The 57,671-nt window shown below is 57.4% G+C and carries 42 protein-coding genes (2 of these 42 running past the window's edge); 17 read left to right on the plus strand and 25 right to left on the minus strand.

Going from position 1 to position 57,671, the window contains the following annotated elements; translation table 11 throughout:
- From IEX74_RS12015 to IEX74_RS12040, 6 genes are all read right to left on the minus strand, one after another.
- Positions 1-881, minus strand: partial view of an aceric acid hydrolase gene (locus tag IEX74_RS12015; protein ID WP_188814239.1) — the start only. The gene continues 1,162 nt to the left of window position 1, outside the view; the window shows 881 of its 2,043 coding nt (coding positions 1-881); the start codon lies at positions 879-881; the stop codon falls past the left edge of the window.
- 246 nt (positions 882-1,127) lie between these two features.
- Positions 1,128-4,697, minus strand: coding sequence for a glycosyl hydrolase (locus tag IEX74_RS12020; protein WP_188814240.1), 3,570 nt, complete (start codon positions 4,695-4,697; stop codon positions 1,128-1,130).
- Positions 4,698-4,877: 180 nt separating this feature from the next.
- Entirely contained in the window at positions 4,878-8,123 is a 3,246-nt protein-coding gene (locus IEX74_RS12025) for a glycoside hydrolase family 2 TIM barrel-domain containing protein (protein ID WP_229755246.1), read from the minus strand.
- A gap of 231 nt (positions 8,124-8,354) precedes the next feature.
- Positions 8,355-10,706 carry a beta-galactosidase GalB gene (gene galB / locus IEX74_RS12030; RefSeq protein WP_229755247.1) on the minus strand — a complete coding sequence of 784 codons (2,352 nt, stop codon included), beginning with the start codon at positions 10,704-10,706 and terminating at the stop codon, positions 8,355-8,357.
- 226 nt (positions 10,707-10,932) lie between these two features.
- Positions 10,933-12,054 carry a glycosylase gene (locus IEX74_RS12035; RefSeq protein ID WP_188814243.1) on the minus strand — a complete coding sequence of 374 codons (1,122 nt, stop codon included), beginning with the start codon at positions 12,052-12,054 and terminating at the stop codon, positions 10,933-10,935.
- Positions 12,055-12,124: 70 nt separating this feature from the next.
- Positions 12,125-14,929, minus strand: coding sequence for a family 78 glycoside hydrolase catalytic domain (locus IEX74_RS12040; protein WP_188814244.1), 2,805 nt, complete (start codon positions 14,927-14,929; stop codon positions 12,125-12,127).
- 470 nt (positions 14,930-15,399) lie between these two features.
- On the opposite strand from IEX74_RS12040, the gene IEX74_RS12045 reads away from it, so the two are divergent.
- Positions 15,400-18,987, plus strand: coding sequence for a PAS domain-containing hybrid sensor histidine kinase/response regulator (locus tag IEX74_RS12045; RefSeq protein WP_188814245.1), 3,588 nt, complete (start codon positions 15,400-15,402; stop codon positions 18,985-18,987).
- Positions 18,988-19,059: 72 nt separating this feature from the next.
- Here IEX74_RS12045 and IEX74_RS12050 read toward each other — a convergent pair whose 3' ends face one another.
- The gene (locus IEX74_RS12050) at positions 19,060-20,574 is read right to left on the minus strand and encodes a malate:quinone oxidoreductase (RefSeq protein ID WP_188814246.1); all 1,515 of its coding nucleotides are present in this window, start codon (positions 20,572-20,574) and stop codon (positions 19,060-19,062) included.
- A 421-nt stretch (positions 20,575-20,995) separates the two neighbouring features.
- Here IEX74_RS12050 and IEX74_RS12055 point away from each other — a divergent pair, with 421 nt between their 5' ends.
- Complete coding sequence (locus IEX74_RS12055) at positions 20,996-21,436, plus strand: BLUF domain-containing protein (RefSeq protein WP_188814247.1); 441 nt, start codon at positions 20,996-20,998, stop codon at positions 21,434-21,436.
- 114 nt (positions 21,437-21,550) lie between these two features.
- Here IEX74_RS12055 and IEX74_RS12060 read toward each other — a convergent pair whose 3' ends face one another.
- The 3 genes from IEX74_RS12060 to pncA all read right to left on the minus strand — a co-directional run bounded on the left by IEX74_RS12060 (position 21,551) and on the right by pncA (position 24,039).
- Positions 21,551-22,660 (minus strand): mechanosensitive ion channel family protein, encoded by a 1,110-nt coding sequence (locus tag IEX74_RS12060; protein WP_188814248.1) that lies wholly within the window; start codon positions 22,658-22,660, stop codon positions 21,551-21,553.
- Between the two features lie 216 nt (positions 22,661-22,876).
- On the minus strand, positions 22,877-23,398 hold the full coding sequence (locus tag IEX74_RS12065) for a 2'-5' RNA ligase family protein (protein WP_188814249.1): 522 nt from the start codon (positions 23,396-23,398) through the stop codon (positions 22,877-22,879).
- Positions 23,399-23,424: 26 nt separating this feature from the next.
- On the minus strand, positions 23,425-24,039 hold the full coding sequence (pncA, locus tag IEX74_RS12070; RefSeq protein ID WP_188814250.1) for a bifunctional nicotinamidase/pyrazinamidase: 615 nt from the start codon (positions 24,037-24,039) through the stop codon (positions 23,425-23,427).
- A 345-nt stretch (positions 24,040-24,384) separates the two neighbouring features.
- Between pncA and IEX74_RS12075 the strand changes: the two genes are divergently transcribed.
- Both IEX74_RS12075 and IEX74_RS12080 read left to right on the plus strand, forming a co-directional pair.
- Entirely contained in the window at positions 24,385-24,987 is a 603-nt protein-coding gene (locus IEX74_RS12075; RefSeq protein WP_188814251.1) for a hypothetical protein, read from the plus strand.
- Between the two features lie 228 nt (positions 24,988-25,215).
- The gene (locus IEX74_RS12080; protein WP_373285564.1) at positions 25,216-26,337 is read left to right on the plus strand and encodes an SPL family radical SAM protein; all 1,122 of its coding nucleotides are present in this window, start codon (positions 25,216-25,218) and stop codon (positions 26,335-26,337) included.
- A 72-nt stretch (positions 26,338-26,409) separates the two neighbouring features.
- Here the strand turns inward: IEX74_RS12080 and IEX74_RS12085 are convergent, their stop codons facing one another.
- The 3 genes from IEX74_RS12085 to IEX74_RS12095 are packed head-to-tail and all read right to left on the minus strand — an operon-like array spanning position 26,410 to position 29,578.
- The gene (locus tag IEX74_RS12085) at positions 26,410-27,369 is read right to left on the minus strand and encodes a hypothetical protein (protein ID WP_188814252.1); all 960 of its coding nucleotides are present in this window, start codon (positions 27,367-27,369) and stop codon (positions 26,410-26,412) included.
- A gap of 32 nt (positions 27,370-27,401) precedes the next feature.
- Positions 27,402-29,033, minus strand: coding sequence for a hypothetical protein (locus tag IEX74_RS12090; protein WP_188814253.1), 1,632 nt, complete (start codon positions 29,031-29,033; stop codon positions 27,402-27,404).
- Positions 29,030-29,578 (minus strand): RNA polymerase sigma factor, encoded by a 549-nt coding sequence (locus IEX74_RS12095; protein ID WP_188814254.1) that lies wholly within the window; start codon positions 29,576-29,578, stop codon positions 29,030-29,032. Before IEX74_RS12095 ends, IEX74_RS12090 begins: the two co-directional genes overlap by 4 nt.
- 304 nt (positions 29,579-29,882) lie before the next feature.
- Here IEX74_RS12095 and IEX74_RS12100 point away from each other — a divergent pair, with 304 nt between their 5' ends.
- Positions 29,883-30,683, plus strand: a complete 801-nt coding sequence (locus IEX74_RS12100) for a PhzF family phenazine biosynthesis protein (RefSeq protein WP_188814255.1) — start codon at positions 29,883-29,885, stop codon at positions 30,681-30,683.
- Between the two features lie 212 nt (positions 30,684-30,895).
- Here the strand turns inward: IEX74_RS12100 and IEX74_RS12105 are convergent, their stop codons facing one another.
- The 4 genes from IEX74_RS12105 to ruvC all read right to left on the minus strand — a co-directional run bounded on the left by IEX74_RS12105 (position 30,896) and on the right by ruvC (position 34,023).
- Positions 30,896-31,597 carry a hypothetical protein gene (locus tag IEX74_RS12105; RefSeq protein WP_188814256.1) on the minus strand — a complete coding sequence of 234 codons (702 nt, stop codon included), beginning with the start codon at positions 31,595-31,597 and terminating at the stop codon, positions 30,896-30,898.
- Positions 31,597-32,907 carry an LVIVD repeat-containing protein gene (locus IEX74_RS12110; RefSeq protein WP_188814257.1) on the minus strand — a complete coding sequence of 437 codons (1,311 nt, stop codon included), beginning with the start codon at positions 32,905-32,907 and terminating at the stop codon, positions 31,597-31,599. Before IEX74_RS12110 ends, IEX74_RS12105 begins: the two co-directional genes overlap by 1 nt.
- A gap of 181 nt (positions 32,908-33,088) precedes the next feature.
- Entirely contained in the window at positions 33,089-33,304 is a 216-nt protein-coding gene (locus tag IEX74_RS12115) for a KTSC domain-containing protein (RefSeq protein WP_188814258.1), read from the minus strand.
- A gap of 86 nt (positions 33,305-33,390) precedes the next feature.
- Positions 33,391-34,023 (minus strand): crossover junction endodeoxyribonuclease RuvC, encoded by a 633-nt coding sequence (gene ruvC, locus IEX74_RS12120; protein WP_188814259.1) that lies wholly within the window; start codon positions 34,021-34,023, stop codon positions 33,391-33,393.
- Between the two features lie 24 nt (positions 34,024-34,047).
- Between ruvC and IEX74_RS12125 the strand changes: the two genes are divergently transcribed.
- From IEX74_RS12125 to IEX74_RS12155, 7 genes are all read left to right on the plus strand, one after another.
- Complete coding sequence (locus IEX74_RS12125; protein WP_188814260.1) at positions 34,048-35,052, plus strand: lysylphosphatidylglycerol synthase domain-containing protein; 1,005 nt, start codon at positions 34,048-34,050, stop codon at positions 35,050-35,052.
- Positions 35,049-36,227, plus strand: coding sequence for a glycosyltransferase (locus tag IEX74_RS12130; protein WP_188814261.1), 1,179 nt, complete (start codon positions 35,049-35,051; stop codon positions 36,225-36,227). Before IEX74_RS12125 ends, IEX74_RS12130 begins: the two co-directional genes overlap by 4 nt.
- A gap of 80 nt (positions 36,228-36,307) precedes the next feature.
- Positions 36,308-37,891: a glycoside hydrolase family 43 protein gene (locus IEX74_RS12135; protein ID WP_188814262.1), complete on the plus strand. Its 1,584-nt coding sequence runs from the start codon at positions 36,308-36,310 to the stop codon at positions 37,889-37,891.
- Between the two features lie 247 nt (positions 37,892-38,138).
- Entirely contained in the window at positions 38,139-38,678 is a 540-nt protein-coding gene (locus IEX74_RS23235) for a c-type cytochrome (RefSeq protein ID WP_229755248.1), read from the plus strand.
- Positions 38,679-38,775: 97 nt separating this feature from the next.
- Entirely contained in the window at positions 38,776-39,033 is a 258-nt protein-coding gene (locus IEX74_RS12145; protein ID WP_188814263.1) for a winged helix-turn-helix domain-containing protein, read from the plus strand.
- Between the two features lies 1 nt (position 39,034).
- The gene (locus IEX74_RS12150) at positions 39,035-40,234 is read left to right on the plus strand and encodes an ABC transporter permease (protein ID WP_188814264.1); all 1,200 of its coding nucleotides are present in this window, start codon (positions 39,035-39,037) and stop codon (positions 40,232-40,234) included.
- A gap of 81 nt (positions 40,235-40,315) precedes the next feature.
- Positions 40,316-41,554 carry a PP2C family protein-serine/threonine phosphatase gene (locus tag IEX74_RS12155; RefSeq protein WP_188814265.1) on the plus strand — a complete coding sequence of 413 codons (1,239 nt, stop codon included), beginning with the start codon at positions 40,316-40,318 and terminating at the stop codon, positions 41,552-41,554.
- 120 nt (positions 41,555-41,674) lie between these two features.
- Here IEX74_RS12155 and IEX74_RS12160 read toward each other — a convergent pair whose 3' ends face one another.
- Both IEX74_RS12160 and IEX74_RS12165 read right to left on the minus strand, forming a co-directional pair.
- A complete protein-coding gene (locus IEX74_RS12160; RefSeq protein WP_188814266.1) occupies positions 41,675-43,150 on the minus strand; it encodes an O-antigen ligase family protein in 1,476 nt (491 codons plus the stop codon).
- 72 nt (positions 43,151-43,222) lie between these two features.
- Positions 43,223-44,305 (minus strand): GumC domain-containing protein, encoded by a 1,083-nt coding sequence (locus tag IEX74_RS12165; protein WP_188814267.1) that lies wholly within the window; start codon positions 44,303-44,305, stop codon positions 43,223-43,225.
- 157 nt (positions 44,306-44,462) lie between these two features.
- Here IEX74_RS12165 and IEX74_RS12170 point away from each other — a divergent pair, with 157 nt between their 5' ends.
- Positions 44,463-46,118, plus strand: a complete 1,656-nt coding sequence (locus tag IEX74_RS12170; RefSeq protein ID WP_188814268.1) for an amidohydrolase — start codon at positions 44,463-44,465, stop codon at positions 46,116-46,118.
- Positions 46,119-46,201: 83 nt separating this feature from the next.
- Here IEX74_RS12170 and IEX74_RS12175 read toward each other — a convergent pair whose 3' ends face one another.
- From IEX74_RS12175 to IEX74_RS12190, 4 genes are all read right to left on the minus strand, one after another.
- Entirely contained in the window at positions 46,202-46,708 is a 507-nt protein-coding gene (locus IEX74_RS12175) for a DinB family protein (protein WP_188814269.1), read from the minus strand.
- A gap of 98 nt (positions 46,709-46,806) precedes the next feature.
- Entirely contained in the window at positions 46,807-48,237 is a 1,431-nt protein-coding gene (locus IEX74_RS12180; protein ID WP_188814270.1) for an MFS transporter, read from the minus strand.
- A 96-nt stretch (positions 48,238-48,333) separates the two neighbouring features.
- The gene (locus IEX74_RS12185; RefSeq protein ID WP_188814271.1) at positions 48,334-48,957 is read right to left on the minus strand and encodes a nucleotidyltransferase family protein; all 624 of its coding nucleotides are present in this window, start codon (positions 48,955-48,957) and stop codon (positions 48,334-48,336) included.
- Entirely contained in the window at positions 48,950-50,146 is a 1,197-nt protein-coding gene (locus IEX74_RS12190) for an XdhC family protein (RefSeq protein ID WP_188814272.1), read from the minus strand. Before IEX74_RS12190 ends, IEX74_RS12185 begins: the two co-directional genes overlap by 8 nt.
- A gap of 291 nt (positions 50,147-50,437) precedes the next feature.
- Here IEX74_RS12190 and IEX74_RS12195 point away from each other — a divergent pair, with 291 nt between their 5' ends.
- Positions 50,438-51,118 carry a hypothetical protein gene (locus IEX74_RS12195; protein WP_188814273.1) on the plus strand — a complete coding sequence of 227 codons (681 nt, stop codon included), beginning with the start codon at positions 50,438-50,440 and terminating at the stop codon, positions 51,116-51,118.
- A gap of 132 nt (positions 51,119-51,250) precedes the next feature.
- Here the strand turns inward: IEX74_RS12195 and IEX74_RS12200 are convergent, their stop codons facing one another.
- On the minus strand, positions 51,251-51,829 hold the full coding sequence (locus IEX74_RS12200; RefSeq protein WP_188814274.1) for a hypothetical protein: 579 nt from the start codon (positions 51,827-51,829) through the stop codon (positions 51,251-51,253).
- A 320-nt stretch (positions 51,830-52,149) separates the two neighbouring features.
- Here IEX74_RS12200 and IEX74_RS12205 point away from each other — a divergent pair, with 320 nt between their 5' ends.
- Both IEX74_RS12205 and IEX74_RS12210 read left to right on the plus strand, forming a co-directional pair.
- Complete coding sequence (locus tag IEX74_RS12205) at positions 52,150-53,394, plus strand: efflux RND transporter periplasmic adaptor subunit (protein ID WP_188814275.1); 1,245 nt, start codon at positions 52,150-52,152, stop codon at positions 53,392-53,394.
- Between the two features lie 136 nt (positions 53,395-53,530).
- Positions 53,531-55,066, plus strand: a complete 1,536-nt coding sequence (locus IEX74_RS12210) for a TolC family protein (RefSeq protein WP_229755249.1) — start codon at positions 53,531-53,533, stop codon at positions 55,064-55,066.
- Between the two features lie 100 nt (positions 55,067-55,166).
- Here IEX74_RS12210 and IEX74_RS12215 read toward each other — a convergent pair whose 3' ends face one another.
- Positions 55,167-55,535, minus strand: coding sequence for a hypothetical protein (locus IEX74_RS12215; protein WP_188814276.1), 369 nt, complete (start codon positions 55,533-55,535; stop codon positions 55,167-55,169).
- Positions 55,536-55,994: 459 nt separating this feature from the next.
- Here IEX74_RS12215 and IEX74_RS12220 point away from each other — a divergent pair, with 459 nt between their 5' ends.
- Positions 55,995-57,671, plus strand: partial view of a PAS domain-containing sensor histidine kinase gene (locus IEX74_RS12220; protein WP_188814277.1) — the 5' portion only. Its footprint extends 933 nt past the window's final position; only the first 1,677 of its 2,610 coding nucleotides appear in the window; its start codon is at positions 55,995-55,997; the stop codon falls past the right edge of the window.

Below are 57,671 nucleotides of genomic sequence, written 5' to 3' on the forward strand. Positions count from 1 at the left end.
GCGTACACGTCGGCTACCCCGGCGAAGAGGTAGTTGGCGCGCACCGCGTGGCCGCCGGCCTTGGTCATTTTGCGGAACGGAACGCGGTCCTGGTTGTCGTCGGTGCCGATGTCTCCCGCCATGCCCCGAATGTCGATCAGGTTTTTGGCAAGCTCCAAATACCGAGGATCTTTGGTGGTGCGGTACATCTCCACCACGCCCATGTAGTGGGAGGGGCAAATGGCATTGCGCGCCAGCTCCGGCGACGACCGTTTGTAGAAATTATAGAGGTAGTCGGTGGCTTTGCGGGCTAGGTCCAGCATGGTGGTTTTGCCGGTGGCGCGGTAGTGCACGCAGGCGGCCGTCATCAGGTGACCTAGGTTGTAGCTCTCAAAGTTTAGCCGGTCCTGAAACGCAGTGTTTTTGCCGCTGTTGATGGCCGCAATGGTAGCCTGGGTGTTTAGGTAGCCATCAGCGCGTTGGCACTTGGCAATGACCGGGATAACTTCATCCATCATCTGATCCAGCTTCGGATCGTGGGTAGTAGCGTAGGCCGAGGCCACGGCTTCAAACAGCTTGTAGAAGTCGCCATCGTGGAAGGGCGGGCCTTTGTGCTCGCCTTTTTCCAACCCGGCCGCAATTTCAAAGTTGCGGAAGGAGTGGTTGCGCACCGGGTCTTTGTAGAGCTTCCACATGGTCGGAATCATCGACTCCTGGCACACCTTGAAGCGGTCGGCCCAGAAGCCCTGCGTCCAAGTCACGCTACCTAGGTCCACGGTGCCGAGCTTGGCGTACTTGCTGGTCGAGGTGTTCACGAGGCCTTTGTCCTGGGCAAGGCTAGGTTGCATCAGCGCCGCCGACAGCAAGCTCGCAAGAAGGATTTTATGGGTGGGAAGAGGCATAAGATCAAGAGTTTAAATCGTCTGTCATGCTGAGCTTGCCGAAGCATCTCTACTGCTTCGTCGGCCGGTGTAGAGACGCAACACTTTGCGTCTCAATCGTTGCGGATGTTGTTTGCCTAGGTCGTTCTAGGGAAGTCGTTCAACGGGGAGACGCAAAGTGTTGCGTCTCTACATTGGTCTAGCATCCGCAACAAAGCGGTAGAGATGCTTCGACAAGCTCAGCATGACGTTTTGGAGTTAGATATTCTATTTCAGGCTGTTATCCGGAGCCGTGCTGATAGTCACGGGGCCGAGCAGGCCGGCGGGTAAAAGGGGCTTTTCGGGGAAGTTGTAGGCGGCGGTGGTTTGCGTTACTTGCTGGTCTTTGGGCAGCGCTCGGTCGCCCACAATGCGGTTAGCCCAGGTGTTTGTTACGTCGATGGTAAGCTGGTTTTTGCCTTTTTTGACCGCCTGCGTGATGTCGACGCGGTACGGCGCCGTCCAGGCAATGCCGCAGGGCTGGCCGTTCACGCGCACTTCGGCGAGGTTCGCCACTTGACCTAGCTCCAAGTACACGCGCTTTTGCTTGGCTTTGGCGGCTTTCCAAGTGAAGGTTTTGGTGTAAGTAGCCGTGCCGGAATAGTGCTTGATAAGCTCGTCGGTGTTCTTGCTCCAATCAGTGAGTTCTTGAAAAGCAATAGGTTGGCTAGGTCCGTGCGACTTGGGGTCGAAGGTCACTTGCCACGCGCCGGTTAGGGTTTGCGCCGGTGCGGTTTCGAGCCAGTTCTTACCCATGTGCGCCGATTGCTCGCTGGTAGCTTGGCGAAGCACCACGAACACGGAGCCGTTGCGGTCGAGGCGGAGCGGCAGGCGCGTGCGGCCTTTTTCCACTTGCCAATCGGAAGCTAGGTGCGTTTCGCCGGTCACGGGGTCCCACATCTCGGGCACTCGCCCGGCCACGCGCAACGACAAGTCGATAGTGCGGGCGCTGTCTAGTTGGTTGGAAATGAAATAGATGTCAAACTGCGGATCGGTGCGGTGCGTCCAAGCTAGCTTGTTGGCACGCTGGCCGTCGGTGCTGGTGGCTACTACGTCGCGCTCCAAGCCTAAGCTTTGGAAGGAGTTGGTGGTGAACGGGCCTTTTATTACTCGGCCTTGGCTGGCCGTAGTTGCTGCTATTTGTGTTGCGTTTGGGCCGTTCTGACGTGGTGCCTCACCCCCCAGCCCCCTCTCCGAAAAAGGAGAGGGGGAGCCAGACTTATCCTGTAGGGCTAGCTGCTGTAGATCACTCGTTAGTTGCTGAACTTCTTGATCAGCAGTTGGATAGTTCTTCAGCTCAGGCGAGTGGCTAGGTTTTCTATCCAGCAATACCGTGGCACCGTCTTTCACTAGCGCCAGCAGTTTGCTAGCTACTTCTGGTGACATAGAGGTGCTGTCGGGCGACATAGCTTGGGCGCCGGGCACCACGAGCACGCCGTAGCTGGCGCCGCCGGGTAGCTCCACGCGGCCATTTTTTACTGTGGCTAGGTTCAGCAGGGCGTCTTTGTTGAAAGAGTCGTAGGCGTAGCCGTGCAGCGGGTCAATCCACGATTCGGCATCCGTAAGGTTGGCCGTGAAGTTGACCTTGTAGGGCATTTGGCGGATCGGTAAGCCTTTGTTTTCCAAGCGCTTCTTCTCGCTGGCTACTACTTCCGGGCCGAAGATGCCGGGCAGGTCGGGCACGAGGCGGTCGGGGAGGATGGCGCGGCGCGGGGTTTCCTCGCCGGTAAACACGGCCACGTCGACCACCGGGCGACCTAGCTGGAGCAGGGCTTGGCAGCGGCGCGTGTAGTCGACCCAGGCGCGGCCGGGCTTCCACCAGGTTTGGTCGCGCTGGAAGAAGAGGCCGATGTTGCTCAGCGTCATGCCCGGCTTGCGGTCGAGCCAGGGGTTATGCACGAACACGTGGTTCACTAAGCGGTTCACACCCAGCGCGTAATGGCGGTCTTGCAAGGTTTTCACCAGGGCGGGGTGCTCGTCCCAGGCCATGCCCGCTACGCCTAGCTCGGTGAAGGCCTCCGCTTGCACGATGTTTTTGCCGTAGATGTGCGCGCCTGAAATGGCGTCGAGCATGTCGTTGGGCTTGTCGTGGGTGGGGCTGCGAAACCAGAACTCGCCCATGGGCACGTCCACGTTCTTGTAGTGCAGCAGCCCGTCGCTGACCATCGTGGGGGCTACCGCTTCGGCTGTGAAGGCGCAGCCTTTGGCGTGGGCTAGGTCGGCGAGGCTGGCATAGAACTTATCGTTCACCAGCTCCGCAATCGTCTGGCGTACATCAAACAAGAAGCGCTCCGACACGTCGGCGCTCTGCATCGGCACGCCGGCCATGATGGGCAAGTACGGCATGAGGTCGTAGCCGCGGCGCTTCTGAAACTCAGCCGCGAAGTTCGTTGACCAGTTTTGGCTGCCGCACTCCCAACTGTCCACGTGAAAGATCTTCAGCACCCGCGAAGCTAGGTCTGGGCCGGCTTGCTTGATGGCCTCGCCAAACCAGCTATTGAACTGAAGGGTAATGGCTTCGGGGTTGAACTTGTCGCACTCCAGACCGCGCGCTCCGCCGCCGGTGGTGTTGACGGCCCCCGTGGAAGTGTGCCCCACCCGCAGGATGGTCCAGCGGCCGGCGGGTACGTCCCACGTCAGGCGGCCGTCGGCACCTAGCTTGCTGGTTAGGTTTACCATTTTGGCCAGCGGCACGCACAGGTTATCAGGAACTTGTTGGGCTGTAGTGCGTTTGCTCACGCGCCATACCTCGCCGTTTTTGCCCTCGTACTGATTAATGCGTGCTTCTTCCGAAAGACGGATTTCGGTGACTTTCAGCGACTGTTTCCACTTGGCTGCGTCGAGGTCTTCGGCGCCGGGCTCCGAGCCTTCGGGGTTATACACAAAGCGGAAGTAGCGCGCCGTGGCCGGCACGATGGCGTGGGTCACGGCGCTGCTATCCTGCCAACCGCTGCGCGGCGCCTGCAACCGGCCCACCGGCCGGAACTGCTGCCCATCGTCGCTAGCCTCCACGAGGAGGCGGTTGGCCTGGTAGTTATAGCCTTTCGAGCGAATCCGAATGGAACGGCAGGTGAACGGCTTGTCGAACGCGTACTGAATCCAGCATGGCGCGCTGCTCTGGAAGCCCTTCTTATTGCCGGTCTCAATCAGTGAGGCAGCATTCGCATCGGTGCCGGTGGCGTTGGTGGTTACCTGTGGCTTCGTGGTGTAGGTGGAGGCCGTGCCGCCCGCTGGCGTGGGGTAGGCGTACACGGCAATGTCGCGGTAGTAGCCTTTAGTGGCTTGCGGCTGCGGCAACGCTTGGCTGTAGCGTTGGCCGCCCACGGCTTGGGTTTGGGCAAAAACCACCTTTTGCATCGACAACTCCGGCGTAATCCAGGGGCCGCCGGCCAGCGCAAATCCGTCGCTCACGTGCATCGCTAGCTTCACGCCGAGCCGGTCGGCTTCCTGCATGGCGTGACGCACCATCTGCCACCACTGGGGCGTAAGCTGCTCCGCCGGTGGGCTGAGGGCGGGCGGGTTGGCCGCCCCGTTGATCGGCATGAGGTACGCCCCGCCAATGCCCGCCTCGCGCATAGCTTCTAGGTCGGCGGTGATGCCTTCGCGGCTCACGGCGGCGTTCATCCAATACCAGAACACCCACGGCTTCGCCGACTCAGGTGGATTTTGGAAGATGGTTTTCAGGTCGGTAGCCGCGGCCGGTGCTTGTTGGGCGTGCGCCGTGCTAGCCGCCACTACACAGGTAAAGGCGGCCAGCAAACCATGTCGCAGAATCTTCAAGCCGCCTTGTGTTGTCATGTGGTGGGTTGGTTTTGGGTGGTTATTAATCAGGGCCTAGGTTTTTGAAAGAAAAGCAGATCGTCATGCTGAGCTTGTCGAAGCATCTCTACCGCTTCGTTGCTGACGTTAGAAATTACCACTGCGGTAGAGATGCTTCGACAGGCTCAGCATGACGATCTTTATAGCGTTCATTACTCATCATTTCACGCCTATCGAAGACGAAAACTTGCTTTGAAACTTGATGCTTTTGGCTAATGCGCTTGCTGCTTCCTTCTTGCTGTTGGTGGGCAGGAGGTAGAAGCTGTAGGCGTAGGGCTTGGCGGGCATGCGGTATTGTTCAACGGGTTGCGCGTCGTCGTCCCAGCTGGTGTTGCCGCCTACTCCGATCTGCTTCAGGTCGATGTTGAGGGTGAGGAAGCCGGCTTCTTTGAGCTTGTTGGTGTGCCGCGCTTTGGCAATGTTGGCTTCGGTGTAGGGCCAGGCGCTCATGCTCAGGAGGCTGTCGGCTACTACTAAGAGGCCGCCTTTTTGCGCGCTTGAGAGTAGCATCCAGCGCACGTCGGTGCGGTTGCTGTTTTCCTGCGGCACCACGTAGGACTCTAAGAAACCTTGCATTCCTTGCGAGTAGATGCCCGCGTCAGCGGCGTAGCTGCGGTCGATGTAGTTTTCCCAGGGGCCGCGGCCGTACCAGCTAATCTGGCGGTAGTCGTTGGCAATGCCGCACTGCATCCCCACTTTAATCATGTTAGGCAGGCTAGCTTCGGGGCTGAGTTTGTAGTCTACTTTCAGCACGCCGGCGCCGTTGAGCGTGTACACTACCTGCACGGCTGCTTTGCCGTCGATCAGCGTGTAGTCGCTCTTGATGGTCGCTACGCCTTTTTGCGCCTGATCGAGTGCGATGTTCTTGAGCTTTAAGCTAGGTTCAAACCACTCCTTCGACTTCTTGTCGGCCTTCCAGCCGCGCCGGTCGTTGTCGGTGAGGGGGCGGGTGAAGTGGGGCAGGAGCGGAGCTAGGATTTGCTCTTGGTTGTTCCAGCGGTAGGAGGTGAGGGCGCCGCTGGTTTTGTCGAAAGTGGCTTGGAAACCCTTGCCGCTCAGCGTGTAGGCGCTGGCATCTTCCCGCGTGGTGAGCGCCGCGTACGACTGCGGTTTGCTCGTGGGCTTAGCTAGGCTGGTTAGTTCAAACTGGTTTGAAGCTACCTCGTGGCCCTTATCTGCCCAAAGCGTGGACTGCGGCAGGGTGAAGTGGATGTCGGCTAGGTATTCCGAACCGGCTTTCAGCTTTGGCAGATAGGGTTTGAGGCTGATAGTCGTGTCCTTGCCCGCCGCCAACCGCAGGCGAGATAATGGTTTGGTAGCTACCACTTTCCCATCTTCCCGCACCACGAGCGAGACGTTGTAAATGCCCAGCGACTCTGTGGCGTGGCGGTTCGTTACCTTGATCAGGGCTTTGGCGGCATCCGTCAGCACGCACTCGGCGGGCTGGTACACGCGCTTGCATTCGTAGATGGCTGCGTGCGGCTTACCATCCGAGGCCACAATGCCTTTGATGGTGAAGTCGTCGAAGTATTTCTCCTGAAAATCACCACCGTAGGCGTAGAAGGGCGTGCCCAAGGAGTCGCGCTTCAGCAAACCTTGGTCTTTGAACTCCCAGATGCAGCCGCCAATCACGCGCTTGGTGGAGCGCCAGCCGTCCCAGAACTCCTTCATGTTGCCGGTGGCGTTGCCCATGGAATGCGAGTATTCGCAGAAGAAAATCGGCCGGTTGTCGCCGTTTTGCTGGTTGGCCAGCAGCGCGCCGGTGGTCAGCGTGGGGTACATGCGGCTGACCATGTCCACGTAGGCTTGGTCGCGCGGCACTTGAATGCGTTTCGCGTGATTCTTGGGATAGTTCGGGTCCGATGGGTCGATGTAGCCGTCGAGGTGCGGGTCGCCTTGGGCGGGCTCGTAGTGCACGGGGCGCGTGATGTCGAAGTCGTGCAGCCAGGCGGCCATCGTGGCGTGGTTTGGTCCCCGCCCCGATTCGTTGCCTAGGCTCCAGAAGATGACGCTCGGGTGGTTTTTGTCGCGTAGAGCCATGCGGTTACTGCGCGATACATAGGCCTGCGTCCAGCTCGGGTCGTTGCTGAGTTTGGAACCTAGGCCGTGCGTTTCGAGGTTGGCCTCATCCATCACCAAGATGCCGTACTCGTCGCAGAGGTCGTAGAAGTACGGGTCGTTGGGGTAGTGGCTGGTGCGGATGCAGTTGAAATTGAACTGCTTGAGTGTGCGCACATCCTGCCGAATATCCTCGCGCGATACGGCCATGCCCTTGGTCGGGTGGTGGTCGTGGCGGTTCACGCCGTAAAGGTAGGTCACCTTGCCGTTGATGAGCAGCTTGCCGTCGGTCTTGGAAAACTCGATGGCGCGGAAACCTAGCTTGCAGCTCTTGGCTTCCAGCACGTTGCCGTCCTTTTCCAGCGTGAGCACCAGGGTGTAGAGGTTGGGCTGCTCGTCGCTCCACTTAGCGGGGTTCGCCACGGTGGTTTCCAGCAAGCCAAACTTGCGGTTGTCGAGGCGCGGATATTTCTCGTTGATGATGGCATCGCCGGTACGCTCCAGCGGCTTGGCAAAAACAGCTTGGCCGTTCTTATTATAGAGCTGGGCCTTCAGCAGATACCCGGTGAGGTCGTCATTGCCGGTGAAGTTTTCCAACCTAGGCCGGATGCTCAGCACCGCGTCGCGGTACTGCTTATCGAGCTTGGCCTGCCAGTGAAAATCAGCAATGCGCATCTTCGGCTCACCCAGTAGCATCACCTCCCGGTAAATGCCACTCAGCCGCCAGTGGTCTTGGTCTTCGAGGTAAGAACCATCGCTCCAACGGATTACCTGCACCGAAACCGTGTTTTCGCCGGCTTGCAGATAAGGCGTCACGTTGAACTCCGAGGGCAAGCAGCTGTCTTCGCCATACCCTAGGAACCGGCCATTCACCCACACCTTAAACGCCGAGCTGACGCCGCCAAAGTGCAGCGTCACGTTCAAATCTTTCCAATTGGCTGGCACCGTGAAAGTGCGCTGGTACGAACCCACGCCGTTGTAATCCTGCGGCACGAACGGCGGATTAACGGGCCGAAACGGGTACTTTGCGCTCTTATAAATCGGCAAGTCGTAGCCCTTCATTTCCCAGTTGGAAGGCACTTCTAGCTGCTTCCACCCTTGCACCCGGCTCTTATAAAAATCCTGCGGCGCATCGGCGGGTTTGCTTACAAAGTTGAAGTCCCAATTGCCGTTCAAGGAGAGCAAGCGCGACTTCGTTCGGTCTCCAGCTAGGGCGTCTTTTTCATTCGTGAAAGAATAGGCCGTAGCTCGCGACGGGTCGCGGTTGAGTTCTGAGATTAATGGGTTGTCCCAGCCTTCGCCGGTGTAGATTTTAGGTGGGTTTGAGACGCCGGGGAAGTAGTACACGCTAGCTTCTTGGGCGTTTGCTGCAACTGAGGCAAGGAGGAGGAGCAGGGCCGTCCAGATGGGGCGCCTCACCCCCCGGCCCCCTCTCCGAAATGGAGAGGGGGAGCCAGAGCGACTCCAATTGGTAGTATAATGTGGGTGAAGCCTATTCATGTTGCTTTCAATCAATTCTTAACTCGTTTGGCTACCTCTCTTCATTTCGGAGAGGGGGCCGGGGGTGAGGCGCCTACGTCAGGGCTTACTTTGCATACTTTGCAGGGTAATACTCGCCGGGGCTAAGCCCTCGGCCGTAGCGGTGAGCGTGATGTTGCCACCTTTCTCCTGCGTCTGGATGATGGCTAGGCACATGCCATTGTAGGCCTTGCGGTAGTTTGCTTTAAAAGGCTCTAAGCTAGCTTGGTAGCCGTTGTCTACGCCGGCTATCGAAGCTGGACCGCTGGCAGTGAAGTTGACAAGGTTATCAGCATTTGGCACTAGGTTGCCTTTGTCGTCTAGCACGCGCACAGTCACGAAAGCTAGGTCGCGGCCGTCGGCTTTGAGGGCGTTCCGGTCGGCGGTGAGTTCGATTTTGGCGGGTTTGCCGGCGGTGCTGATGGTGCGCTTGAGTACCGTTTGGCCGCCCTTGCGCGACACAGCTTGCAGGGTGCCAAGCGCATACGGCACGCGCCACATTACATGTAAGTCGTCGTTGCCTTTCTTCTTTACGCCTAGCGACTTACCATTTAGGAAAAGCTCTACCTCGTCGGCATTGTTGTAGTAGGCCCACACATCCACCGTCTGGCCCGCCGACCAATTCCAGTGCGGCAAAATGTGCAGCACGGGCTTGCTGCTCCACTCGCTTTGGTAGAGGTAATAGGCATCCTTCGGGAAGCCGGCTAGGTCGATTAGGCCGAAATAGGAGCTGCGCGCCGGCCACGGATAAGGCAGGGGCTCCCCGAGGTAGTCGAAGCCCGACCACACGAATAGGCCAGTGAGGTGCGGATTCTTCTTGATGGCGCCCCAAGCCGCTTCGTGCGTGGCACCCCAATAGGGCCGAGCGTTGTCGTACGACGAGGCGGTGAAATCCGGGTTGCCGTTGGTGAGCTTGGTTTTGCCGTCTTTGGGCCACACGCGGATACTGTCGGAAGGCAGGTCGTAGTGGCCCCGGGTTTCGAAGGCCGCGGCGGTTTCGGTAGCTAGGAAGATTTGATTGGGGAACCGCTTGGGAAGCTCAGGGTAGCCTTCGTGCTTGTAGTTGAAGCTCAGCACGTCGAGCACGCCCGCCTGGCTCATAAAGTTCTTGTCAGGTTCCTGCTCCGTCAGCGCCGAGGTGACGGGTCGGGTGGTGTCGAGGCCCTTCACAATGGCGGTCAGTTCCTTGGTAAGGCGCGTGCCGGTGCTGTCAAACTGCTCGCGGATTTCGTTGCCGATGCTCCATATAAATACCGACGGATGGTTCCGGTCGCGCCGGATTTGGTCCTCTAGGTCGCGGCGGTGCCATTGCTTGAAATCAATGTGGTAGTCCTGGCCGTTTTTCTTCTTTTGCCACATGTCGAAGGCCTCGTCCAGCACCAAGAAGCCCATCCGGTCGCAGAGGTCGAGCAGCTCCGGTGCGGGCGGGTTGTGCGCCGTGCGGATGGCGTTGCAGCCCATGGCTCGCAAAATTTCCAGCTGCCGCTCCATGGCTCGCACATTCACGGCCGCGCCCAAGGCACCTAGGTCGTGGTGCTGACACACGCCCAAGATGCGCATCGTTTTGCCATTTAGCGAAAAGCCCTTCTGCGCGTCGAAGCCGAAATAGCGAATACCAAGCGGCGTCTCGTAGCTGTCCTCCACGCCCTGCTTGCTCTTTATCGTCGTGACAACCCTGTACAAATACGGCTGCTCAACAGACCACAACTTAGGTTGCGCCAAGACTAGGTCCTGCGTTACAGTCGTCAGGGTGTCGCGCAGCGTGAGGCTAGGATTGATCCGCTCGGCTACTTGCTTGCCCGCGGCGTCGTAGATCGTCGCTACGACGCTCACCTGCTGCGGCTTGCCGGTGGTGTTGCGCACGTTGGTGCTCACCCGAACAGCGGCGGAACTGTTGTCAACCTTCGGGGTTGTCACGAACGTACCCCACTGATCTACAGCTATCTTGCCTGTTGTGATCAGCCGCACGTTGCGGTAAATGCCGGAGCCCGAGTACCAACGCGAGTTCGGCTGCGCCGAGTTGTCGACCCGCACGGCTAGGATATTCGGCTGCTTGCCCGGCTTCAAGAAAGGCGTGAGTTCATAGCGAAACGAGATATAACCATTCGGCCGCTTGCCCAGTGAGTGCCCGTTAATCCATACTTCGCTGTTGCAGTACACACCGTCGAACTCGATAAAAACATGACGGTCCTTCGCATCAGCCGGCAGCACGAAGGTTTTGCGGTACCAGCCGATGCCGGTCGGTAAGCCGCCGCCCTCTGGTTTGGCGGGGTTTTTCTCGTCAAATTTTCCCTCGATGCTCCAATCATGGGGCAGCGTCAGGCGGCGCCACTGGGCGTCGTTGAACTGCACTTCTTTGGCTTGAGCATCATCACCTAGGTAGAATTTCCAGTCTTTGTTAAAATCTATCACGACCCTAGAAATCGGTCGCGCAAACGCTGCCTGACCTAGGAGAAATAATGCGCAACAGATTAAATAAACTCTGGACATGAAATCGGGTACTAGATTTTGGCTTAGAAAGTAGAAAGATTAGCGCGAAGCCTGTGCTTCGCGTGTCGTTGAACAACTAGCACCTAGGTTGTTGCAACGACTCGTTCAACGATGCGCCAAGCTGGAGCTTAGCGCTACATTGTTCTAATTATTCTTTGCTTTGGAAGGGGGGTGGCGCAATAAAATTTAATTTGCTTTTCCCTAAATCCTTTGAGGTGGCAACTGCAATTCCGCGCTGATCGGATTTATTAACGGCGCAGTAATAATGATACACCACGCCTTTATATTTCACGACAAATGATTTGTGCGCAAACATTGCGTCGTACGGCTCCGAGGGCTCAATTAAATTAGCGCCTTGCCAGTCGGTCCAGTTAACTAAATCGTAGGAGCAGGCGAAACGATTAACGGCGCCACTTACGCCCGGATAAAACGCGCCGAAATAAAACATCACATACACGTCGTTCATTTTCTGAATAAGTGCGTCGCCGGTGATGCCTTTGTGGTGATTCATCACGGGGTTGCGGCGGAACCTAGCCCAGTGCGTCATATCATCCGACACGGCCATGCCGATGCGCTCGGCCCCGCGCTTCTTGTCGATGCTGTCGCCGTTGGCGTTGTAGTACATCACGAAGGGGTGGCCGGTGAGCTTGCTCTTGTCCCAGATCACCGAGCTTTTGTAGATGGTGTGGTTTTCCCACCAGCGCACATCCGGGTCGTTGGGCTTCAGTACGGGCTGGGGCAGCCGCTCCCACTGGTGCACGGTGGTCGGGTCTTTGGTAGTGTAGGCCATGCTGATGGACAGCATACCTTTCTCATAACCACGGGAGTTGCCGCCGAAATACGACATCCAGTACTTGCCCTGGTAGGGCTGCCACTCGTAGCTGCCGCCCCACTTGAAGTCCTGCAAAGCCACATAGCCGGCCTTCTGGTTCGTATCCCAGTCGGTGGTGTCGGTGAAGGACATGAGCTTGCCCTTCGTCTCCCACTTCAGCAAATCTTTGCTCTGCGCCAGCCAAGTTTCATAACCGCGGCCGTCGAAGATGATGTAGGTCATGTACCACTGGTTGCCTTTGCGAAACACGCTCGGGCAATCCATTTTCTTCTTGTTGTCGTCGGTCACGAGCACGAGGCCGTACTTGTGCGGCGTCTTTACTTCCTCGTACACCTTCTGCATCTCGGTGGCTGGCACCTCTTTAGGTTTCGCTTGGGCCCACGCGGAAACCGAACTCAGCAGGACTAAAGAAAGAATGTAGGCTAGGTGGCGTTTCATGCGGAGGCTAGGGAAGGGAGTAAGGCATTAGACCGTCATGCTGAGCTTGCCGAAGCATGACGGTCTTTTCTCAGGGCGTAACTACAAAATGATAAGTGCCCGAGCCCACACTGATGCGCGCCCGATCTTGCTCAAAACCTAGGAGTTTCAAATCGTTGTGCTGAGCTACGGCGACGTTGCCTTCCATAATTTTAGAAGAGGCCGTGGCAGGCAGGTAAACCGTGGCAGTGGTATTGGCCGGAATGGTTGCTGTTAGCTCGAAGGCATTGCCGGTTTTCTGCCAACTGCTGACAATCAGCCCGTAAGGCGACTCATGGCTGGCTTTAGCCGACGTTACATCACCTACCGGCGTTGGTCGGATTTCAATCTTGTTGAAGGCCACCGCGCCATCAGCGGGCCGGATGCCGGCGAGCCCGCCGTAAAACCATTCCATCAGGTGACCTAGCATCAGGTGGTTGTTCGACACCGTGGGCAGCGCCGCCCACGATTCAGTCAGGGCCGTGGCACCTTTGGCGAGCTGGTAGCCGTAGCCGGGCACGTCGGAGCGGTTGTTCATGGTGAAGATGACGTCGGAACGGCCGGCCTCGTCGAGCACTTGCAGCAGGTAGCGGTAGCCGATGTCGCCAGCCGTCAGGCTGTTGTTGCGGCTGCGAATGTCCTGCACAATGTTCTCTATCACAGCAGCTTTGTCCTGCGGCTCTACCAGACCCATGTACACGGCCATGGCATTGGCGGCCTGGCTGCCGGTGGCGTATTGCTTGGTCGTTTTGTTGAAAAAGCGGGCGTTGAAAGCGGCCTTCACCTCCGCACCTAGCTTTTCGTAGCGGGCCGCATCGTCGGCTTTGCCCAGCAGATGCGCAACGTTAGCCAGAATCGTAAGGTCATAATAATAAGTAGCCGTGCCGGTTACGCCCATCGGCGTGTGCTGCGACACGCCCGGCGGCTTCGGACCTAAGTCGTACCAATCACCTAGCCCCTGGCTGAGAATGTGGCCGTCGGCTTTCGTACCGAGGTACGCCACGTAGCGCTGCATCATGGGGTAGCTCTCGGCCAATACCTGCTGGTCGCCGTACCATTGGTACACGTACCAAGGCAGAATAATGCTGCTGCTGCCCCACTCGGGCGAGTCGCGGAACATGTCGCCGCCCCACTCAAACTTCACGTATTCGGGCGCAATTTCCGGAATCAGCCCGTCGGGCAGCTGCGAAACCCGCAGATCTTCAATGACTTTGCGGCAGAGCGCGGCAATGTCGTAGTTGTAGCGGATAGAGCTGCCCATCAGGTGCGTTTCCTCCTGCCAACCTAGCTTTTCGCGGTGCGGGCAGTCGGTAAATACGCTGGCCAGGTTGCTCTTGATCGACCAGTCAATCAGCTTGTTAGTACGATTGAACAGGTCGTTGGAGCAGCTGAACTCGCCGACGCGGGGCGCGGCGTTGCGGGTGTGCAGCGCAGTCAGGGCCACGATTACTGGTCGGTTACTGGCATTCGCTTCACCTTTCGGCACGCCGCCTTCCACCTGCGCGTAGCGGAAACCGTAGTAGCTGAAGCGCGGCCGCCACGTTTCAAGGCCTTTGCCCTTAAGCACATACGTGAAGTAGTACGGGCCGCCCGTCGCGCGCTGCGCGGCCGTATTGTCGGCTTTTAAGAGTTCGGCCGGGTAAACCCGAATCGTGTCGCCGGCCCGGCCCTGCACTTTGAGTTCGATGATGCCCGAAGCATTCTGCCCAAAATCGTACAGCCACTTATTGGGCTGCACGGCCGTAATTTTCCGGGCCGTAAACGTCTCGTGTACTTTCAGCGGCTCGGCCGATTGCGACGTTACTTCGGGCGGGCCGCTTACTACCAGCGCGGTTTTCCAAGCTGCATCGTTGAACCTAGGTGCGTCCCAGCCCGTCGGTTCGAGCGTGGCGTTGTAGTCCTCGCCGCCGTAGATGCTGGAAAAGGTGATCGGGCCGGGGGCAGTTTTCCAGGTGGCGTCGCTGATGATGTTTTCGCTGCTACCATCTTGGTAGTCAAGCACAACGCGGCACAGCAGCTTGGGGTAGCCAAACGCCGATTTCAGCTTGCGGAACCGACCTTTCACGGGCGGCACGTAGTAGAACCCGTTGCCGAGCATCACCCCGAGGGTGTTCGGGCCTTTCTTCAGCTGCCCGGTAAGGTCGAAGGTGACGTACTGGGCGTGTTTGTTGTACTTGGTCCAGGCGGGGTCCAGGAAATGGTTCCCGACTTTCTGCCCGTTCAGGCTCATCTCAAACTGACCTAGGCCGCTGATGAAAGCCGTGGCGCGTGCCAAGCGCTTGCGCACGGTAAAATCCTTGCGCAGCAGCGGCAACACATTGTTGTTCTGTGCAATATCCTTCTTGCCGTCTACCGGCAGCACGTCTACTTGCGCGGCGGGCAGCTCCTCGTAGGCTATCCATTGCGCGCCTTCCCAGTCGGCGGGCGCGAGCAGGCCCATCTGCCACTTGGCCGGCTTCGACCACGCCGAAGCGCGCCCGGCCTGGTCCCACACCATCACTTGCCAGTAGTAGGTTTTGGTGGATTGCAGCGGCTGGCCCGCGTAGCGAACCTGAATGGAAGCGTCGGAAGTTACTTTTTGGGAATCCCAGATGTTGCCAACGTGCTGACTAAGTAGCTTTTCGTTATCCGAAACCAGCACTCGATAGGCGGTTTGCCGGGTGTTGCGCTGCTCGGAAGCTAGCTGCCAACTCAGGTTAGGGGCCGGAGTTTGTACGCCCAATGGCACGGGGGCATACGCGCACTTCAGCTGTCCCACTTCCAGGTCGGCGGCCGCGGCGGGCCGGAGCTGGAAGGCGGCGCAAAAAACGAGGGCGACCAGCGTCCGGAGCAAGTGCTGAAGGCAAGTCTTTTTCATCCCTCGGGTGGCGGTGGTAGGGTGGTTATGGTAGCGTGAAAGACCTAGGCCGTGCTCTGCGCGTAAGTCTATAAGGAAGAGGACCGATGGTGTTATCGTATAATTGACCAAGCGGCAACAGAGCGCTTTTACAAAATTAGAAGCGCGACAGCCCCGGCTGTCTCGGCAATTGACAACTTGTTGTAGGATGTTATCTTGGAGGGTATTTCCTGCCCCGCTTTCACTGCTCTTGCGCCTGCCATGACGTTTTTGGCTAGGGTAAAATCCGCCGGCTCCCTTTCGGCAGGCGCTTTTCGGGCTGATCTGTAAAGCAAAGAGTGGATTGTTCGATTACTCTGCTTTTACTAGTAATTTTGTTTCCCTCGTGGGAGCCCTTCCGGGCGCATTATAAGTTGGGTTTATTCTCTTTCGAACCAATAAAAAGGTAAGAGCATTACTAGGTTACTTAATACTGCAACAAAGCAGGTTTAATGGAAGACAATGCGACGTTGACGGCCGAGCTTGCTCGGTTGCTCGAAATAGTAGCCCAGCAGGAACAGGAAATCCAGACGTTGCGTGCGCGTTTGGAGTCCCCGAACCGGGTGCAAGCCGCGTTGCCCTGTCTGCCAGAAGTTGGCAATCTGGAGCAGCTGCTATTTCTGGTGGAGAAGCTGTTCACGGCGGTTGTGCTGACGGATCTGCAGGGCAACTATCTCTGGATAAATGAGGGTGTTGCCAAGCTGTGGGGCTACAAGGAAGCCGACTTGGCAAGCCTGCCCAGAAAGTCAATCTTGGACGGAAATTTCCTTGACAGCGCGACGGCAGCTTACATACAGGAGTGCCGGGCTCAAAGCCTCCCCTACGAATTTGAAATCCCAAATTCTGAGCCATCTAGCGGCACTGGCTGGATCCGGATAAAAGCGCAGCCGCTCCTGAATAAGCAGCGGCAGGCCGTGCTGTATGCGACGATGATCGAGGACATCACGGAGCGGAAAACCGCGCAGCTAGCCCTGATCGACAACGAGCAGCGTTTTCGCACCCTGATTGAAAGTGCGCCGGGTGCTCTCTACGAATGGCGCGAAAACCTCGACGGCACGTACTATGCCACCTACGGCACTCCTAAGTTCAAGGAGCTCTTCGGGATTACGGCCGCCGATGTTCCCCTGATACCTAGCTTCATTCATCCGGAAGACCGGGCGCGGTGGCGGCAGTCCATTGAGGAGTCGAAGCGGCTGCGGAGCCCGTGGCAGTTTGAAGGGCGCATGGTAGTGCCCGGCCAGCCGCTGCGGTGGTGGCGGGCCGATGCCATTCTGGCCGAAGAGGATGAGGACGGCGTGCTGTATCGCGGCATTATGAACGACACGACCGCTGCCGTGCTGGCTCAGCAGACTATTCGGGAAAGCGACCAGCGCTGGCGTGCGGCAATGGAGGGCGTCGGCAACGATACGTGGGAGTATAACCTGCAAACAAAAGAGCTTATTATCTCCGCAAAATACCGCGACCTGCTGGGGTACGATAATCGGCAGCATCCGACAACCGGCTGCCCTTGGTATGCCAACGTGCGTGCGCAGGACCTCGCCGCGGCCAGTGAAGCGCTGGCGCGGGTTGTAGGCGGCGAAGTGCCGCTGTATTCCGTTACGTACCAGATAGTTGATCAGCCCGGGCCAGACAAATGGATCTTGTCGCGGGCGATGATTACGCAGCGCGATGAGGCCGGCAAGCCCCTGATCCTGACCGGCACCCACACCGACGTCACGGAAGTAACGGAGGCGAAAATGGCTCTTGAGGCTTCCACCCTGCGCCTGGTTAGCACTATTGCTAGTTTGCAAGGTGCTGTGCTGCTAGAAGATGAGCACCAGAAGATTGTGCTGGCAAACGAGGCGTTCTGCCGCCTATTTGGGTTGGTTGGCTCGCCCGATGAACTGATCGGGGCCGATTGCCTGACGTTGGCTGAGGAAGCGAAACCCGTTTTCAGCGACGAAGCAGGCTTCATCCAGCGTATCAACACCATCCGCCAACAGCGGCAAGCCGTTCGGGAAGATACAATCGTCCTGAAAGATGGGCGCGTATTGTCGCGCGACTCTACGCCCATCTTCGTGCACGACCATTATATCGGCTTTCTGTGGAAGTACGAGGATGTGACGGTCCGCAAAAACGAAGAGGAGGTTTTGAGGCGGCGGGAAGAGAAATATCGCGGCATTCTGGAAAACCTCAACCTAGGTTTGGTGGAGATAGACCGGGAAGGCAAGGTGCTTTTTGCCAACAACAGCTACGGTGAGATGACTGGCTACAGCGTCGAAGAGCTGCTGGGAGACACGCTGGATAAGCTGTTTGCACAAAATCCTGAAAGTAAGCAGCTAATTGAGAAGAAGAAGAAGCTGCGGCCCCTGGGTATCTCAGATTCGTATGAGCTTGCCATCGAAACTAAACAGGGCCAGGTGAAGTGGCTGATGGTGAGTGGGGCACCTCTATATAATGATGAGAAACAGCACGTTGGCTCTATTGGGGTGCACCTGGATATTACCCAGCAAAAGCGGCTGCAAACCAGCTTGCGGGAAGCCAAAGAAGTAGCGGAAGAATCGGCGAAGGCCAAGGAGCGGTTTCTGGCCAATATGAGCCACGAGATTCGGACGCCCATGAACGCCATTCTGGGCATGAGTCAGCTGCTGAACAAAACGCCGCTCTCCGCCCAGCAGGATAACTACCTGCGCGCCATCACCACCTCCGCCGAAAGCCTGCTGGTCATCATCAACGACATTCTCGACCAATCGAAGATTGATGCGGGCAAGATGACCATCGAGCACATTGGGTTCAGCTTGCGCAATGTGTTTGAGCAGGTGGAGAAAACCTTGCAGTATAAAGCGGAAGACAAAGGCCTGAGCCTTCTGATGCAGGTCGGAGCCGGCATTCCGGAGGTGCTCATCGGCGACCCGCACCGTATCACGCAGGTGCTGCTCAACTTGGCCGGTAACTCCATCAAGTTCACTGAAAAAGGGCAGGTGCGCGTTTCCTGCAAGCTGGCGGGCACGTTGGAGCAAAAGGTGGTGGTCGAGTTTAAGGTGCGCGACACGGGCATCGGCATGGATCAGCAATACCTAGGTTCGTTGTTTCAGAGCTTCAGCCAGGAAGACTCGTCTATTTCCCGCAAGTTTGGCGGCACCGGTCTAGGGCTGCATATCTCCCGCAACCTGGTGGATCTGATGGGCGGCGAAATCCAGATCGAGAGCGAAAAGCACCAAGGCACTACGAGCACGTTTGCCCTGCAATTATCCATTGGCTCCGGCGCCGACCTGCCCCGCACCGAGCTGACCGGGAGCCTGAACACGATTCGGGAAGAGCTGCGTGGCAAGCGCGTGCTGCTGGTGGAGGACAACGAATTCAACCGGATGCTGGCCAAAACACTGCTGGAACAGGCTCACATCCAGGTTGCGGAAGCGGAGAATGGCGCCATCGCGGTAGCTATGGCCCGGCAGCAGGCGTTCGACCTGATTCTGATGGACATGCACATGCCGGTGATGAACGGCCTGGAAGCCACCAGCCAGCTGCGGCAGGAGCTAGGTTTGCAGACGCCCATCATTGCCCTGACTGCCAACGCTATTCAGGGAGACAATCAGAAGTGCCTGACAGCAGGAATGAACGATTACTTGTCGAAGCCCTTCCGCGAAGATCAGTTGCTGAAAATGGTGCACGACTGGCTGCCGCGGGCTCCGGCGCCAGCCCCAGGTGACCTAGGTGCTCCGCTCTACCGGCCTGACTTGTTGCAGGAAATGGCCGGCAACGACCACAAGTTTGTGGGCTTCATGCTGCGTACGTTCCTGAAAAGCAGCGAAGAAGTGCTAGCCAGTATCCGCGCCGGCTTTGCGGCGGGTAATGTAGCTACTCTCCAGGAAGCCGCGCACCAGATCCGGCCTAGCCTGACGCACATGCAGATGCAGCAGGTGCTGGAACCCGTCAAGCAGCTCGAAAACTGGACCGGCCCATTCGAGCAGGCCACTCTCCAACAGCTGGTCGATTTAATCGAAAAGCTGCTGCGGCAAGCAATGACGCAGATGGAACAGGACCTGAAAAACTACCAGTAGCCGTCAGACAATAACGGAAGCGGCCCCGGAAACACAGTTTCCAGGGCCGCTTCTGCGTTGAACAATTGATTGTTACGCCGGTTCGCCGACGTTCAAACCTAGCACCTCGCTGGTGTTGTTGCGAATCTGCTCGCACAACTGCGGGTTATCGTTCAGCTTCTGCCCAAACGACGGAATCATCTGCTTGAACTTGGCCTGCCACTCCGGCGAGCTAGCTTTGTCTTTGAAGCAGCGCTGAATCAGGCTCACCATGATGCTCACGGCCGTGGAAGCGCCGGGCGAGGCACCCAGCAACGCGGCAATAGAGCCGTCGGCGGCGCTAACTACTTCAGTACCAAACTCCAGTACACCGCCCTGCACGGGGTCTTTCTTGATAACCTGCACGCGCTGACCGGCGACTTCCAGCTCCCAGTCCTTGCTGTTGGCGTTGGGCAGATACTCGCGCAACGCCGACAAGCGGTCTTCCGGCGACTGGCGAACCTGGTTGATGAGGTAGCGCGTCAGCGGAATGTTCTTGAGGCCGGCAATAATCATGGGCCGCAGGTTGCCGGTTTTGATTGAACCCGGCAAGTCGAGGAAGGAGCCTTGCTTGAGGAACTTGGTGCTGAAGCCCGCGTAGGGACCGAACAGCAGCTCGCGCTTGCCGTTGATCACGCGCGTATCCAGGTGCGGCACCGACATAGGCGGCGAGCCCACGCTGGCTTTGCCGTACACCTTAGCATGGTGACGCTCAATGATTTCCTGGTTCGTGCATTTCAGCCACTGCCCACTCACGGGGAAGCCGCCGAAGCCTTTGCCCTCCGGAATGCCCGACTTGATGAGCAGCGGCAGTGAGCCGCCACCAGCCCCGATAAACACGAATTTGCTGTGTACGCGCACTTTTTCGCCGGTACCTAGGTCCTTGGCTTTCACGTACCAGGTACCATCCGGCTCGCGGCGCAGCTTGGTTACTTCGTGATTGAAGTGGAAGCTCACGCCCGGCTGCTCGCGCAGCATGTTGAACAGGCCACGGGTGAGGGCGCCAAAGTTCACGTCGGTGCCGATTTCCATGCGGGTGGCGGCTACTTTCTCGCTGGGGTTGCGGCCTTCCATCACCAGCGGCATCCATTGCTGAAGCTGCTGGTGGTCTTCGCTGTATTCCATGCCTTTGAAGAGCGGCGACTTCACCAGCGCTTCGCGGCGTTTCTTCAGGTAGTCAACATTGCTTTCACCCCACACAAAGCTCATGTGCGGAATGCTGTTGATGAAATTTTGCGGAGTTTTGAAGTCGATTTTCTGGACCAGATACGACCAGAATTGCTTCGATACCTCAAACGACTCCGCAATATTGATGGCCTTCGAGATGTCAACGGAGCCATCGGCTTTCTGGGGCGTGTAGTTCAGCTCGCAGAAGGCGGAGTGGCCGGTGCCGGCGTTGTTCCAGGCGTCGGAGCTTTCGGCGGCGGCCACATCAAGCCGCTCGAAAACGGCGATGGTCAGTTCGGGTTGCAGTTCCTTGAGCATGACGCCCAAAGTGGCGCTCATAATGCCCGCCCCGATCAGAACAACATCAGGGCGTAAAGTGGAAGAATTATCGCTGGTGCTCATGCGCTTTAGTATGACTCCAAATAAGTACGTTGAACATCAAAAGAAGGAATCTTGTTCGGAAAATACGCGCGTAATTCCGGGCCTTTCTCCCTGGGGAGGTCGTTCCGAAATCGGGCACACGGCTTTTCAACCGGCCAAACTACACTGCATTCTTCAATGTGAGTCTATTTAAAAGCAAGACTTCTTGAATTACTGCTAGTTTTTTGGGCCGAATAGCGTGCTACAAAGCCATTTTACGGCTCTCAGCCAAATACGGCTTGGTCAGATGACTGGAAAACCTGCCGCGCAGATTATTAGCCCCAAAAGAAACAAACTCAGCTATTTGGGGTACATACGGTTTGCCCACCGTCGTTACCCTGCGTCTTTTATTCATGCCTGCGCTGCCGCTCGCAAGTTGCTGCCTGGGTTTCCTGTTTCAAGAATGACGATACATCAGATTCTGTATACAAGCTCGGCCACCGGGGCGATGAGCGATGAACAGTTGAAGGATATTCTGCTGAAAGCCCGCGCTACCAACCACGATCTTCGCATCACGGGGCTCCTGCTCTACAGCGAAGGCATGATTATGCAGGTGCTGGAGGGCGAGCAGGAGGTGGTGCGAATGCTCTACGAGAAAATCCGCCGCGACCCGCGCCACACGGAAGTCGCCACCCTGGTCGATGGACCCGTGCCGCGCCGGGTGTTTCCCGATTGGAGCATGGGATTCGTGCCGCTGGATCTTTCTGATTTCGTGTATATCGCTGGCTACGTGGACCCTAGCAAGCGCAACTTTCTGCTGCCGCGGGCACACAACGCCTCCCCGGAATTGCAGAGCCTGCTCCAGGAATTCGTGGCCGACCAGGAAGCAAAAGCACGAACCTAGGTTGTGTGGAACCGTCATGCTGAGCTTGCCGAAGCATCTCTACCGCCAAAGTAATTCCTATCGTGAAAACGAAGCGGTAGAGATGCTTCGACAAGCTCAGCATGACGGTTCCCACTAGCTTTCATTGGCCACAACATTCGCCAGCGTAAAGGGCTGGTCGGAGCCGGCAACAAGGGAGCGGGTTTTGGGCAAGCTTTCCGGAAACTGCTGCTGAATGAAAGCCACCAATTTCTCGCGCACGATGCAGCGCAGGTCGAAGGTGCGGCTGGAGTCGGCGGCGCTTACCAGGGCGCGTAGCTCCATGGTTCGCTCCTTGGAATCAGTGACTTGCAGCACGCACACGCGCCGATCCCACAGCGGTTCCTGTTCCACGATGCGCTTCAGCTCGGCGCGCACTTCCTCCACCGGCAGCGTGTAGTCAGCGTACAGAAACACGGTGCCGAGCAGCTGCGAGGTGGTGCGGGTCCAGTTCTGGAAAGGCTTCTCCATGAAGTAGTTGAGCGGCAGCACCAGCCGCCGCTCGTCCCAGATGCGCACCACCACGTAGGTCAGCGTAATTTCTTCTACCCGGCCCCATTCGCCTTCCACCACCAGCACGTCGTCCAGCCGGATGGGCTGCGTGAAGGCAATCTGGAAGCCGGCGAGCAGGTTGCTGAGCGAGCGTTGGGCTGCGAAGCCGATAATAACGCTGGCAATGCCCGCCGAAGTCAGCAGCCCCGTCCCGATGCGGCGCACCGTCGCGAAGCTCATCAGAATAAGCCCAACGGCCAGAAAGGCAATCAAGGTAATAGCTAGCTTTTTGATAAACTGAAGCTGCGTGAACAGCTTGCGCACCCGCAGATTATCACCTTCCATAACCTGATAATGCTGCCGCACGAGGTCTTCAATGACATCAACCGTCTTGATCAGGCCCCAAGCAAATGTGGCAATCAGAGTCGTTTCCACGAAGCGCCGCAGCACTTCAAGCGACCTGGGCGCCAGCGGCACCAGCGGCAGCACAAACGACAGCACCAGCACCGGCAGGAAGTAAGTGCTAGGTCGGCTGAGGTGCCGGGCCAGGGAGTGCGTCGCCAGCGGCGCATCAGCGCGGCGGTTGTAGGCACGCAGTAGCGCAAATATCACCCACTTGATAACCAGGCCGCCCAGCAGGCCGCAGGCCAGCGTGCCCGACACATAAAGTGCCTGCTCAAGTGGCATGGGTAAGTCTAAGAGGTCAGGAAGCATTTTTTCAGTTACCAGTTAACATTTACCAGTTGTCAGTTGACAATGAGCAGTGAGCAATGGTGGTGAAGCTGTTCTGTTTAGGAAGTCGCCAGACCGTCACGCTGAGCTGGTCGAAGCATTTCGCGTGCTGACGTTGCCAAAGTAATCCAATTACTATTGCACGCGAGATGCTTCGACCAGCTCAGCATGACGGTCTAGGTTAATTTTTGACTCTGCTCACTGCTCATTGATAAACGAAAACGTGCGGAGCCATTCCCAGGGGCCGTTTCGGTAAGCCCATAGCTGCAAGCCTGTGCCTAAGGCTTCAAAGGGCGTAAACTCTGCCGTGAGCTGCTCGTGCAGGGCCCGCGCTACTTCTGGTCGTACCTTGTTTTGAACTGTTACATGCGGGCGGCGGCGCTGCTGATCCTGGGGCGTGAGGTCGGGGAGCCATTGTGCTTGCAGCTCCCGGTGCAGAGCTTCCAGCTCCGGACTCTGCACCGAATACGCCACGCCCTGACCTAGGAATTGCACGCCGGCCACGCGCAGCTGCAAGGGAGACTGTACGCGGCTGCGCGCCGCAAGTTGCTGCGTCAGCTCCTCGAAGCGGGCGCCGGGCAAGTGGTGAAACAGCGTCAGGTGGGCGTCGAGGTAGTTGCGGTTGGGCGGAAAGTGCTGGCGCCGCAGGTCGTTGAAGAAGGCCGTTGCCTCGGCGTCGAGGGCGAGGGTAAGAATCAGCGGAGCGTTCAGATCAGTCATGAGCAGCGTAAAAGGCAGGCAAAAACCTAGGTTCCCATCAGGGCGCTGCTCTGCACGACGTGGCCGCCGAGGCGTTGCAGCTCTTGCTTGGCCTGCTGAAAGCCCTCCGGCGAAATCGGCCGGCTGGCATCTTCAATCAGAAAGGTTTCGAAGCCGGCTTGCACGGCGTCTTTGGCCGAGAAATACACGCAATAATCGCCGGCCAGGCCCGCCACGTACACCTGCGTCGCGCCCTTGCCACGCAGGTAGTCCCCGAGGCCAGTGGATTTCTGGTGACCGTTGTCGTAGAAGCCGCTGTAGCTGTCGATTTCGGGGTTGGTGCCTTTGCGGAAGATGGCTTCTACGCGGCTCGTGTCCAGGTCGGGGTGCAGCTCGGCGCCGGGTGTGCCCTGCACGCAGTGGTCGGGCCAGAGCACCTGCTCCAGGCCGTGCAGCTCGATCGTATTGAAAACCTGCTGCCCTAGGTGGCTGGAAGCGAAGCTCTTGTGTGCCCGCGGGTGCCAGTCCTGCGTGGCTACCACCAAGTCGAAGCTAGGTTGCAACTGGTTGAGCAGCGGAATAATCTGGTTGCCTTCGGGCACGGCCAGCGCGCCGCCGGGCACGAAGTCGTTCTGAACGTCGATGAGTAAGAGGGCTTTCATGAAAAGGAGAACTGAAATTGAGGCAACGGTAAGCCACACCTATGGCAGATTCCATTCGCGGGAGTGTACGCAAGATAGATGCGCGGCGGTTCTCACGCCGGCAGACCTAGGGTCGCTAGGCTGGTAGCTGGTGAGTTTCCCTTTTCAGGCCTCTTGCAACCTGACCGTAGTTGGTTGAGCGGCGAAAATGTTATTTCTTGTTCAGCGCAAACGAAGTTCTAGGTCTGGACTTGTGGTAACTGCTAAGTCTAATCGATGAAATAAGCTGGTTGTATTTAATTTAAAGAAGATAGGTAAGGGGGATTAAGAGTAAAACTTTGTAAAACATTTATTAAAAACACTCAGATGAATTTAATTAAACAAAAGAGATACTTAAATTATAGAACTATTGAGTTTAGAGAAGAAGATATTATGTATTTGCGTGGTAATCTAATTGGTTCTAAACAGGTAATAATATCATATGAAGAAATACAATATGAAAAATTGATTCGAGAGTTTAAAATTGATAGATTCTATATGTGGGTTTGTATACTTTCAGGGGTGACAATGATTAAGTCTATCGCTTGGCTTATCGAAAATTCGCATGGGATAGCTACAGGGCTGCTTCCACTATCCTTTATTTTCTTTGTTGTGTTCTTGATAACAACTTTACTAAGCAGAAAACATGTCTTGTGCATTCCAACTTATTCATCGGGGATGATTGAGCTTTATGATAACAATCCCTCTGAGGCTGATATAAAAGAGTTTTTGAATGCGCTTAAAGAACGAATACATGGTTTCTTAAAACGTAAGTATACGACTATTGACAAGGATTTGCCTGTAGAGCCCCAGTTGGAAATGTTGCTATGGCTTAAGCAAAGAAATATATTAAGCGGTGATGAATTTGCTTCGCTGAAGCAACAACTTATAGGGAATCAGTCGGGAGTTAGAGGGTTTAACAGAGACTAACGCGCTGAGTTGTATTAATCGGAAAGTGGTTAGCTACAAGTCTTGAATTACTCCAAGAGTTTTGCAATCACAACAGTGCTCACAGTTCCGAAGCCGCTATAGAAACCTAGCTAGGTAGCTTACTCAATCACCAAAAAACACCACCAAAAACCTCCCCAAAACCCACCCAAAAAGGACCTATTCCGGCGCTCGGTGTGTTACCTATACACAGCCGAAAAACGCCTTCAGATGCTCCAAACAGCCCTTTTTGACGAGTTGCCCGTTCTTACTCCCAGTCCGGCCGCAGCGCCTGCGCCGCAGCCGCTGACCCACTCGGCGCGGGTGTGGCTGCCCAAGCGGGTGCTGTTCACGCCCGACGCCCTGATGGAGGAGTTTGGCCAGCAGATGTACGAGCGGATCACGGCTCAAGGCCTGCCCGTGGAAGTGCTCAAGAGTAACCGCATCACCGGTTTGCGCGGCGCCGATGAGCGCGAGACCTACCGCAACGCCAAGAATACGCTGGCCGTGGTGAAGGCGCCGCCGAGCAACTTCCGCCTTCAGCCCACGCCGCCTTCCGCCGACTGGCAGATGAACCTGGCCGAAGGCTGCCCCGCCCACTGCCAATATTGCTACCTGGCCGGCAGCCTGCAAGGGCCGCCGGTGGTGCGCGCCTACGCCAACCTGCCGGAGCTGCTGCGCAATACCGCTCAGTATGAGCAGCCCGGCCGCGTGACGAGCTTCGAGGTGAGCTGCTACACCGACGTACTCGGCATTGAGCACCTGACCGGGAGCCTGGCCGAGTGCATCCGCTATTACGGCACCCGCGAAGGCGCGCAGCTGCGCTTCGTGAGCAAATACAACCAAGTAGATTCGCTGCTCAACCTGCCGCACAACGGCCGCACGCGGGCGCGTATCAGTCTGAACGCCGAGCAGATTGCTCGGCGCATGGAAGGCGGAACTGCCTCGGTGGAAGCGCGTTTGCAAGCACTGCGGAAGCTAGCTTTGCCGCGGGAGCTAGGTGGCGGGGGCTACCCGGTAGGCATTATCCTAGCGCCCATTATGCAGATTCCGAACTGGCGCGAGCACTACCTAGGTTTGCTCGACCGCATTGCCGAGGTGATGGATTTTCCCTGCGACCTGACGGTGGAGTTCATCACGCATCGCTTCACGCCAGGCTCCAAAGACGTGCTGATGGAGTGGTACCCCAACACCAGCCTCGACTTCGACGAGGCCAAGCGCGCCGTGAAGCGCAACAAGTTCGGCGGCACCAAGTTCGTGTACCAGCCCGAAGACATGCGCTCTATGAAGCAGTTCTTCTACCAAGAGTGGCAGCAGCGCTTCCCCAACGCCCCGATTCAGTACTGGACCTAGGTTCTGGTAAAAGCAGAGAGGTCAGGCGGAACTCCGCCTGACCTCTCTGCTTTTTGTTGGGCGATGATCGAGCTATAAGCCCCGAATAGCGGCTACCGCGGCTTCTTCACTCACGGCCGAAATGCTCGGGCTGAACATCTGATTGGTGCCGACCTGCAAGGTCTGTTGGCCGAAGAAATAGGAGCCGTTTACATTGCGGAGTACAACTGCCGTAACTGCCAGTCCTTCCGGAATGTTCGGGGCGGAGAAGATATTGTCGCTGCTCTGCGAATACGCGCGCACGCTGGTATTCAGGGACTTAAATACCAGAAACACCATTGTGTTTTTGGACTGCACATCGTCGCCCGACACTGCTATGCTCACGGTGGTTTGCTGTCTGGCATCTACAAGGCGGGCGCAGCTGACCCAACCTAGGCTGTCGTTGTTCAGGCGCAGGCGGTAGGAGCGGGGCTGGCTGGGCAGGCTGTCTTGCACCACCGACGAGCTGATATCGGCGCTCGACTGCGGCAACCAGCTGAATACATTCTTGCTGGTGGTGCCGTAGAACACGGCCATGTTGGAGAAAGTGGAAAGCCGGGAATTTCGGAAGTGCAGGCGCACATGCGCCGTAGGGTTCAGGCGCAGTGTGTTGCTGCCCTGCCTCGCTTTCAGGTAAAACTCGCCGCCCGCTTCGAGTAGCTGCTCGCTCGCCGTGCTCGGCAACGCGCTCAGCACCATGTCGGCCCGGCTTAGTACCTCGCGGTATTCGATGCTGATCGGCTCGGGGTTTGGGCGGGCACCGCTGGGCAGCACAAAGGCATTGGCCGGAATTACCAGCCTGTTGCCCTGGGCCGTTCTGAGCTGGAAGCTGTCGGTAGCGGCCGCCAGGGTGAAGAGCTGCCGCGGTGCGCCGTGCACCGCCACAAACGCCGCCAGAGTATTTACTTCAGCCGGCTTCGCGCCTACCGTCAGCAGGTCCGAGTCCTTCTGGCAAGCCGTCAGCAGTAGGCTGATTGCCAGAGCGAAGCGCCAATGTGAGTACGGCTTGAGCATAATTGAAAAATAAAAAGACAACCTAGGCAGGCTCATCGCAGATCGAAGGATACGCCCGTGCGCATGCCGGCCGAGAGAATGTGCCGGGCCGAACGATCCGGGGTTTGAGCAAGCGGCGTTAGCAGGTAGTTGAAAGTTGGTTGTAGGCTCAAGTTCCACCGCCCGGCTAAGCGGTAGCGGAGGCTGCTGCCCGCTGTAAGCCCCAGGCTGACCATCCGAAACGGGCTCTTACCTAGGTTCCATGAATCCTGGTCGCAGCCGCAGCCGCTTGCCTGGGTGGTGCGGCCCCCCACGTACAGGTTGGCTGTCGCGCCCAGCGTCAGGCCGTAGGAGAAGCGCCCCGCCGTACCAAGCTGATACTGAACCTGCAAGGGTACCGAAACGAAGCGGTACACGTCGCGGTGCCGTACCCGCTGCTGCTCCTCCTCGTTGCTGCTGGGAATAGAATCGGGTACATACAGTGTGTTGAACAGGCCATTTGTGGTATATTCCAATACAGGACGCCGGAAGCTCTCATACACCACCACGGGCTGCTTCACCGTCAGGTCGAGGCGAGTAGCATACTCGGAGTAGCCCAGGCCGGTGAGCAGGCTGAGGCGCGGCGTGAGGGCATAGGTCAGACCTAGCTCAGCCGAGTAGCTTTCGGCCGGCCGCTCCAGCTTTTCCATTTCGCTCTGCACCGGATCGGTGCTCAGCCGACCTAGGTGCCGGTACGAAAGCGCCGGGCCCAGTAGTAGCTGCACCGCCAACCGCCGCGCCGCCGTAGTTGGCAGCGGAGGCGGAGGAGAAGGGGGGCCAGGTACGGACGCTACCAGCGGCGCACCTAGGTCTGGTAAAGCCAAAGTAACAGGCAAAGAGGATAAAATAGGGAAATCGGGTGCGGGAGCTAGGGCAGGCGCAAGTACGGTTCTGGCTTGCGTAGTTTGTGCAGGTTCGGTGTTGATCGATGCGCTGGTAGTTGGCGCAGGAGTCTGGCCGTTGTCAGAAAAAGCCTCACGCTGCCTTGCTACAATAGCTACTTCAGCGGCATTGTTCGGCTTGCCTGATCTGTTGCTAAGCTTCGTACTTCGTTGATTAACAGAAGGATTTAAAAGTGATTCTGCTGAAGATCCGCGCCGCGAACGATGTGCAGTAGTTGCCAGACTTGAGGGAGAAGCTAGGGTTGATGCAGCTGACGGGCTACCCTTGCGTTGGAAGTTAGTGCGTGATTCATCACCACGAGCTGAGGAAGAAGTAACCGCATCAGAACCAGCTGGCGCAACTGTTGAGTTCTCAGGTAAAGTAGCATCTTTAGAAGGTGGTGTAGTGCCCGCCAGCGGAGTAGCAGCCGAGCCAGCCGACACAGGTGCGCCCCCCGACCTAGGTACGGACGATGAGCGGCCCGCTGAAGTTGCCAACGCACCTTCACCTGCCGAGCCTTTCCCCCAACCCGACCAGCTTGATTGATAATAGCGAGCCACCAGCACCCCACTGACGATCAGGAAGAGCACGCCGAGCGCCAGCACCACGCGCCGGGTGTGGCGGCGTGGGCGCAACGCCGGTGCTGGCGCAGCCGGCACTCGCTTACGGATGTTCGCCCACACCTCTTCCGAGGGCTGACTTCCGTAGTCGGCCAGCTTGCGCCGCAGCTCTTCGTAAAGTTCGTCTGAGTCAGGTTCTGTCATTTCAATTCAAACTTGTCATTCGCCAGCAGTCGTTCTTCCAGCAGCTTGCGGGCCCGTGAGAGCTGCGATTTGGAGGTGCCTTCCGAGATGCCGAGCAGCTCCCCGATTTCGGCGTGCGAGTAGCCCTCAATGGCGTAAAGGTTGAGCACCGTTCGATAGCCGAGTGGTAAGGTTTGGAGCAGGCGCAGCACATCATCGGCGGCAAGCTGGTCGAGCGACGAGCCATCGGGGCTGGGCACCTCCAGGGCTTCGTCGGACTCTACCTGCAAGCCACGCTGCCGCGCTTGGTGGTACGTAGTCAGAGCGGTATTCACGGCCACGCGCCGGGCCCAGGCTTCAAATGGTCCCTGGCCCCGGTACTGGTCGAGGTGCGTAAATAATTTCACGAAAGTGTTCTGCAACGCATCTTCCGCTTCCACCCGCGAAGGGCAGTAGCGCAGACACACCCCTAGGAGCCGGTAGGCCAGCGCGTCGTACAAGGCGCGTTGGGCCGCCGGCTCACCTCGTCGGCAACCTTCCAGAATAGCGTCGAGTGCTGGCGGCATCAGGCAACGGAAGCGACGGAAGTGGGGAGTAGGAGCAGTAGCCTTCCGCACCCATGACTGACCTAGGTCGGGAGGGGTTGCGCGGGCGGGTAAATAATTTGATTATTTCGCTTCGCTACCAATATAAGCAGAAAGCCTTTTGCAGCGGCGTCCGTACTTTCGGGCCGAGTGCGAAACAGGGCCTAGGTTGCCCGGCAGCCTGGTCCGGAGGTTTTGCAACCGGCTTATTTTAAGCAGCTTCATCATTATCTCATTGCTAGTCAGATCTTCCCATTCCAACTCCTGCCTCCTAGCTCCTTAGCTTATGCTGCTTCCACTTTATCAGGTCGATGCTTTCACCGACCATGTTTTTGCCGGCAACCCAGCGGCCGTGTGCCCCCTCACTGAGTGGCTGCCCGCTGAAAAAATGCAGGCTATTGCGGCCGAAAATAACCTCGCTGAAACGGCTTTTTTTGTGCCCCGCGGTGGCAATGAGTATGATTTGCGCTGGTTTACGCCAGCTGTAGAAGTGGAGCTGTGCGGCCACGCTACCCTAGCTTCGGCGCACGTTCTGTTTCGGCACCTCAACTTCAAGGCGGAAGAAATCATCTTTCACTCCCGCAGCGGGCCGTTGCGCGTGCAGCGCCAGGCTGATGGTCGCCTGTCGTTGGACTTCCCGAGCCGCCCGCCCAAGCCGCTGACCCAACATCCTGATGGTCTGCTTGATGGCCTGGGTGCCACGCCCGTTGCCATACTGGCCGGGCCAGATCTGGTGGCGTTGTTTAACACTGAAGAAGAAGTGCGCGCCATAAAACCCGACCAGACGCACCTGGCCAAAGTGGAGTACCGCGCCGTAATTGTGACGGCGCCCGGCAGCAACGGCGTCGATTTTGTATCCCGGTTTTTTGGCCCGCGCGTGGGTGTGCCCGAAGACCCCGTAACCGGCTCGGCCCACACCACTCTGATTCCGTATTGGGCTGAGCGCCTCGGTAAAACCGAACTGTTTGCCCGGCAGGTTTCGCCCCGTGGCGGCGACCTATGGTGCGAGTTGCGCGGCGACCGGGTGCTAATCAGCGGCCACGCCGTGACGTATTTGAAGGGAGAGATTGAGCTGACAGAAAGCTAGGTTTTGTCACCTGAGAACGTCTGGTGTTGAACGTCCAAAATTGAACGTCATTCCGACGGTAGGAGGAATCTCGCGTGCTGAGGTTGTGCTGCTAATACCAGCCGAGTGGATCACCATTGCACGCGAGATTCCTCCTTTCGTCGGAATGACGTTCTGATAAAAAGCGGTAGAGATGCTTCGACAAGCTCAGCATGACCGTTGAAAGCGACTTTTCAGCGCAGCGCCAGGCCAACTTTCACGCCGCCGGGGAAGTACCAGCCGCGGTGGCCATAATCAGAGGTGCCGACGCGGTAGGCTGCGCCGCCGTAGCTTTGGCGCAAACCCACGCCCGCGTATAAATCCAGGGAGACCCGCCCAGGTAGCAAAGGCGCCTGGTAGCCGACCTGCACGGAGCCTCCATAGCGGTTGATGGTGCTGGTGTGTTTTACGAGGCCGTATTCGGAATAAACCAAGCCGTCGGAATCTGTGCGCTCCTGCCAGGCTCTGGTGTGATAGACCATCTGAAATACCTGAAAATGTGGCCCGTAGCTAACATACCAGCCGGTGGGGTATGTCGTTTTGGATGCTTTCAGGTAGAAACGGTGCTGCCCTTGCAAGCCAAAGCCGCGCACTTTTTCATTCTCCCGCTGGCCTTCCGGGGACCAGTAATAATAGTACGGCGCTCTATTAGGTTGCCCGGCAGGACCTAGGTAGAGCTGCGGCGTGAGCGTAAAGCTTTGCTGCGGGTGGTGGCTGCGCTGTTGTTCCAGTTCCACCCAGTAGCCACTCACCACTAGGTACTGCGGTACTGCTTTGATGACCAGCGGATTGCTGGAAGCTAGGTTTTGGCCTTTCGCCACCAGACCTAGGCATAGCAGCAAAGGCAGCAGCCGGGCGCCCCGGTGTACCGGGGCATTCAGTTGGCCGATACGCATTAGTTAGCGGACGAAATGGAGAGCATACTCAGCTTTTCGAGCTTGTCGCCGGTGTAGCTGTATTGGTACAGGCCATCGGCGCCAATTGCCATTAGAACGCCTTGATCTGGAATGACATCCACAACGTTGACCGTGAACTTCTGCTTCTGAGTGAGAATCGGCGCCTTGCTCTTGTCAAACACTTTCAGGCCATCGGCATCGCAGACAAACAGCAGGTCGCCATCCACTCCCAGGCCCTGTGGACCCGCCATGGGGTAGGTCTTGGCTAGTTTCGGCTGGCTCAGGTTGGTCAGGTCAATTACCTGAAGCTCGTTGATGGCCGCGCCGCCGCACGTCCGTCCGCTGCGCAGCGTCACGTAGGCATAATGGTCGTCGACCACCACAGGGTCGCAGCTCATAAAGTGTTGGAAGTAAGACAGCTGTTTGGGTGCCTGCGGGGTGGCTACGTCGAAAATGTACATGCCGCGCTGGGTTCCCAAAAACAGGTAGTGGTCTTTGGGATAGATGGTTTCGACGCCGAACGATAGCGGAACTTTAGCGCCGGGCGCCGGATTGCGCGGATCAAGCAGGTCGAACAGGCGCAGGCTGTTATCGTCAACGATATAGAGGGTTTGACCCAGCACCGCAAAGCGGGCCAGCGAACCGCCTTTGCCCGTGGCGCCGGGTGCGGGGCTGGAGGCCGCGCCAGGGGCTGAGCTTAAGGCAAATACGTTTCTGGAGTCGAACAGCCAGATTGGGCCGGAACTCGGCGCCGGCGCGTTGTTCTTGAGTTTCTGCCAACCCACCACGAGCATGTTGGCCGGTCGACTGTAGGGAGTGCAAGCTGAATTAAGGCCATAATCCGTAGGTGCGGGTAGTTCCCGGAAGGCGTCGCGCACGCGGCTGGCTATGCGCACGGCCTGCGGATTCGAGATGTCGATGGTCACCAAGTCCGGGCCATTATCAACGTAGAGCAGGTTGCCCTTCACGGCCATGTCGATGTTGCCGGGTACCCGCAGAAAGCTGATCGGCTGCGGATGCTTGGGGTCTTGATTATCAATAATATGAATGCCTTCGTAGCGCTCGTTGATAAAAAGATAGCGCCCGAGCAGGTAGATCTTGCCCGTGTTGTGCATGGCTCGTGCGGGCAGCGCCGTCACCGACTGTTCCAGCATCTCGCGCGACATTAGTTGCGGGCAATAGCTGTACTCCCCGTAAGAATAACCCCAGCCTACAATTCCGGGGCTAGGTTGTGGTTCTTCCTTTGAGGAACAGGCTGTTAACCCTAGCAGCAGGCACCAGCCAAATAGATACGTAAAGATTCTGGACATACAACAACGAGCATAAGGTGGGAGAAGGAAGCGCTTTGTTCGGCAGAATGCCAACAGCAAAAGCCTTTTACCTCAGAGCCAGTTGCTGAAAAGAAGGTTGCAAGTCGATCAGCTAAATTTCTTATGTAATAGAAATTTGCCTCAATTTACTTGCAATCAGTTCAGAAATCAGAAGCTAGCTTTACCGCACCTGCTCGCGGCCATAGCCGCTCTTTTCCAGCACCTGCTCCACGAAGAGCGCCTTGCCCGGCACTGTCAGCAGGCCCTGATACACGGCCTCGCTCACGCCGGAGTAGCGCACGAGTCGGCCGTTACGGTATTCAATTTCCAGCGCTTGGGTAGCAGCATCGTAGCCGATGGCTTTAAGGGAAGTAGAGCGGATAGGCTGGCGTTTCATAAGGCTATAATTTTGTTAGGAACCTAGCCTGGGCTGCAACAGTCTTACCAAAATTCTAGTCTCTCAGGAAATGACTCTGCTCTTATCTACTTTGCCTTGACGGCCGTCTTGGTGGGCTTCTTGGCCGCGGCACCGCTGGCTAGCCGTTCGGGGTTGTCGGCCAGGAACTTACCCCAGCTTTTGCCGCCGGCTTTCTGGTTGTTGCCCTTCTGGTAGTGGTGGCACACGGCCACGGCCAGCGCGTCGGTGGCATCCAGAAACTTGGGCGCGTCCTCGACGGGCGGTAGATTCAACGTCTGGCGCAGCATATGCGCTACCTGCTCTTTGCTTGCTGATCCTGAACCGGTTACCGACTGCTTTACTTTGGTGGGGGCGTACTCCACGTACGGAATCTGGCGGGAGAGGCAGGCCGCAATAGCCACGCCCTGCGCCCGACCTAGCTTGAGCATACTCTGCACGTTGGTGCCGTAGAAAGGGGCTTCAATGGCCAGCTCATCGGGCAGAAACTCCTCGATCAGCTCGATCATACGGTCGAAGATCTTCTTTAGCTTTACGGCGTGGTTTGTGCCCAGCGACTTCATGTTAATCACGTCGTAGCGCAAGACTTCCACCTTCGAGCCCGTGACTTCGATGATGGCGTACCCCATGATCTGGGTGCCAGGATCGACGCCCATGATGAGTTTCGGAAGGTCAAGCGAAGAGGTGGGATAAACAGCCATTTACTACAAATCTACACACGAAACTTGGAACTGACTTCGCGCCGGAGACTACTGGTGGTGGCGGGCAAGCTGCTCGTGACGCTGCTCACGCTGGGCCTGCTCTACCATTCCGTGTTTGCCGCCCCCGATACGGCGGCCGCGTGGCGCGCTTTGCTCGCCTCGGCCCTCACTGGCGCCGGTCGTGGGCCGGTGCTGCTGGCGCTGGCGCTGGTGCCCGTCAATTGGGGGCTGGAGGCGTGGAAATGGTGGCGGCTGGCCCGGCACCTGGAGCCGGTGTCGTTTCGGCGCAGCTTCCGGGCGGTGCTGGTAGGCCTCACCCTAGGTTTCGTGACGCCTAACCGCGTGGGCGACTACGCGGGTCGAATCATCGAGTTGAAAAGCCGTCGGCTGGATGCGCTGGGCGCGGTTTTTCTGGGGCGCTACTGCCAGCTGGTTGTCACGGTAGTGGCGGGCTCTATGGGGTTATTATACTTTCTACTAGTCTTTTACCTGCGTAACTATCCGGCCTCGGGGCTAGGTGTGACTGTGGCCGCGCTGGCATTGAACGCGGCCGTTTTGCTGCCGCTCTACCGTAGTCAATTATTACTGACAGCGCTGGCGCTGATAAAGCCCTTGCGTCGGTTTCAACCGTACCTGGCCGTGATGCCGACCTACCCAGCCCGAACTCTGCACGCGGTGCTGGCCTTGTCAGGCTTGCGCTATCTGGTGTTTGCGGGCCAATTCGGCTTGCTGCTGCTGGCGTACGGCGGGCAAGCGCCATTCGGACCCGGCGCAGCGGCTATTGCGGGCACTTTTCTGCTCAAATCGCTGGTTCCTTCGCTTAATGCGCTGGCCGATGTAGGCGTGCGGGAACTCTCGGCGACGCATTTGTTTGGGCTGCTAGGCCAGCCGGCGCTGCCGGTTCTGAGCGCCAGCCTGAGTTTATGGGTGCTCAATATTGCCCTGCCCAGCGCGTCGGGCCTGCTGTTTGTGTTGCGGCTCAAAGTATTTCGCAAGAAGAAGGCGGTCAAGCCACTCGTCGCCTCATGAGTGCAGCCGCGCTGACATGGATGGTGGCCGCCGTGCTAGGTCCGGCAGCACTATACGCGGTGGCTATGGTGCATTTCCGGCGGGCCTGGCAGCAATTGCCGATACCTAGGCTGCCGGTGAATCCGACTGCGCAACATGTTGATAGGGTTTCTCTTACGGTAATCATCGCAGCCCGCAACGAAGCCGCCAATCTGCCGCACCTGCTCACCGACCTAGGTCGGCAAACCTACCTCGCGCAAGGTGGCAAAGTAGAGATTATCGTTGTCGACGACCACTCCACCGATGGCACCGCCGTCGTGGTGGAGCAAGCTAGGTTAGTTAGCGTTTTCCCGTTGCGCCTGCTGCGCCTCGCCGACCAGCCCCAGCCGGCAACCGGCAAAAAAGCCGCCGTGCAAGCTGCCATTGCTGCTGCCCGTGCCCCGTGGGTGGTGCTCACCGATGCCGATTGCCGGGTGACGCCGGGGTGGCTGGCAGCACATGCCGCGGTGGCCGCCGAGCCGGCCGCGCAGTTTGCCAGCGGTCCGGTGCTGCTCACGGGGCGGGGTGCGCTGGCGGCGCTGCAAGGCGTGGAGCTGGCGGCGCTGGTCGGGGTAGGAGCGGCCGGTATCGGCCTGGGCCAGCCCACCATGTGCAACGGCGCCAACCTGAGCTACCGGCGCGCTGCTTTTTACGCCGTGCAAGGCTTTGCCGGCAACGCCCACGTCCCGAGCGGCGACGATGAGTTTCTGCTGCACAAACTCTATAAAGCGTATCCGGAAGGCATTCACTTTCTGAAGGATAGCGCCGCTATTGTACGGACAGCCGCGCAACCTAGCCTACGTGCGCTCCTCATGCAGCGCGTGCGCTGGGCGAGTAAGTGGCGCCACTACGAGCAGGCTGCGCCGCGCCGTCTGGCCGTGCTAGTGCTGCTGGCCAACGTGGCGCTACTAGCCGGACTAATCGGGTCGTTTTTTCAGCCGCAGGGCTGGCCTTTCGTGCTGGCAGCCTGGGCGTTGAAGCTAGGTGCCGATGTGTGGTTTCTAACGCCGGTGCTGGGTTTTTTCCAGCGCCGGCAGTGGCTGGGCTGGCTGCCGGTGTTGCAGCTGGCTTACGCGCCCTATGCGCTGGCAACGGGCCTGCTGGGGTTGCGCGGCGGCTACGTGTGGAAAGGCCGTAAGATTCAGGCAACTACCTAGGTGCCAAGCTAAAGCAAGAGGTTTCTCCTTGGCAATAGTTAATGATAACTTACGGCCTCAAGCTTTAACTACTGCGCCGCATGAATAAGACGTTTATCTTCTTGGTATTGGTTTTACTTTCCAGGCTGGCGCAAGCGCAGGTATGGATACCCGATAACGGAGATGGAACCTATAAAAACCCTATTATCTATACTGATTATTCTGACCCCGATGTAATTAGGGTAGGTGATAATTATTATATGGTGGCTTCCAGTTTTACGTGTCAGCCCGGAATACCAGTGCTGCACTCCAAAGATTTAGTAAACTGGAAAATCATTAATTACGTCTATTCTACTTTGCCTTTTGATCGTTATCAGAAACCGCAGCACGGCCAAGGCTCGTGGGCACCTTCTATTCGATATCATAAGGGTCGATATTACGTGTATTTCTGCACGCCCGAAGATGGCTTATTCATGGCTTCGACCACTAATCCGGCGCAGAAATGGGAATTACACGTTGTGCAGAATGTAGGCAATTGGGAAGATCCTTGCCCTTTTTGGGATGATGATGGGCAGGCTTACTTACTGCATGGCCGCGTAGGAGCAGGGCCGGCGATTTTGCATAAAATGTCATCAAATGGAAAAAAGCTGCTTGATGATGGGAAATTAATTTATCAGGATGATAAAAAGCAGCCTACGTTAGAGGGATTTAAATTCATGGAGAAGCGCGATGGATATTATTATTTCGCCGCGCCTGCTGGTGGTGTGGGCACCGGCTGGCAATCGGTTTTTCGCTCCAGGAATATTTATGGTCCTTACGAAGACAAAGTCGTGTTGGAGCAGGGCAAAACCAACATCAACGGTCCGCACCAGGGCGGCTTCGTGAGCACCCAGACCGGCGAGTGGTGGTTTATCCACTTTCAGGACAAGGACGCTTACGGCCGCATTGTTCATTTACAGCCGGTTACCTGGAAAGATGGTTGGCCGGTCGCGGGCCAGGATGCCGACGGTGACGGCACCGGCGAACCCGTGCTAACCTACAAAAAACCGAATGTGGGTAAAAGCTACCCAGTAGAAGCGCCGCAAACCTCCGACGATTTTTCGCAGCCTACCCTAGGTTTGCAGTGGCAATGGCACGCCGCCCCGCACAAAGAATGGTATACCCTGAATCCGAAGTCTGGGAATATTCGCCTCCATGCTATTTCGGCACCTACGGATAACGGAAGTTTATTTTACGCTGGTAATTTATTGCTCCAGAAAGTTACTGCGCCTGCCTTTTCGGCTACAACAAAAGTTGATTTGAAGGCAGAAAATAGTGGCGAACGGGCAGGGTTAGCTGTTATGGGGAACTATTATACTACTATCTGTCTAGAGAAAAGTGCTTCGGGAAATCGTGTTGTATTATCTGAAGGAAAAAGGCAGGATAGAAAATACTTGTTGCCGCAGGAGTTAACTAGCGTTGATGTAAATACCCAAGCTATATGGTTTCGAGTAAAAATTAATGATGATGCTACTTGCTCTTATTATTATAGTATTGATGGGAATTCCTACAAAGAAATTGGTGATAGGTACAAAGTTGAAAAAGGAACTTGGATCGGCGCTAAAGTTGGTATATTCTGCATCAATCCTAGCATCATAAGCAGCAAAGGCTACGCTGACTTTGATTTTTTCGCTGTGACTAAATAGCAAACTCGAAAGGTGTGGATTGCTTCTGTGACAACGACAGTCGGAAACGGCTAGCTACGTTGTAAATGCGACATCAGTCTGCAACTTCTTAGTGGTCTACCTAGGTTTGGGAGCTAGAGGTTTCTAGAATTCAGAAAGTGTAAATGGACATGAACAAAGGCCAAATAAATAGCACTAAATAGTTGAGCTTGTAACGTTTCACTGGTACTTTTCCTGTGTTACTCGCTCACCTTAAAACCCTACTGCTATGTCCAGATTTGCCCTCGGAATGTTCTCCTTTTTGATTGTGCTACTGGTCGGTTTGGCTGGCGTCGTGGTGTTTGCGGGTACGGGGTTGCTGAATAAGCAAGAAGAAGGTGTTTGTGGTAATCCTAATGAAGTCGCATTAGACACCACCTTAATAGAAACATCAGATTCTACTGCAAATGCATATCAGGTAGCTTCTAACACTCTATCACAGGAGGACATGGCAGTAGTGGAGGCTGGTGATGCTTTATTCAAAAATAACTGTGCTCAATGTCACGCTGTCTTTGATGTGGTAGTAGGCCCGGCGCTGAATGATATTACCAAACGACGCTCAATTTCCTGGCTTATTCCCTGGGTAAAGAACTCCAGCAAAGTAGTAGCCTCCGGTGACGAATATGCAGTGAAGTTGTTCAATCAGTATCAAGAGCAGCAGATGCCTAGCTTTCAACTGTCAGATAAGGAGATAAAAAGTATAATCAAGTACATAGAAGTAGAGAGTCCTAAGTCAATAGTAAACTCTACAGCTGCAATAGTCGATTAGCTGCTAATGCTAGCTCTATAGAAGGAGCTACTCGCTCGTTCGCAAATCCCGCCGCACGGCGTTACATTTGCTTACCTTCTGCCCACTACCTGCCACCGTGACCGACCCTGAATTCGACATTCTTGACGAGCTATACTTCGTCACTTCTTTCCGCGACCTAGCCCAGCGTACCAAGCTCGCGCCTGCTGCGCTGGAACAGCATTTGCGCGAATTGCTGGAGCAGGAGTACGTAAAGTGCTTCTACCCCGACCCTGACACGGAGCAGGCGTACGAAACCACCTCTTTCGGCGCCATTGCCCGCGACTGCTACTACCTGGCTACCAAAGCGGGCTTGCTGGAGCACAATACCCGCTAAAATGAGCACTGTGGTTTCTGCTCCGGCAGCCGGACCTAGCCCTGTGCTGCCGCCCGCTCGTCCGCCGAGCTACTACGTGCAGCAGCGGCTGTTCCAGAACCGGCCAGCGATGGCGGGGCTGGCGTTTATTGTGTTGTGCACGCTGGTGGCGCTGGCCGGCTACTGGGTTTTACCCGACAACTCGCCGGATGCCAACAACGGCATCGTGCAGCTGCAAAAGGAGGCACCCGGCTTCTCCGCTACGATTCTGCGGCTGCCATTGGCGGACTCAACGCGGACCAGCTCGGCGGATAACCCGCTGACTATCTGGTGGCGTGGCCGGGAACCGCGCTTTCAGGAGGTGCCCATTAGCAGCTACCAGATCGTTGGCGACTCGGTGCGGGTGGCGCCTTACCAGAACCACAGCGCCCTGGCCGACCAGGCCCAGCGGTACTCGCTGGCGCAGGTAGCCGGGCGCCCCGGGTCAAGTACCGACCTAGGTCGTATCGTGCGGGAAGAGCGCCTCATCAAGCGCACCTACTGGCTCGGCACCGATAAAGCCGGCCGCGACGAGTTGAGTCGTCTGCTGCTCGGCACACGTATCTCTTTGGGTATCGGGCTGGTAGCGGTGCTGATTTCGCTTGCGCTTGGTATGGCCATCGGGGCGGTGGCGGGCTATGTGGGCGGCTGGGTTGATAGCCTGCTGCTCGGCATGATGACGGTAGTTTGGAGCATTCCGGGCATCATGCTGGTCATTGCCATTTCGCTGGCCCTGGATAGCAAGGGCGTCTGGACTTCCTTCGTGGCCGTGGGCCTCACCATGTGGGTTGATGTGGCGCGCGTGGTGCGCGGGCAGATGCTGAGCTTGCGCGCCGCTACCTTCGTAGAAGCCGGCCGAGTGCTAGGTTTGTCGCAGACCCGGCTCATCATTCGGCACCTGCTGCCCAACATGACGGGCCCGCTTATCGTAATTGCAACCAGTAACTTCGCGGCGGCCATTCTGCTGGAAGCTGGTCTGAGCTTTCTGGGGCTGGGGGTGCAGCCGCCTGCGCCATCCTGGGGGCTGATGGTCAACGAAGGCTTTCAGCTGCTGGGCACCGAGGCCGGCCTGTGGCTTACGCTGTTGCCGGGGCTGGCTATCAGCTTGCTGGTACTGAGCTTCAACCTGCTCGGCAACGGCCTGCGCGATGCCTACGATCCGAAGACACTCATAAATGAGTAATTAGCAGCCTGATAACGCTCGAAGAAGTAAGTTATCGACGTATTTGCTAGCTACGCTTTACACCCGATTACCATTCGCCTTATGCCTACTTCGCGCCCGATATCACCCGAAAAACGGTTGTTTCTAAAGGAAAGGGAGCTGAGCGCCTTGCTGGAAATCACCCAGGCCATCAACCACGACCCCACGGAAGATGCGCTCTATAAAATCTTTCAGTTCACGCTGTTAGGGCAGCTTAACATCCGTCGGTTGGTGCTCTATGTGAAGGAGGAGAGCAGCTGGCACTGCGTGGTTTCTTTTGGCGCTGGCCTACCCGATTTTCGCCGTATTCCGCTGCCTGATACCATCAATGAAACCTGCACGAGCAACCCATGTCTGGTACCCACGCTGCACCTAGGTGGCGAATGGGAAAAGCTGGAAATGGTGATTCCTGTGGTTAATAATGGCGAGGTAATGGCCTACGTGCTCATCGGCAACGTGCACGAAGACTACGTGAGTGAAGAAGCTACCAAGTTTCTGGAAACGCTCAGCAACATTCTGATTGGCGCCATCGAAAACCGCCGCCTGGCCCGGCAGCGCGTCGAAGCGGCGGCCATTCGCAAGGAGATTGAGATTGCGCAGGAGGTGCAAACCATGCTTTTCCCGCGCAACCTGCCCAACGACAGCCATGTGGCCGTACACGCCAGCTACGTGCCGCACGCGGCCATCGGCGGCGACTACTATGATGTGGTTCCGATTGATGCTGAGCGGTTTCTGTTTTGTGTCGCCGATGTGTCGGGGAAGGGCGTGCCGGCTTCGCTGCTGATGTCGAACTTTCAGGCGGGCCTGCGCACGCTGTTGCGCCAGCAGGCAGACCTAGGTACGGTGGTGGCAGAGCTGAACAATCTGATTTATCGTAACGCCGTGTCGGAGAAATTTATCACGGCTTTCTTCGGCATTTACAATCGCGCCACGCGTGAGCTGCAATACGTGAATGCCGGCCACAACTCCGCCATCCTGCTCACCGACGACAACGAGCACCAGCTGCTGGCCGATGGCACCACTATGCTCGGGATTTTCGAGGACCTGCCTTTCCTAAACACGCACCGGGTGCAGGTGCCGCCTCGCTCACTGTTGCTCACCTACACCGATGGTCTCACAGAGGTGTTTGACGAAGCCGAAGGCGAGTTCGGCGAGGAGGGTGTGCTGGATTTTCTGCGCAACACCCACTACCTGCCCTTGCCTACGTTGCACCGGGAGCTACTGGCTAAAATCAAAGACTTCAACAGCAAAGGCGCGAACTTCTCCGACGACATCACCATTCTAAGCTGCCGGTTTAAGTAAGTTTCTGGTGCTTGGTACGGGTGCAGTAGGAACGCGCCACGGCGCGTTCGTCGTTGAACGATGCCGCTTCGCACCTCCTGTGGGCACGTTACCCAGACCAGAACGCGCTGTGGCGCGTTCCTACTGCACCGGCGTTTCCTGCTCAATCCATTCTTCGGCCCGCATCAGTAGAGCCAGGCCGATAAAGAAGAAGGAACCCGTTTTATCGACTTCGATAATCTCGTTCAGCAGCAGGTGGAAAATGATGATGAACAAGGAAAGCCCAGCTGCCAGTACCACACGCCGGTTTTCAGGCGAACGGCTGCGGTGGTAGAGCCGCTGCATCGTCAGTAGGGCGGTACTCAGAAGCGTCACAAACAGCAAGAACCCTGGAAAGCCCTGTTCCGCCAGTTGAAGCAGAAAGTAGTTGTGCGTGGTGGAGTGTTCCGGGTTGTCGCTCACGTAAGTGCGGAAGCTCTTGACGGTGTAGCGTTTATACTCTGGATAGAAGGTGGCCGGGCCGCTGCCGGTGATGGGTTTTTCACTGATCATCCGGGCGGCGGCTACCCAGCGATAAAGGCGCTCCATGCCGGACAAGTCTTCCAGCTTATACGTGGCTTCCAAGTGCTTCTCGAAGTCTTTCCCATTGAAAATGGTCTTCTCGAAGTCTGGCGCGTACAGCATGTAGTTGTTCTGATGCACGAAATAGAGGGAACCGCCCAGTGCCGCCACCGCCGCGCCGACCAACACGAAAGCAATCAGGCGCCAGCGCACGGCCAGGTAGAAGAACCCGGCCAATGGCAGCGCCATAATGGAGGCGCGCGTGTAAGAAAGCAGCACCCCAAATAGCAGTAGCCACTGGGCGGCACGCCAAGCCGTGCGCTTCAAACCAGGGGGAGTAGAGCGCGCCGCGTAAAAAGCGTAGGGCAGCAGCAGCGCCAGCACTGCCGCGTAGATAACGTGATTGAGGTAAAATGGCTGAATGGAAGGGTTGATGGCATCGAAGGCAAAGCCGCGCTCAGCGTGGCGGATTGCCGTGTAAACAACCGTTATGGAAGCACCGGCTATATAGAAGGCAACCATCCGCCACACGTCGGCCGGGCGCCGCACAATGTTCAGGGTAACAAAGATGAACGGGCCGATGTACCAGGTTTTCGCCAGTAGATACTTGATAGACTTAAGTGTATCAACCGACGAAAAAGCTGATACACTAGCCCATAGTAGCATCAGCCCCAGAATAATAATGAAAGGGTGCCCCCAGTAACGAGCTGTGATGCCGCTACGGCCCAGCAAAACGTTGGCTCCGAAGCAGCTCAGCAAAATAAGCATGAGCGGCTCGGAGGGTACATCCATGCTCAGGCCGCCGGGCAACTGAATCTCGCGGGAAAAAGCTAGGGCAAACAACAACAGGTAGTACACCCAACGCCAGTCGGCGAGCAGCACGATGAAGCCCAGCAACGCCGCCGGCACCGCCAGCCAAACCAACGAATCAAAGAGGATAACGCACGCGCCGCTCACCAGCAGCACGCCCATAAACACCATGAACAAGCGCTGGGCGTTGTTGCGCGGGTGCAGGCTGGCCAGGAAGGTAGTGGCGCTGTTCGAGGAGGTTTCCATAAACTATCGAAGCCCTTTGCTGGCAGCGCTAACCTAGGTGCGAATAACCTAGGTTAACGCTGCTGCCGGAAATTACTCTACCCGGCGCAGGCGGCTCAGACCTAGGTTGCCGCGATAAAGCTCCAGCAGCGTGATGAAGATGATAGATAGCACCAGCGTTATCATCACCGAGGACACCACGATCAACGAGCGTACTGGTTTCGCCTTCTTCGTAGCGGGTAAGGCTTTTTGAACAATATAAATAGAGGAAATGCGGCTGCTAATTGCCAGCCGGGCAGTTTCGTAGGCACCGCGGGCCTCTTGCAGGCGCGTCTGGACGTCGTTGAAGCGGCTGTACAAACCTGTAATCAAATCAAGGCCGGTAGTGTAGCTTTCCAGGTTGTAAGTATTGCCACCATCTGCTTGCGTAAGTCCTTTTAAAGCGCGCCGCAAACCAGCGGCTCGACCGCTGTTGCCTTCCCCCTCAGCGCGCCGCAATTCTGCTTCAGTTTCAATAATTTCCTTGGCTAGGTAGCGCGATTCGCGGTCCATGCCATACACGCCGTAGCGACGCCGCGCAGCCAGGAGGCTGTCGTGGGCCTGAACAAATTCCTTCTCCAGGAAGGTTGCCCGGTCTTTGTACAGCTCGATGATGCTGCGTCGGTTCTCGTAGGTAAGCTGCTGATTAATAGAGTCAATAACGTATACCAGTGTGTTCGCCATACGCGCAGCCAGCACCTTATCTGGGTCTTCAATGGTGAGCTCAATCGCATCACGGTCGTTGTGAACAATATTGAGGCTCTTGTCAAAGGCATCTAGGGCATCCTGCTCCGCCTTTTCATCCCCGGGCGAGCCTACATTGTAGTGCCTGTATAAGTCAAAGCGCTGAATCATCAACTCCGCTACCGGCTGCGATTCGCCAATGGTAATAACCCGGTCGAGGTCTTCGGCCCGGCCTCCCAGCTGGAGCTTGCCGCCCTCGGCCACAATACGGTCGGGGTCAGTCGTTTCGGGGTTGGTAGGATAAAACACCGCCGTCGACTGGTAGATATTAGGCAGCAAAAACGCGACCAGCAGGCTCAGCAGAAAGGCTAAACCAACTGCTGCGAGCACTAAATTTTTCCACCGGTTAATAATGGGCCAAAGACCCATGAGCGAATAGGTTCGGGATGACATGGAGTAGAAAATAACCAACTTCCGCAGCGCTGGCCGAACCCCGGCAGTCTGCATATTGGGCAAAGCTACTCGATTTTCCTTGTATTACGAGGGTTGAGTTTGCACTCAACTATTTAACAGTAATGTGGTTCACGCGCTGGCTTTCTATCTTGCCGCCATGAACCATTTTTCGCGCTTACGTTACCTGCTGCCTGTGCTAGCTAGCCTGGTGGGCTGCCAGACAACTCCATCCGACTCGGTCGACCTAGTAGTCTACAATGCCACCGTCTATACCGTCGATTCTACTTTCTCCCAGGCGCAGGCTTTCGCCGTGCAAAACGGCAAGTTCGTGGCCGTAGGGAGCAACGACGACATTCGCCGCCGCTACAAAGCAAAAGAGGAGGTGGATGCGCAAGGGCAGTTTATCTATCCGGGCTTCTACGATGCGCACTGCCATTTTTACCGCTATGCCCTAGGTTTGCGCGATGCCAACTTGGTAGGCACCAGCTCGTGGCCGGAAGTGGTGGCTAAGCTCACGGCCCAGCGTCAGCAGTATCCACAGGCCGCTTGGCTCACCGGGCGCGGTTGGGACCAAAACGACTGGCCGGGCAAGCAGTTTCCGACCAAGGACACGCTGGACAAGCTTTTCCCCAACACACCCGTTTTCATAACCCGCGTAGATGGTCACGCGGCGTTGGTCAACCAAAAAGCGCTGGACCTAGCCGGCGTCACGGCCACTACGCCCATCAAGGGCGGCACCATCACGCGCAATGTGCAAGGGAAACTCACGGGGCTGTTGGTCGATAATGCCGTGCGACTGGTATCGGGCAAAATCCCGGAACCAACACCTGCTGAGGCAGATGCGTCTCTGTTGCAAGGTCAGCAGAACTGCGTGGCCGTGGGCCTCACCAGCCTTGCCGATGCCGGTCTGAACAGGGCGGATGTCGAGCGCATGGAGAGTTTGCAGAAGCAGGGCAAGCTGAAGCTGCGCCTCTATACCATGCTGAACCCAACCAAGGAAAACAAGGCCTATTATATCCCGAAAGGACCTAGCTTCACTGACCGCCTCACCATTGCCTCCTTTAAAGTGTACGCCGATGGTGCCCTGGGTTCGCGCGGGGCTTGTCTGGTGGAGCCCTACGCTGACCGGCCCAAGGAAACCGGCTTTCTGCTTTCGACCGAAAAAGAATACCGCGCTTTGGCTAAACAGCTAGCTGATAGCAAGTTTCAGATGAACACGCACGCTATCGGCGACTCCGCCAACCGAATTATTTTGAACATTTACGGCGAAGCCTTGCACGGCCAAAAAGACCGGCGCTGGCGCATCGAGCACGCACAGGTTATCACGCCGGCCGACATGCCGAAGTTTGGACAGTTTGGCATTGTGCCGTCGGTGCAGCCCACGCACGCCACTTCCGATATGTACTGGGCCGGTGAGCGGCTAGGTTCGCAGCGCCTCAAAACGGCCTACGCTTACGAGGAGCTGCGCAAACAATACGGCCAAGTGGCGCTCGGCAGCGACTTCCCGGTGGAAGACATCAACCCGCTTTTCGGCTTCCATAGCGCCGTGGCGCGGCAGGATGCCAAGAACTACCCGGCGGGGGGCTTTCAGATGGAAAATGCGCTTTCCCGCCCCGATGCGCTGCGTGGCATGACGACTTGGGCCGCGCACGCGGCTTTTGAGGAAAAGCAGAAAGGCCGGATTCAGCCCGGCATGGTGGCCGATTTCGTCGTGCTGGACAAAGACCTGCTGAAGGCGCCCGCACCCGAGTTGCGCGGCGCTAAGGTGCTGCAAACCTGGATCGGGGGTGAGCAGGTTTTCAAGCAGAAGTAAACGCTCTAAATAGAGTAAAAGCAAAAGCCGCTTCCTTGGGAAAGGAAGCGGCTTTTTAGTGGAACCTAGGTTGGCAAAAGCGACTATTGCTGTGGCGCTTCATCGGCGGAGCCGCCGTAGATGGCAGGCACCGGGATATCGAGCAGGCGCAGGTACACGCTTAGTTGGCCGCGGTGGTGAATCATGTGGTTGAGTACCATGATGCGGGCCACGGCAGTGCGGGGCATCGTCACCAATACCTGCTCACCACGCTGCATCGACCAGGAGTCGTGGAAGGTGGCGTCGTCTACTTGCTCCAAGGCCTTGTGGATGTTTTCGCCATTTACGTCGAAGCGCTGGAGCACCTCGTCGATGGTGGTGGGAGAGGCCGGGGCTGGGGCCATCAGCACATCCGTAGCCGGGCCTTGCAACGACATCTCCAGGTAGCCGACCAGGTTGGCAATGTGCGAAGCCAACGTACCTAGCCTCATGGATTTGGGGTGCGGCTGCCAGCCAAATTGCTCGGTCGGAATGCGTTCTAACAAGCGGCGGGTGGTTTTCAATTCGTGCTTCAGCTCCTGGCTCAGCGCGGCTTGCAGAGAGGTGGTCATGATGGGATTTAAGAGGAGGAAAGTAAGACCGGAAAGCAGCCGGCGCCTTCAACAAAAATGCCGGGTTTTCCGAAGCTGGCCAGGATTATAAAGCTAGGTCAGGAAACAGATAGGGGCGTGCCGCCATGCGGGGCGGCGGGTGGCGGCGAGCTAATTTCCTCATCCTGATGGTCTTCCCGTAGCTTCTTGCCGCGCAGCATCAGCAGGAAAAGCAACCCTAGGATAAAGAACACGATGAGCGCCAAAATGCTGTAGCGCATCGAGCCGAACCACTGCCCGATGATGCCCCAGGTCGCCGTACCAATCACGATGCTGAGCTTTTCCGTCACGTCGAAGAAGCTGAAGTAGGCGGCGGTGCTGGGGGTGTTTTCGGGAATAATCTTGGAATATGTGGAGCGCGAAAGGCTCTGAATGCCGCCCATCGTGAGGCCAATCACAGAAGCCAGGGCGTAGAACGTCCAGTCGGCCTGCACGAAGTAGCCCGCCACGCAAATCAGCGCCCAGATCACCACCGACCAGCTCAGCGCGCGCGTGTTGCCGATGGCTTCGGAGAGGCGGGCAAACAGGTAAGCACCTAGGATAGCCACAATTTGCAATAGCAAGATGGTGATAATCAGGGCCGCATCGGGCAGGTGCAACTCGTCTTTGCCGAAGATGGTCGCCACGTACATCACCGTTTGCACGCCCATGTTGTAGGTGAAGTAGGCGAGCAAGAAGCGTTTGAGCATGGGCAGGCGCTTTAGCTCATCCCACACCTTACCTAGCTCGCGAAAGCCGGTGAGCAGCCAACCCGTTTCGCTGGTAGGCGCGTCGTCTGGTCGGCCGGTATCGGGAGGCAGGCGGGCAAAGGGAATCTGGGCAAAGCCGGCCCACCAAATACCCGTGAACAGGAAAGCAAAACGCGTGGCTTGGCCTTTAGTGAACGGTACGCTTATGCCCAGCGCATCGGGGCCCATAATCAGAACCAAGCACAGTACCAGCAAAATAACCGAGCCAATGTAGCCCATCGAGAAGCCGCGGGCCGACAGACGGTCGTACTGATCTTCGGTGCTGATAATGGGCAGGTAGGAATTGTAGAATACAATGGAGCCCGAGAAGCCGACCGTGGCGGCAATAAAGATGAAGGTGGACAGCGTGAGGTTGTTAGGCTCAAAGAAGAACAGCGCCGCGCAGGAAGCAGCCCCCAGGTAGCAGAAGATCTGCAAAAACAGCTTCTTACGACCCGAAAAATCAGCTAGCGACGTAAGAAACGGGCTGATAGCGGCAATGATGAGAAACGCCGCCGAAATGGCGTAGGTCAGCAGCGACGAGCCGGGCACCCGAAAGCCCAGGAAATTGACCGGGCTGTTGCCGTCTTTGCCGGTAATTTCACTGATGACACCGCTCCAATAAATCGGGAAGATACTGGAGGTAATCACGAGCGGATACACTGAGTTGGCCCAGTCGTACATGGCCCAGCCGCCGGTGATGCGCTTGTCGTTTTTGGGAATGGTAGCAGCGGCCGGAGCGGCGGCAGAGGCATTGGTCATAAAGCCGGAAGGTCAGCAGTGAGGCTGGGCAAGATAGGGAGTTTTCGCCGGCACAGGAGTAGTGCAGCATTACCACGCCAAGCTAGGTCTCTGCCGCTAAAATCCGTCCTCGTCGCCGGTGAGCCGCAGCAGGGCCTCGTACTGCTCGCGGGTATCCACATCGACAGCCGCGTCAGGAAAGCTAACGATTTCAACGGCAGCGCCTTGCGACGCGATAAGCTTGCGGGCGCCGGTAGCGCCGGCTAGCTCACGCAAGGCTGGAAAAACGGCCGGAGCAAACAGCGCCGGCACGCCTTGCGTGCCGTTGTACTCCGTTGCGACGATGGGCGCCTGGGTAGCCTGGTAGCGGCGGATCAGCGCGGTGAGCAGCTCCGGCGACACGAGCGGCTGGTCGCTGAGCGTGACGAGGACGGCATCCAGCGGCTGACCTAGGTTTTCCATAAAATTCAGCCCGATTCGGATGGAGGAACCCATGCCTGTGGCCCAAGCCGTGTTGCGTACAATTTGCACGGGCAAGCCAGCTACTTCGGCGGCTAGCTCCTCGTGCAAAGCGCCCGTTACTAGCACAATCGGCTGGCAACCAGCCGCTACAGCAGTTTCGACGGCGTGGCGCAGCAAGGTCCGACCTAGGTAGGGGAGAAGCTGCTTGGGCTGCCCAAACCTCGTGGAGGCCCCCGCCGCCAGCAGAATGAGGCCGATGGAGTTAGCGGATTCAGGCATTGCTAATGGCGCATACCGAATCACTGACCGTTGTTGCGCCCGCTGTGGCAGCGGAGGCGCCCAGCGCGGGCCGGTTGTGAATCGAGCCTGAAGTATCGCGCAGAAAACCCGCGGGCCGTTTGGCTTGCACCGCCTGGATTTCCGCCACAACCGAAAGGGCAATTTCCTCCGGTGTTTCGGCACCTAGGTTTAGCCCCACCGGACTGTACAGTCGCCCACTCAAGGTGTCATCAAACACAAAGCCTTCTATGCGAAGCTCTTCCAGGAGCTTGTCGGCCTTCTTGCGCGGTCCTAGCAAGCCGATGTAAGGAGTCGACTCGGGTAGCAGGCGGCGGAGCGCGGCCAGGTCGTAGAAGTAGTTGTGCGTCATGAGCAGCACGTAATCGGGCGGTGTGGGCTCGTTGGCTACTTCGGCGAGCGGCACTACCTGCACGCTTTCGGCTTCGGGGAAACGGGCGGCCGCAGCTTGGGCGGGGCGACCATCGACCACGCGCACTCGCCAACCTAGGCTAGCAGTCAGGCGCACAAGGGGTTGTACGTCGTTGCCGGCTCCGTAAATGGTGAGGCGCAGGGCGGGCTTCAGTACTTCCAGGAAAACCCGAACCGGACCTAGGTTGTCTTGGTAATCAAGTGTTTGGCTCTCGCCCGTGCGCAACGCTTGCTGCGCATCGGCTTCGATGGCGGCCGCCAACTCCGCTGACACGGGTAAGCTGCCGTGCATGCCGCCTTGGTTGGTGAGCAACAAGCGCGCACCTAGCTTGGCTTGATCGGTGGTTGGTAGGCTGAAAACCGTTGCCAAAACACCCGGCTGGTGCTGATCGGCGCAGGTGCGCAGCAGTTCCAGCGGATTGTTGGCGTCCGTAAAATTCAGTGGCTCAAGCAGAATATGGATGATGCCCTGGCAACCTTGTCCCATGCCGTGGCGCAGGTCGTCCTCGTCGGTCGTGTCGTAAATAACGACCGTCGGGCGGCGCCGCTGAATGGCCTGGTACGCCCGGCGGCGCGCGTCGCCTTCTAGGCAGCCCCCACTGATGGCGCCGGTCAATTGGCCATCCTCGGTCACGAGCATGCGGGCGCCGGGGCTGCGGTAGGCCGAGCCTTCCACATGCACCACGGTAGCCAGGGCGCAGGCGCGACCCGCGGCGCGGTGGGCATCATAAGCCGCAAGCAGGTGCTGAAGTTCTGTCATATTGTTCTGCAATACAGATACCTGGCTTGTACCGGAAAAGCGCAAGCTAGGTTTGGTTAGTTCGGTACGGGAGAGTCCCTCAACTTTAGAACGGCGGGAGAAACGCAGCCTTTCGCGCCTTGGTACAACCCGGCTAACAACGAAGCTGTTTTAAGAATTCGTGAGAAAGCGGCGGCCCGCAGTCTGGCTACAGACACAGAATAACGCAGCAGAAATGCCGGGGCGCGGTTACCTTTACCCGGCCAAGTCGGCGCAGTACCTGCGGCTCTGCTTTTCCTAGCTCTCTCCTTAATGCACCTAAAACGATTCATAATCAGTGGCTTACTAGTTGGACTGCTGACCGTGTCCTGCACTAGCAACAAAAGCCTGGAACAAGAATCGGCGCAGCCCAGCGCCGAGGCTATCCGCCGCGAGGCCACAGCCGCCACGAAGTCGGCCGCAGCGGCCAGGATTAATCGTTTGCCTACCAACCGCCTAGCGGCGCTTGATACGGCGCATTTTTCGCCGCGCTTTATTCGGGGCCTGAAGGAAAGTATCCAGCGGGAATCGTACGCGGTGCGCGGCAAGTGGCTGTTGCTGAGCCCGACGGATTCCATTGCTTTCCCCGCCGATCTGCCTGAGCGGCAGCCCATAACGTACACCGGCACGGCGCAAGGTCGCACCTACCAACTGACCGTCACGCGCCAGAATTACTCCACCATTCGCTACTCGGCCGAGGTGAAGCAAGCCGGCAAGTCGGTGGCCCGCGCCGCCGGCACCGCCGACCTGAACCCTAGCTTCTACACTGCCGCCGAAGTGCCGGTGGACACCCAAACGGAAACCGCGTACGGCGCCTACGAATTTCTGGCAAACGAGCCGCGCCAGCAGAATTTCGCCGTGCTCATCGGGATAGGCAAAGATGCTGACAAGGCCGAAATCTACGCCTCGGAGCTAGCCGCCTGGCGCAACGCCCCCACGCTCCGGCGAAAATAACGGGCTCGTCAGAGCGAGGTAGAGACGCAATATTTTGCGTCTTGGCGTTGCTGATGTTGTTTGTTCTGAACGGCGCGACCTAGGTCGTTCTACGTAGGATCGTTCAACGACGAGACGCAAAATATTGCGTCTCTACTTCGGCCGTTTGCTAATCTCTTTCAAATACTGCGTCATTGATAAGTAGGCGCTTGCCACAGCTTTACCCGGCAGGTGCACAATGATAGCCGTGCAGCGGCTGCCGGCCGTTTTGCCATCCATTTCGAAGGCAATGCCGGCTTTTGCATTGTCATAAATGTAGTGCAGGCTAGCTTTCGGAGCAGGAGCGTAGGAGGTAGCCAGGGTGAGGGGCTCGTAGGCGTGACGAATGCTCGCCAGCGTGGAGCCGCAGTGTAGCCCGTTAATTGTGCGAAACCACGACGATGTGGCGCGCACCATCTGAATGGTTTTGCGCATATCGGGGCCGGTGGCGTTGGTGTACACGTCGAGCTGGGTGGGAGCGGCACCAGCAGTGGTCGGCTGACCGTACCAGGTGGCCCAGGCTTTCTGCATCGCTCCGTCGCTGGTGGCTGGGTGCCCGAATTGCTGAAGAGTTTCGGGGCTGGCACCCAGCGAGATATTGCCGAGGCTGCGGCCCGGTATGATGAGTTTGTTGGGAGCAGAAGCTAGGCTAAGCAGCGCAAACAGGAGCAGGTAGAAAGGACGGAAGCGCATAAGGGAGAAGGTGAGAGGTCTTATACGAAAACTGTAACGCGAAGCCTGCGCTTCGCGTGTCGTTGAATGATTTAATCGTGCATCAACCTAGGTACGGGTCGTTCAACGATACGCAAAGCACAGGCTTGGCTGCCGACTTCCTTTGGTTCGCGCTACATTCTAATGCAGCCAACATTTCCGTACACCTTGTCCAAAATTGGACACAATTTACAAGCACATAAAGCTAGGTTTGTGTGATAAGATACTGAAAGTGAGAAACTTGTAAAAATGGCATCTGCCTTGGCTGAGTAGCTAGGAATTCACCTTCCTACTGCTTAGAAATGGACAGAGCTATATCCCCCGTCATTCAGGCCAGACGTCGGCAGCGGCGCTGGCTGCTCGTTGTAGCCACATTGGTAGTGGTGGCCGTCGGTTTGTGGGCGTTCCGCGGCATCCTGAAACCTAGCATCAGGCAGGAAGACATGCTGGTGGCTCCCGTGGAAAACGGCGACGTGGAAGCTTCGCTCACCGCTACCGGCCTGGTGATTCCCGCCCACGAAGCCGTCGTGACCAGCCCCATTCAATCCACGATCCGTCAGGTGCTGCTCACAGCGGGGGCGAAGGTGCAGCCGGGGCAAACCATTCTGGAGCTAGACAAAGAGCTAACCAGCAGCGAGCTAGCCAAGCTGCAAGACGAGCAGCTGCAAAACCGTAACAAGAGCAACGTGCTGGCCCTGTCGCTGGAGCGCAGCCTCAACGACTTACAATCGCAGGAGAAAGTGCAGCAGGAAAAGGTGCGGAGTCTGCAATCCTCGTTGCGCGACGAGCAGAACCTGCTCAGCATTGGCTCGGGCACGCCGGAAGCTGTGCGCCAGGCCGAGCTAAACTTGAAGATTGCCGACCTGGAGTTGCAGCGCGTGCAGCGTCAGATTCAGAACCAGCGCCGTTCCAACCAGGCCGACGAGCTAGGTCTGGTGTACACCCGCCAGATTCAGGACCGCAACATCACGGAACTGGCCCAGAAGCTACGCAACGCCAACATCAGCGCCGGTCAGGCTGGGGTGCTGACCTGGGTGAACGAGGATATTGGCTCCACCGTGAACCAGGGCCAGGTGGTAGCCCGCATTGCCGACCTCAGCTCCTTCCGGGTGCGCGGCACCATCGCCGATACCTATGCCGACTCGCTGCACGTCGGCGATGCGGTGCTGGTGCGCCTCAACGGCACCGACCTGCGCGGCACCATCAGCTCTATCAGCCCCGCCGCCGATAAAGGCGTGATGACCTTCTATGCCCAACTCGATGAAAACCACCACCCGGCTCTGCGCGCCAATCTGCGGGCCGACGTGTACGTGGTGACCCGGTCGCACCGCAACGTGCTGCGGGTGAAAAACGGCCCCTTCTACCAGGGCGGGCACGAGCAGCCGGTGTTCGTGGTGCGCGACGGCCTGGCCACGCGCCGCACCGTGCGCTTCGGCGATTCCAACTTCGACTACGTGCAGGTGCTCAGTGGCTTGCAGGCCGGCGATCAGCTGCTGATCAGCGACACCAAGAACTACGAGCAAGCCGCCGAGCTGACCATTAAATAGAACGTCATTCCGAGCCCTGCGAGGAATCTCGCGTGCAATGGTAACTCCCAATCATCAGCGACGACCAACGAAGCGGTAGAGATGCTTCGCGGGGCTCAGCATGACACCTCCCTTCCCTAACCTGCCTTTCCGAGCTATGAAACACGTACCCTTTGCTTCGATTAAGCGTTTGCCCTTCGTGCTGGATGTGCTGGGGCTCTGGCTGATGCTATTGCTGGGAGCGGCGCTGCTGGTGCTGCTAACTGTGTCGGTGGCGGCGGCGCAACCCGTTGCGCCACAATCTACCCTGACGTTGCCGCAGGTGATTGACCTAGCTTTGCAGCAATCATCAGTGGCCAAGCAGGCCGTGACCAACCGCGAAACCAGCTACTGGCAGTACCGTTCGTTTCGGGCCGATTACAAGCCGCAACTCGCCCTGGAAGGCACGCTGCCCAACTACAGCCGCACCATCACGCCCGTCACGCAGCCCGACGGCACCACCGATTTTCGCTACATCCGCATCAACAACTCCTACCTGGCTTCCACCGTCACGCAGGGCATCGGGCTGACGGGCGGGAAGATTTCCATCGGCTCCAACTTGCAGCGCTTCGATAACTTCGAGGGGAACCAGCGGCTCTATAACAGCAACCCCGTCGCCATAGGAATCAGTCAGCCGATTGCGGGCTTCAACTCCTTGAGCTGGAACAAACGCATTGAGCCCCTGCGCTATGAGGAGTCGCAGCGGCAGTACGTGGAAGACCGCGAAACCATTGCGCGCCGCGTGACGGAGTATTATTTTGATGTGCTGCTGCAACAGGTAAATGCCAACGTCGCCCGCCAAAACCTGCACGCCAGCGAAGAGATGCTACGCATGGGGCGCGAAAAGCACCGCCTAGGTCGGCTCTCCGAAAACGATCTGCTGCTCTTAGAGTTAAACCTGCTCAACGCCCAGCAAGCCGAAGTGCAAGCCCGCGTTGATGCCCAAAACGCGGCTGTCGACCTGAAAGGCTACACGGGCCTGACCATCGAGCCCGCCGCTACGCTCGACGTGCCCGCCGCCGCACCCAGGCTCGACGTGGTGCCCGAAGCGGCCCTCGCCCAAGCTAGGCAGTACCGCCGCGAAGCGTTGATGTATCAGCGCCGTTTGCTGGAAGCAGAACGCAACGTGGCCCAGGCCAAAGGCACGACTGGCTTCCAGGCTAGCCTCACTGCTTCTTTCGGCCTGACCAGCAGCGGCAACCAGTTTCGCAGCAGCTACATCAACCCCAACGACCAGCAGCAGGTGAGGCTAGGTTTCACGATGCCGATTGTGGATTGGGGCAAGACCCGCGCCGTGGTGAAAACCGCCGAGCTGAGCCGCCAGCAGGTACAGCACACCGTGGAGCAGGAGCAGATGACCTTCGAGCAATCGGTGCTGAGCCAGGCCGCGCAGCTAGGCTCGCTCAGCCAGCAGCTCGCTCTCACCGGCCGCGCCGATTCCCTGTCGCAGCGCCGCTACGATATTGCCCGCGCCACCTACCAGGTCGGCCGCATTTCCCTGACAGATCTGAATATTGCCCAGAGCGAAAAAGACCGCGCCAAGCGCGCCTACATCGCCGCGCTGCGGGCTTGCTGGGTGGGTTATTATCAGCTCCGCACCCTCACGCTGTATGATTTTGAGCGCCAGCAGCCGTTGCTGGCGGCGGTACAGTAGTAGTTGGAAAGGGAGTATTTTGTTGGTGAATGCTAGCTAAACGGGAACAGGTTAGTAGTATTGGTAAAAATAATTGGACTTATCGAACAGCTATTAGCATCTATCGCTTTCTGGTCAGATAGTAGCGGCGACTATAATGAATAAAGACAGCAAATAGCGTAAGAGGAATCACCACGGCAAAAAACCAATTCCACGTCGCCGGATTCAAGCCGATTGAAGCCAGGGACAAGAGTGGTGCTTGCCCTGGCGGGTAAACTGGGTACTCCGTTAACCCGTCTGCAAAGCAGGCTACGGGCCACAGGAATGCAAAGAGCCAGACCCACACTTTTACGGCAAACCAATAGCGTGTGCGCTGCACGCGGAGTAGGCGACACAAACCGAGCAGCAAGAGTGCAGTAAGCAGCGAGGTAGTTAAGAAGAAGAGCCAGATCGACGGAAAGTAGTGAATACTGTCGTACCAGTAATGCATATCAAAGAGAAAGGACAGAGGCACTAGGAACGCTAGAAAATACATTACGACAGTAGGAATAGAATACTGATATCTAGTATAAAATAGTGATTATATCAGCAATGTCAAATCTGATACTTAATAGAAAAATTGCTTGACATATTACTTGTTATACCAATCTTATCAAAATAAGCCAATTTTCAACAACAACTACATAGCCTTCACTTGTAGGAACTTGCTAAACTTAAGTCCACTCACCAAGTAAATTTCAAGAATACCTAGGTGGAGAGGAAGTCCGTCGCAATCTGCGCTAGGCTGCTGCGCCAGCAAACCTAGGTTGTGTAGCTAAAGACCAAATACAATGGCTTCACGCAGCCGAATCACTGTCGTGGTTTTCTGCGTACTTGCACAACTGCTACCTGACGCCGCTGTTACACAGGAGGCCCAACGCCATGTTGACCTCTGTGCCTGAATCTGAATATGTCTGCTCCTGCTGCTTTGCTGCCGCTCTTCAACGTTCTGCCCGACGCTTGTATGCTGCTCACCCCCGATCTGCGGATTGTGGCCGCCAGCGACGCATACCTGGCCGCAACACTTACGCAACGCGGCCGCCTGATCGGGCAATACCTCTTTGATGCCTTCCCCGACAACCCGCAGGCGCCCGACGCCCGCGCCACCCACAACCTGCGCGCCTCTCTGACGCAGGTGCTAGCTACTGGCCAGCCCCACGAAATGGCCCGGCAGCACTACGATGTGCCCGATCCGGACCGTCCCGGCTACTTTGTGGAGCGCCATTGGCTGCCCCGCAACATTCCCGTTCTCGACGAGCAGGGCCAGATCACGCACGTGCTGCATGTGGCGCAGGACGTAACCGCGCAGGTAAACGACGCCGTGCAGCTGCGCGACAGCGAGGCCCGCGAGCAGTCGGCGCTGGCCTCGGCCGAAGTGCAGCGCCAACTGCTGCACGACGTGCTCCACCAGGCGCCCGTGGCCATTGCGTACCTGGAAGGGCCGGACTACCGCATCACGTTGGCTAATCCTACGGTGTGCGAGATTTGGGCTCGTCCGCAGCCGCAGCTTATCGGAGTGCCCCTGCTCCAAGCCTTGCCCGAGCTACAAGGGCAGGGCATCAAGGAGTTGCTCGACGGCGTGCTGTACACCAGCAACCCCTATACCGGCACCGAGCTGCCGGTGCAGCTGCTGCGCTACGGCAAAGTTGATACGATCTACTTCAACTTCGTTTATCAGCCGCAGCGCAACCGGGCGGGCCAGACAACCGGCGTGCTGGTGGTGGCTACCGACGTAACCGAGCAGGTGCGGGCCCGGCAGCGCGTGGAGGCACAGGAGCGCCAGACAGGTGCGCTCAACGAGGAGTTGGCCGCCATGAACGAAGAGCTGGCGGCGGCTAATGAGGAAATCCGGGCCAATAACGACGAGCTGGTGCTCACCCAGCTCGACTTGCAGCGCCTCAACCAGGAGCTGGAAAGTCGCGTCGTCAGGCGCACCCGCGACCTGCACCGGGCGCAGCAGGAAGCCGAGCGCCAGCGCCAGCGCCTGGAGCAGCTCTTTATGCAGGCGCCCGCCGCTATCTGCATTCTAAACGGGCCCGAGCTGGTGTTTGAGCTGGTGAATCCTAGCTATCAGCAGCTGTTTCATGGCCGCGAGATGCTAGGTAAGCCGCTGCTGGAAGCCTTGCCCGAAATAGCGGATCACAACGTCTATCATACCTTTCGCAGGGTATACGAAACGGGTATCACGCACAAGGAGCAAGCGATGCTCATTCCATTAAAGCGTCCGGAAGACGGCGTTTTGGAAGATCGATACTTTAACTATGTTCAGCAGGCGCGCTACAATGAGCAGGGTGTCATCGATGGGGTGCTGGCCTTTGCCTTCGAAGTCACGGAGCAGGTGATAGCCCGCAAAGCCAGCGCTGCCACCGCTTATCAGCTGCGCCTTCTCACGGATGCGCTGCCGGTGCTCATCGGCTACCTCGACCGGGAGCGGCGCTATCAGTTCGCCAACGAAGCGTACCGGGCGTGGTTCAATCAGGCCCCGGCCGCGCTGCTGGGCCAGCCAGTGCGCGAAATAGTAGGCGAGAAGGCCTACGCTGCCACCCAAGGCTACATGGAGCGGGCGCTCCGGGGCGAGCGGGTGGAC

This window comes from Hymenobacter cavernae (assembly GCF_014641455.1).
GTDB classification, from domain to species: domain Bacteria; phylum Bacteroidota; class Bacteroidia; order Cytophagales; family Hymenobacteraceae; genus Hymenobacter; species Hymenobacter cavernae.

Excerpts from the sequence above, each read along its gene's own strand:
- IEX74_RS12205 (WP_188814275.1), top strand. The coding sequence starts at position 52,150 with ATGGACAGAGCTATATCCCCCGTCATTCAGGCCAGACGTCGGCAGCGG.
- IEX74_RS12180 (WP_188814270.1), bottom strand. The coding sequence starts at position 48,237 with ATGACCAATGCCTCTGCCGCCGCTCCGGCCGCTGCTACCATTCCCAAA.
- IEX74_RS12080 (WP_373285564.1), top strand. The coding sequence starts at position 25,216 with ATGCTCCAAACAGCCCTTTTTGACGAGTTGCCCGTTCTTACTCCCAGT.
- IEX74_RS12090 (WP_188814253.1), bottom strand. The coding sequence starts at position 29,033 with ATGACAGAACCTGACTCAGACGAACTTTACGAAGAGCTGCGGCGCAAG.
- IEX74_RS12065 (WP_188814249.1), bottom strand. The coding sequence starts at position 23,398 with ATGACTGATCTGAACGCTCCGCTGATTCTTACCCTCGCCCTCGACGCC.
- IEX74_RS12095 (WP_188814254.1), bottom strand. The coding sequence starts at position 29,578 with ATGCCGCCAGCACTCGACGCTATTCTGGAAGGTTGCCGACGAGGTGAG.
- IEX74_RS12040 (WP_188814244.1), bottom strand. The coding sequence starts at position 14,929 with ATGAAAAAGACTTGCCTTCAGCACTTGCTCCGGACGCTGGTCGCCCTC.
- IEX74_RS12055 (WP_188814247.1), top strand. The coding sequence starts at position 20,996 with ATGACGATACATCAGATTCTGTATACAAGCTCGGCCACCGGGGCGATG.
- IEX74_RS12085 (WP_188814252.1), bottom strand. The coding sequence starts at position 27,369 with ATGCTCAAGCCGTACTCACATTGGCGCTTCGCTCTGGCAATCAGCCTA.
- IEX74_RS12075 (WP_188814251.1), top strand. The coding sequence starts at position 24,385 with ATGAATTTAATTAAACAAAAGAGATACTTAAATTATAGAACTATTGAG.
- IEX74_RS12110 (WP_188814257.1), bottom strand. The coding sequence starts at position 32,907 with ATGTCCAGAATCTTTACGTATCTATTTGGCTGGTGCCTGCTGCTAGGG.
- IEX74_RS23235 (WP_229755248.1), top strand. The coding sequence starts at position 38,139 with ATGTCCAGATTTGCCCTCGGAATGTTCTCCTTTTTGATTGTGCTACTG.
- IEX74_RS12210 (WP_229755249.1), top strand. The coding sequence starts at position 53,531 with ATGAAACACGTACCCTTTGCTTCGATTAAGCGTTTGCCCTTCGTGCTG.
- IEX74_RS12050 (WP_188814246.1), bottom strand. The coding sequence starts at position 20,574 with ATGAGCACCAGCGATAATTCTTCCACTTTACGCCCTGATGTTGTTCTG.
- IEX74_RS12175 (WP_188814269.1), bottom strand. The coding sequence starts at position 46,708 with ATGACCACCTCTCTGCAAGCCGCGCTGAGCCAGGAGCTGAAGCACGAA.
- IEX74_RS12130 (WP_188814261.1), top strand. The coding sequence starts at position 35,049 with ATGAGTGCAGCCGCGCTGACATGGATGGTGGCCGCCGTGCTAGGTCCG.
- IEX74_RS12115 (WP_188814258.1), bottom strand. The coding sequence starts at position 33,304 with ATGAAACGCCAGCCTATCCGCTCTACTTCCCTTAAAGCCATCGGCTAC.
- IEX74_RS12105 (WP_188814256.1), bottom strand. The coding sequence starts at position 31,597 with ATGCGTATCGGCCAACTGAATGCCCCGGTACACCGGGGCGCCCGGCTG.
- IEX74_RS12155 (WP_188814265.1), top strand. The coding sequence starts at position 40,316 with ATGCCTACTTCGCGCCCGATATCACCCGAAAAACGGTTGTTTCTAAAG.
- IEX74_RS12135 (WP_188814262.1), top strand. The coding sequence starts at position 36,308 with ATGAATAAGACGTTTATCTTCTTGGTATTGGTTTTACTTTCCAGGCTG.
- IEX74_RS12150 (WP_188814264.1), top strand. The coding sequence starts at position 39,035 with ATGAGCACTGTGGTTTCTGCTCCGGCAGCCGGACCTAGCCCTGTGCTG.
- IEX74_RS12190 (WP_188814272.1), bottom strand. The coding sequence starts at position 50,146 with ATGACAGAACTTCAGCACCTGCTTGCGGCTTATGATGCCCACCGCGCC.
- IEX74_RS12035 (WP_188814243.1), bottom strand. The coding sequence starts at position 12,054 with ATGAAACGCCACCTAGCCTACATTCTTTCTTTAGTCCTGCTGAGTTCG.
- IEX74_RS12165 (WP_188814267.1), bottom strand. The coding sequence starts at position 44,305 with ATGTCATCCCGAACCTATTCGCTCATGGGTCTTTGGCCCATTATTAAC.
- IEX74_RS12185 (WP_188814271.1), bottom strand. The coding sequence starts at position 48,957 with ATGCCTGAATCCGCTAACTCCATCGGCCTCATTCTGCTGGCGGCGGGG.
- IEX74_RS12215 (WP_188814276.1), bottom strand. The coding sequence starts at position 55,535 with ATGCATTACTGGTACGACAGTATTCACTACTTTCCGTCGATCTGGCTC.
- IEX74_RS12170 (WP_188814268.1), top strand. The coding sequence starts at position 44,463 with ATGAACCATTTTTCGCGCTTACGTTACCTGCTGCCTGTGCTAGCTAGC.
- IEX74_RS12060 (WP_188814248.1), bottom strand. The coding sequence starts at position 22,660 with ATGCTTCCTGACCTCTTAGACTTACCCATGCCACTTGAGCAGGCACTT.
- ruvC (WP_188814259.1), bottom strand. The coding sequence starts at position 34,023 with ATGGCTGTTTATCCCACCTCTTCGCTTGACCTTCCGAAACTCATCATG.
- IEX74_RS12100 (WP_188814255.1), top strand. The coding sequence starts at position 29,883 with ATGCTGCTTCCACTTTATCAGGTCGATGCTTTCACCGACCATGTTTTT.
- IEX74_RS12045 (WP_188814245.1), top strand. The coding sequence starts at position 15,400 with ATGGAAGACAATGCGACGTTGACGGCCGAGCTTGCTCGGTTGCTCGAA.
- IEX74_RS12200 (WP_188814274.1), bottom strand. The coding sequence starts at position 51,829 with ATGCGCTTCCGTCCTTTCTACCTGCTCCTGTTTGCGCTGCTTAGCCTA.
- IEX74_RS12195 (WP_188814273.1), top strand. The coding sequence starts at position 50,438 with ATGCACCTAAAACGATTCATAATCAGTGGCTTACTAGTTGGACTGCTG.
- IEX74_RS12020 (WP_188814240.1), bottom strand. The coding sequence starts at position 4,697 with ATGACAACACAAGGCGGCTTGAAGATTCTGCGACATGGTTTGCTGGCC.
- pncA (WP_188814250.1), bottom strand. The coding sequence starts at position 24,039 with ATGAAAGCCCTCTTACTCATCGACGTTCAGAACGACTTCGTGCCCGGC.
- IEX74_RS12160 (WP_188814266.1), bottom strand. The coding sequence starts at position 43,150 with ATGGAAACCTCCTCGAACAGCGCCACTACCTTCCTGGCCAGCCTGCAC.